The 46,544-nt window shown below is 65.3% G+C and carries 43 protein-coding genes and 1 pseudogene (1 of these 44 running past the window's edge); 19 read left to right on the forward strand and 25 right to left on the reverse strand.

All coding sequences use genetic code 11. The annotated features are described in order from the left end of the window. The 8 genes from GOOTI_RS16735 to GOOTI_RS16770 form a co-directional block, all read right to left on the reverse strand. Nucleotides 1-1,185, reverse strand: the 5' portion of a protein-coding gene (locus GOOTI_RS16735; protein ID WP_007239799.1) for an MCE family protein. 90 nt of this gene lie to the left of the window's left edge; 1,185 of the gene's 1,275 nt are visible here — the first part of the coding sequence; its start codon is at nt 1,183-1,185; the stop codon falls past the left edge of the window. Between the two features lies 1 nt (nt 1,186). Continuing rightward, complete coding sequence (locus GOOTI_RS16740) at nt 1,187-2,338, reverse strand: MCE family protein (protein WP_007239800.1); 1,152 nt, start codon at nt 2,336-2,338, stop codon at nt 1,187-1,189. Next, nucleotides 2,335-3,402, reverse strand: a complete 1,068-nt coding sequence (locus GOOTI_RS16745) for an MCE family protein (RefSeq protein ID WP_007239801.1) — start codon at nt 3,400-3,402, stop codon at nt 2,335-2,337. Before GOOTI_RS16745 ends, GOOTI_RS16740 begins: the two co-directional genes overlap by 4 nt. Continuing rightward, nucleotides 3,395-4,588 carry an MCE family protein gene (locus GOOTI_RS16750; RefSeq protein WP_007239802.1) on the reverse strand — a complete coding sequence of 398 codons (1,194 nt, stop codon included), beginning with the start codon at nt 4,586-4,588 and terminating at the stop codon, nt 3,395-3,397. Before GOOTI_RS16750 ends, GOOTI_RS16745 begins: the two co-directional genes overlap by 8 nt. 4 nt (nt 4,589-4,592) lie before the next feature. After that, nucleotides 4,593-5,444 carry an MlaE family ABC transporter permease gene (locus GOOTI_RS16755; RefSeq protein ID WP_007239803.1) on the reverse strand — a complete coding sequence of 284 codons (852 nt, stop codon included), beginning with the start codon at nt 5,442-5,444 and terminating at the stop codon, nt 4,593-4,595. Nucleotide 5,445: 1 nt separating this feature from the next. Next, nucleotides 5,446-6,210 (reverse strand): MlaE family ABC transporter permease, encoded by a 765-nt coding sequence (locus GOOTI_RS16760; protein WP_007239804.1) that lies wholly within the window; start codon nt 6,208-6,210, stop codon nt 5,446-5,448. 60 nt (nt 6,211-6,270) lie between these two features. Then, entirely contained in the window at nt 6,271-7,161 is an 891-nt protein-coding gene (locus GOOTI_RS16765; protein ID WP_007239805.1) for a 3-oxoacyl-ACP reductase, read from the reverse strand. A gap of 85 nt (nt 7,162-7,246) precedes the next feature. Next, nucleotides 7,247-7,435 carry a ferredoxin gene (locus GOOTI_RS16770; RefSeq protein ID WP_007239806.1) on the reverse strand — a complete coding sequence of 63 codons (189 nt, stop codon included), beginning with the start codon at nt 7,433-7,435 and terminating at the stop codon, nt 7,247-7,249. 109 nt (nt 7,436-7,544) lie between these two features. Between GOOTI_RS16770 and GOOTI_RS16775 the strand changes: the two genes are divergently transcribed. From GOOTI_RS16775 to GOOTI_RS16790, 4 genes are all read left to right on the forward strand, one after another. After that, nucleotides 7,545-8,747 (forward strand): acyl-CoA dehydrogenase family protein, encoded by a 1,203-nt coding sequence (locus GOOTI_RS16775; protein WP_007239807.1) that lies wholly within the window; start codon nt 7,545-7,547, stop codon nt 8,745-8,747. Nucleotides 8,748-8,785: 38 nt separating this feature from the next. Further along, nucleotides 8,786-9,940: an acyl-CoA dehydrogenase family protein gene (locus GOOTI_RS16780; protein WP_007239808.1), complete on the forward strand. Its 1,155-nt coding sequence runs from the start codon at nt 8,786-8,788 to the stop codon at nt 9,938-9,940. 13 nt (nt 9,941-9,953) lie between these two features. After that, nucleotides 9,954-11,450: an AMP-binding protein gene (locus tag GOOTI_RS16785; protein ID WP_007239809.1), complete on the forward strand. Its 1,497-nt coding sequence runs from the start codon at nt 9,954-9,956 to the stop codon at nt 11,448-11,450. 408 nt (nt 11,451-11,858) lie between these two features. Continuing rightward, nucleotides 11,859-12,851, forward strand: a complete 993-nt coding sequence (locus GOOTI_RS16790) for a hypothetical protein (protein ID WP_007239810.1) — start codon at nt 11,859-11,861, stop codon at nt 12,849-12,851. 383 nt (nt 12,852-13,234) lie between these two features. Here the strand turns inward: GOOTI_RS16790 and GOOTI_RS16795 are convergent. Next, nucleotides 13,235-14,366, reverse strand: a pseudogene (locus tag GOOTI_RS16795) (NAD(P)H-dependent flavin oxidoreductase). 19 nt (nt 14,367-14,385) lie between these two features. Beyond that, a complete protein-coding gene (locus GOOTI_RS16800; RefSeq protein ID WP_007239812.1) occupies nt 14,386-16,032 on the reverse strand; it encodes an acyl-CoA synthetase in 1,647 nt (548 codons plus the stop codon). 110 nt (nt 16,033-16,142) lie between these two features. Here GOOTI_RS16800 and GOOTI_RS16805 point away from each other — a divergent pair, with 110 nt between their 5' ends. Continuing rightward, complete coding sequence (locus GOOTI_RS16805) at nt 16,143-16,925, forward strand: crotonase/enoyl-CoA hydratase family protein (protein WP_007239813.1); 783 nt, start codon at nt 16,143-16,145, stop codon at nt 16,923-16,925. Between the two features lie 111 nt (nt 16,926-17,036). Beyond that, complete coding sequence (locus tag GOOTI_RS16810) at nt 17,037-18,497, forward strand: cytochrome P450 (RefSeq protein WP_007239814.1); 1,461 nt, start codon at nt 17,037-17,039, stop codon at nt 18,495-18,497. 82 nt (nt 18,498-18,579) lie between these two features. Here GOOTI_RS16810 and GOOTI_RS16815 read toward each other — a convergent pair whose 3' ends face one another. Then, on the reverse strand, nt 18,580-19,617 hold the full coding sequence (locus tag GOOTI_RS16815) for an LLM class F420-dependent oxidoreductase (protein ID WP_007239815.1): 1,038 nt from the start codon (nt 19,615-19,617) through the stop codon (nt 18,580-18,582). A gap of 140 nt (nt 19,618-19,757) precedes the next feature. Between GOOTI_RS16815 and GOOTI_RS16820 the strand changes: the two genes are divergently transcribed. The 3 genes from GOOTI_RS16820 to GOOTI_RS16830 are packed head-to-tail and all read left to right on the forward strand — an operon-like array spanning nt 19,758 to nt 23,010. Then, nucleotides 19,758-20,738 (forward strand): Zn-ribbon domain-containing OB-fold protein, encoded by a 981-nt coding sequence (locus GOOTI_RS16820; RefSeq protein ID WP_007239816.1) that lies wholly within the window; start codon nt 19,758-19,760, stop codon nt 20,736-20,738. Between the two features lie 29 nt (nt 20,739-20,767). Then, nucleotides 20,768-21,832 carry a thiolase family protein gene (locus GOOTI_RS16825; RefSeq protein ID WP_007239817.1) on the forward strand — a complete coding sequence of 355 codons (1,065 nt, stop codon included), beginning with the start codon at nt 20,768-20,770 and terminating at the stop codon, nt 21,830-21,832. Then, entirely contained in the window at nt 21,832-23,010 is a 1,179-nt protein-coding gene (locus GOOTI_RS16830; protein ID WP_007239818.1) for a thiolase family protein, read from the forward strand. Before GOOTI_RS16825 ends, GOOTI_RS16830 begins: the two co-directional genes overlap by 1 nt. A gap of 113 nt (nt 23,011-23,123) precedes the next feature. Here the strand turns inward: GOOTI_RS16830 and GOOTI_RS16835 are convergent, their stop codons facing one another. The 4 genes from GOOTI_RS16835 to GOOTI_RS16850 all read right to left on the reverse strand — a co-directional run bounded on the left by GOOTI_RS16835 (nt 23,124) and on the right by GOOTI_RS16850 (nt 26,668). Continuing rightward, nucleotides 23,124-24,074, reverse strand: a complete 951-nt coding sequence (locus tag GOOTI_RS16835; protein WP_007239819.1) for a type IV toxin-antitoxin system AbiEi family antitoxin — start codon at nt 24,072-24,074, stop codon at nt 23,124-23,126. 145 nt (nt 24,075-24,219) lie between these two features. Further along, a complete protein-coding gene (locus GOOTI_RS16840; protein ID WP_007239820.1) occupies nt 24,220-24,681 on the reverse strand; it encodes a nuclear transport factor 2 family protein in 462 nt (153 codons plus the stop codon). 3 nt (nt 24,682-24,684) lie between these two features. Continuing rightward, complete coding sequence (locus GOOTI_RS16845; protein ID WP_007239821.1) at nt 24,685-25,911, reverse strand: cytochrome P450; 1,227 nt, start codon at nt 25,909-25,911, stop codon at nt 24,685-24,687. Between the two features lie 190 nt (nt 25,912-26,101). Further along, nucleotides 26,102-26,668 carry a hypothetical protein gene (locus GOOTI_RS16850; protein WP_007239822.1) on the reverse strand — a complete coding sequence of 189 codons (567 nt, stop codon included), beginning with the start codon at nt 26,666-26,668 and terminating at the stop codon, nt 26,102-26,104. A gap of 210 nt (nt 26,669-26,878) precedes the next feature. Between GOOTI_RS16850 and GOOTI_RS16855 the strand changes: the two genes are divergently transcribed. Then, entirely contained in the window at nt 26,879-28,042 is a 1,164-nt protein-coding gene (locus tag GOOTI_RS16855; protein WP_007239823.1) for a steroid 3-ketoacyl-CoA thiolase, read from the forward strand. Nucleotides 28,043-28,076: 34 nt separating this feature from the next. Then, nucleotides 28,077-28,568 carry a nitroreductase family deazaflavin-dependent oxidoreductase gene (locus GOOTI_RS16860; RefSeq protein ID WP_007239824.1) on the forward strand — a complete coding sequence of 164 codons (492 nt, stop codon included), beginning with the start codon at nt 28,077-28,079 and terminating at the stop codon, nt 28,566-28,568. A 30-nt stretch (nt 28,569-28,598) separates the two neighbouring features. Here GOOTI_RS16860 and GOOTI_RS16865 read toward each other — a convergent pair whose 3' ends face one another. Further along, on the reverse strand, nt 28,599-29,219 hold the full coding sequence (locus GOOTI_RS16865; RefSeq protein WP_007239825.1) for a TetR/AcrR family transcriptional regulator: 621 nt from the start codon (nt 29,217-29,219) through the stop codon (nt 28,599-28,601). A 243-nt stretch (nt 29,220-29,462) separates the two neighbouring features. Here GOOTI_RS16865 and GOOTI_RS16870 point away from each other — a divergent pair, with 243 nt between their 5' ends. Further along, nucleotides 29,463-30,752, forward strand: coding sequence for a cytochrome P450 (locus GOOTI_RS16870; protein ID WP_007239826.1), 1,290 nt, complete (start codon nt 29,463-29,465; stop codon nt 30,750-30,752). Nucleotides 30,753-30,807: 55 nt separating this feature from the next. Here GOOTI_RS16870 and fadD8 read toward each other — a convergent pair whose 3' ends face one another. Then, the gene (gene fadD8, locus GOOTI_RS16875; RefSeq protein WP_039994251.1) at nt 30,808-32,445 is read right to left on the reverse strand and encodes a fatty-acid--CoA ligase FadD8; all 1,638 of its coding nucleotides are present in this window, start codon (nt 32,443-32,445) and stop codon (nt 30,808-30,810) included. 150 nt (nt 32,446-32,595) lie between these two features. Here fadD8 and GOOTI_RS16880 point away from each other — a divergent pair, with 150 nt between their 5' ends. Further along, complete coding sequence (locus tag GOOTI_RS16880) at nt 32,596-33,252, forward strand: GNAT family N-acetyltransferase (RefSeq protein ID WP_007239828.1); 657 nt, start codon at nt 32,596-32,598, stop codon at nt 33,250-33,252. A 106-nt stretch (nt 33,253-33,358) separates the two neighbouring features. Here the strand turns inward: GOOTI_RS16880 and GOOTI_RS16885 are convergent, their stop codons facing one another. From GOOTI_RS16885 to GOOTI_RS16895, 3 genes are all read right to left on the reverse strand, one after another. Then, nucleotides 33,359-33,754, reverse strand: a complete 396-nt coding sequence (locus tag GOOTI_RS16885) for a DUF8021 domain-containing protein (protein WP_007239829.1) — start codon at nt 33,752-33,754, stop codon at nt 33,359-33,361. Between the two features lie 81 nt (nt 33,755-33,835). Next, a complete protein-coding gene (locus tag GOOTI_RS16890; RefSeq protein WP_039994264.1) occupies nt 33,836-34,720 on the reverse strand; it encodes an SDR family oxidoreductase in 885 nt (294 codons plus the stop codon). Between the two features lie 56 nt (nt 34,721-34,776). Further along, nucleotides 34,777-35,586, reverse strand: coding sequence for an SDR family oxidoreductase (locus GOOTI_RS16895; protein ID WP_039994252.1), 810 nt, complete (start codon nt 35,584-35,586; stop codon nt 34,777-34,779). An 88-nt stretch (nt 35,587-35,674) separates the two neighbouring features. On the opposite strand from GOOTI_RS16895, the gene GOOTI_RS16900 reads away from it, so the two are divergent. From GOOTI_RS16900 to GOOTI_RS16915, 4 genes are read left to right on the forward strand one after another with little or no spacing between them, the layout of a single operon-like run. Further along, entirely contained in the window at nt 35,675-36,445 is a 771-nt protein-coding gene (locus tag GOOTI_RS16900) for an enoyl-CoA hydratase family protein (RefSeq protein WP_007239832.1), read from the forward strand. Nucleotide 36,446: 1 nt separating this feature from the next. Next, nucleotides 36,447-37,388 (forward strand): CoA transferase subunit A, encoded by a 942-nt coding sequence (locus GOOTI_RS16905; protein ID WP_007239833.1) that lies wholly within the window; start codon nt 36,447-36,449, stop codon nt 37,386-37,388. After that, nucleotides 37,385-38,149: a CoA-transferase subunit beta gene (locus GOOTI_RS16910; protein ID WP_007239834.1), complete on the forward strand. Its 765-nt coding sequence runs from the start codon at nt 37,385-37,387 to the stop codon at nt 38,147-38,149. Before GOOTI_RS16905 ends, GOOTI_RS16910 begins: the two co-directional genes overlap by 4 nt. Further along, nucleotides 38,146-39,237: an NAD(P)H-dependent flavin oxidoreductase gene (locus tag GOOTI_RS16915; RefSeq protein ID WP_007239835.1), complete on the forward strand. Its 1,092-nt coding sequence runs from the start codon at nt 38,146-38,148 to the stop codon at nt 39,235-39,237. The genes GOOTI_RS16910 and GOOTI_RS16915 overlap by 4 nt, the downstream gene beginning before the upstream one ends. Nucleotides 39,238-39,260: 23 nt before the next feature. Here the strand turns inward: GOOTI_RS16915 and GOOTI_RS16920 are convergent, their stop codons facing one another. From GOOTI_RS16920 to GOOTI_RS16940, 5 genes are all read right to left on the reverse strand, one after another. Next, a complete protein-coding gene (locus GOOTI_RS16920) occupies nt 39,261-40,178 on the reverse strand; it encodes a TAXI family TRAP transporter solute-binding subunit (protein ID WP_007239836.1) in 918 nt (305 codons plus the stop codon). Then, a complete protein-coding gene (locus tag GOOTI_RS16925) occupies nt 40,175-41,659 on the reverse strand; it encodes a sensor histidine kinase (protein WP_007239837.1) in 1,485 nt (494 codons plus the stop codon). The genes GOOTI_RS16920 and GOOTI_RS16925 overlap by 4 nt, the downstream gene beginning before the upstream one ends. Then, the gene (locus tag GOOTI_RS16930; RefSeq protein WP_039994266.1) at nt 41,652-42,329 is read right to left on the reverse strand and encodes a response regulator transcription factor; all 678 of its coding nucleotides are present in this window, start codon (nt 42,327-42,329) and stop codon (nt 41,652-41,654) included. Before GOOTI_RS16930 ends, GOOTI_RS16925 begins: the two co-directional genes overlap by 8 nt. 78 nt (nt 42,330-42,407) lie before the next feature. After that, nucleotides 42,408-43,874 carry an MFS transporter gene (locus tag GOOTI_RS16935; protein WP_007239839.1) on the reverse strand — a complete coding sequence of 489 codons (1,467 nt, stop codon included), beginning with the start codon at nt 43,872-43,874 and terminating at the stop codon, nt 42,408-42,410. A 141-nt stretch (nt 43,875-44,015) separates the two neighbouring features. Beyond that, a complete protein-coding gene (locus tag GOOTI_RS16940) occupies nt 44,016-44,936 on the reverse strand; it encodes a LysR family transcriptional regulator (protein WP_007239840.1) in 921 nt (306 codons plus the stop codon). 157 nt (nt 44,937-45,093) lie between these two features. Here GOOTI_RS16940 and GOOTI_RS16945 point away from each other — a divergent pair, with 157 nt between their 5' ends. Both GOOTI_RS16945 and GOOTI_RS26865 read left to right on the forward strand, forming a co-directional pair. After that, nucleotides 45,094-45,651, forward strand: coding sequence for a phosphonopyruvate decarboxylase (locus GOOTI_RS16945; protein ID WP_039994253.1), 558 nt, complete (start codon nt 45,094-45,096; stop codon nt 45,649-45,651). A 1-nt stretch (nt 45,652) separates the two neighbouring features. Continuing rightward, nucleotides 45,653-46,544: aldehyde dehydrogenase family protein (locus tag GOOTI_RS26865; protein WP_007239842.1), on the forward strand; the 892-nt coding region annotated here is incomplete at its 3' end.

Below are 46,544 nucleotides of genomic sequence, written 5' to 3' on the forward strand. Positions count from 1 at the left end.
CTGTGCACGAGCTTTGACGTCAGCGTTCTGGTAGGTGATCTGGCTGGGCAGCGCACTCTTGCCGACCACGGGATCCGACATGAACGGCGGATACGCCACCGATAGCGACCCGAGGACCGGAGCCAGGACGTCGACGCATTTCTCGACGTCGGCCTCACTCTGTCCCGGTCGGTTGTTGGCCTCGATCGTCCCGCAGAGCAACGTGATGAGGTTGTTGCCCATCCCGAGTCCGAAGACTCCCGAGAGCGACCCGGTCAGCGGGTTGTAGATGTTGTAGAAGTTGGCGAGCTGATTGGGCGCGGAGTGCAGCAACCCGCGGATCTGTTTGTCCTTCTCGGCGAGGATGCGCGTGGTGTCCGACAGCTTCGCCACCGACGAGGTCAACGCGTCCTTGTTCTGGTCGATGAATGTCTGGACGTCGGTCATCGCGGAGTCGAGGTTGTGCATCGCACCGTCGAGTTCCGTGGTGTTGTCGGCGAGGACGTCTGTCACCGAGGCGATCCGGCCGTTGAACTGCACGAGTTCCTCGTGACTGGTCGAGAGGGCGTCGGTCAACTTCTGCAGGTTGCGGATCGTCGAGAACAGGTCGTCGCGGCCGGACGACAACGTCGACATCACGTCCGACAGATTCGTGATCGACGAATTCAGCGCTGATCCGTTGCCCTGCAGGTTCTTGTTGGCGACGTCCATCAGCCTGGCAGCCGATCCCTTGTCGGCGCCGTCCGGTCCGATCGCCTTGGTCAGCGTCGCGAGTTGCTTCTTGACGTCGTCCCATTCCATCGGGACCGCGGTGCGCTCCATGGGAATCGCACTGCCGTCGTCGAGTTGTTTGCCACCCGCGTACACCGGCGTCAGCTGAACGAACCTGCCCGACACCAGACTCTGCGCGACCACGACAGCTCGGGCATCGGCCGGAATCGGTGTGCTGCGGTCCACGTCGAGCGTGACCTTCACGTCGCCCGAACGCGGGGTGATGGCGGCGACCTTCCCCACCTTCACCCCGAGCACTCGCACCGTGTCGCCGGTGTAGAGGCCGTTCACGGACGGGAAGTATGCCGTGATGGTCTTGGTGGTCGCCCGGTCGTAAAGCGCATATCCGACGATGCCCGCGAGTACCAGCAACGCCACGAGACCTGCCGCGCCCCACGCCTTGCGGCTACCTGGAAGTGAACGACGCAATACCATGTCAGCCACCTCCTGTCGGGGTCGGATATGTCGGCGCGGGAGCCGGGGCGGTGTTCTTCGGCGGCATCGGCGGCGCTTGACTCCAGGCTTGCGGCAGCAGTGGGAAACCGCTGTAGGAGAACGCCTTCCACGCCTCGGGATACTTCTGTTGAAGGATCTTCATGAATGTGGCCGTGTAGTCGCCGAAAGTGCTGACGCCGACGAGGGATTCGAAGCGCGGACCCGACGCAACGGCTTCGCCGAGCGCGTTCGCATATGGCCCGAGACGGTCGAGCGTCTGCTTGAGGTTGTCCTCGTTGTCGTTGAGGATGTCGAGCACCCCGTCGAGTTTGGTCAGCGTCGGGCGTAGTTGTTCGTTGTTCTCCTTGATGAACCCGGAGATCTGCTCCGCGACGTCACGGGTGCCGCTGATGAGCTGCGCGATGGCGGCACGGCGGAACTGCAGTTCACCGACCAGCGAATTGGCGTCCACGAGAAGCTGGTTGATCTGCTTGCTGCGGTCGCCGATGACATCGGTGACCGCGCTGGCCTTCGCCAACAGCGCCCGCAGATTGTTGTCCCGGTCGGCGATCGCCTTCGACAACCGCGAGACGCCCTCTACAGCGCCCTGTACTTCGTCGGGCGTCGAGGAGAACGTGACCGAGAGCGTGTCGAGCGCCTTGTTGAGCTGGTCGGTATCGGTCTGCGCGAGCGAATTGGTCGACTCGTCGAGGGCATCGGTGAGCGAGTAGGGCGCGATGGTGTTGCGGTTGGCGATGGACCCACCCGGTCGGATCCGCTCGCCGCCGTGCGGCAGGATCGTCAGATTTCTTCTGCCGAGCACGGTCTCGGTCTTGATGGCGGCCTGGGTGTCGGCGCCCATGACCACCGTGTCGTTCATTCGGAAGCCGACAGCGGCCTTCGTGCCCTGGTCGGTCGGGGCGAGTTCGATCTTCTCCACCGTTCCCACCGTGACGCCGGATACGGTCACGATGTCACCGGTGACCAGCCCTCCCGCGTCGTCGAAGTAGGCGGTGTAGGTGCTGATCGGCGAGAGGTAGGGCAACTTGTCCATCTGCATCGCGACGATCACGACGAGCGCGGTGACCACCACGCCGATGAGGCCGATCTGGATGCGGCTGCGCCCGTTCATGAGCTTGCGCTTCTCGCTCATGTGGCCGCGCACCTCCCGCCGGCCTTCGTGGTGTCGCCCATGACGTCGTTGGACGTGAAGAAATACTGCTTGCCGTCGGGACCGCTGAGCAGCAACCTGATTCGGCAGAAGTAGATCTGCAACCACGCACCGTAACTGCCGAGGTTGGACAGCTTCTTGAAGTCGTTGGGCAGCCGACCGACGAGTTGCCGAAGATAGGGTTCGGACTTCAGCAGGTTGCCCGACACCGCACCCGTCTCGTTCACGATCTGCTTGAGGTCGGGACGGGTCGCTCCCAGCAATCCCGACAGGCCGGTGGTGACTGCAGCGGTCTGGGTGAGCGCGTCGCCGATGGTGCCGCGCTGAGCCGAGAGTCCGGTGATCAACTGCTGCATCTGGTCAAGGCTGGTGTCGAGACCCGCCTTGTCGCCGTCGAGAATGCCGACGGTCTGGTTCAGGTTGTCGATGACGTCACCGATCAGCTGGTCGCGGTCGGCGAGTGCGCCGGTGAACGACGACGTCTGCGCGAGGAGGTTCGTCAAGGCCTCGCGCTGTGCGCGCCCCTGGAACACCTCGATCAACGACGCCGAGAGCTGGTTGACCTCGTCGGGTTTCAGGGTCCGGAACAGCGGTTTGAACCCGCCGAGCAGTTTGTCGAGATCCATCGCCGGCTCGGTTTGGCCGATCGGGATCGTCGCACCGGATGGCAGGGTGTCATCCGGGTCACCCTCACCCTGCTCGATGTCGAGGTAGCGGTCGCCCGTGAGGTTCTCGTAGCGGATCAATGCGCGCACCGATCGCGGCAAGCGATATTTCTCATCGACGCTGAATGACACCTCCGCGTCGTTGTCCCGGGTCAACCCCACCTTGTGGACGGTGCCGACCTGCACCCCTGCGATCTTCACCTTGGAACCGGACTTCATCTCCGATGCACTCGTGAACACGGCGGTGTAGTCCGACGACGATCCGGGTCGATAGTTGCTGAACACGGCGACGAGTCCGACGAACACGATGACCATGACCGTAGCGAACGCACCCAATTTGATGACGGTGGCGCGGAAAGCGCGCGTGCGATTGTCAACCACCGGCCTGCCCACCCCGCTGCGGCTCCCCGAACAGGAGCTGGAACAGTTTCTGGCGCGACGCCTTCGCCGTTGTCCGTGGCTGATAGGGCACCGGCGCGTTGTCGGTCACGTAGAAGCCGGTGTTGACGTCGGTGGTCGGATTGCTCAATGCGCCCTCGCAGGTCGGTGGCCCATCTGCACCGACGATCGGCAGGCTCTGCGGATACGTGTACGGGTCGGTGCCCGGCTGCAATCCCGCGTACAGCAGGAGGTTTCCGTTCTTACCGCCGAGCATGGGTTTGGCGAGGTCGGCAGCCTGCGCGCTCGCGGTCAAGAAGCAGGCGAGTCCCGGTGACTGGTAGCCGAGCAGGCGTGCGACAGGATTGAGATTCGACAGCGTCGTGATCAGCGTCTGCTTCGGCGGGGCGAGCACACCGTTGATCGTGTTGGCCATCCCGGTCGCGTTGATCAGCAGTGCGTCGAGGTTGGCGGAGTTGTCGAGCAGCGTGTTCCCGATGAACGTCGCATTGTCGATGGTGCGCATCAGGTCCGGCATCGCGTCGGCGTAGACGTTGGTTGCTCCCGCGGCCTGCGTGATCGCCGCGTTCAGTTCGTCCAGGTGAGGATTGGTCTTCGCCAGAAGGCCTGACAACTGGTCGAGCGAGGCACCGATCTGCTTACCCTGCCCCGACAGTGCGGTGTCGACGGCACCCATCACGGCGTTGAGCTTGTCGGGTTGCAAATCGGCAAGGACGTTGACCAGTTGCTGGAACACGGTGTTGAGCTCGACGACCACCCTGTCGGCTCCGATGACCTGTCCGGACTGCAGGTGCCCTTCTCCCCCGGTCTCCGGGATCACCAGGTTGACAGCCTTGGCACCGAAAACGGTGTTGGACTTGATGTCGGCGGTGACGTTGCCGGGGATCTGCGACATGGAGGCGGTGTCGATGTCGAGGTCGAGCACGGCGTGCCCGTCCTGCTGACGGATCGAGGCGACCTTGCCCACCTGCACACCCCGCAACTTCACCTTGGCGTCAGGACTCATCACGAGGCCTGCCCGCGGGGTGTTGAGGGTGACCGGCTGAGTGTCGGCGAACCAGCCGAGGAATTGCGCGCCTGCACCCACGACAACAGCGACGAGGCCACCGACCATGATGACCGCTGCTGTCTTGCGGACCAGAGGGCTCCGCTCCTGTCGACGTGCCATCTGTTCAGCCCGCCAGATTGAACTTGCCGTCGGCGCCGTAGATGGCGAGCGAGGTGAGCAGGGTGATCACGACCACGACGACGAGCGACGCACGCACCGCGTTGCCAACGGCGACGCCCACACCGACGGGCCCTCCGTCGGCGTTGTAGCCGTAGTAGGTGTGGATGAGCATCACGGCGATCGCCATGCAGATCGCCTGCACGAACGACCACAGGATGTCCGACGGGATCAGGAACGTGTTGAAGTAGTGGTCGTAGACACCCGATGACTGGCCGTAGAGCACGACGGTCGCAAAACGACTGGCGATGAACGCGGCGAGTGACGCGAGGGAGTAAAGCGGGATGATCGCGATCATCCCCGCGACGATCCGGGTGCTGACCAGGTAGGGGATCGATGAGATCGCCATGGTCTCGAGCGCGTCGATCTCCTCACTGACCCGCATCGCGCCCAGTTGTGCCGTGGCGCCCGCCCCGATGGTCGCCGCGAGCGCGATACCGGCGATCACCGGCACCGCGATGCGGACGTTGATGAACGCGGAGAAGAATCCGGTGAGCGCCTCGACGCCGATGTTGGCGAGCGAACTGTAGCCCTGCACGGCGATGGTGCCGCCGGTGAACAACGTGAGGAACCCGACCACGACGACGGTGCCGCCGATCATCGCGAGCGCGCCGGAACCCATGGAGATCTCGGCGATGAGCCGCAGCGTCTCTTTCTTGTACTGGCGAACCGCGCGGGGGATGGCGATGAGGCTGTCCCAGTAGAACAGCGCCTGATCGCCGATCTGATTCCAGTCGTCGCCCGCGCGTTTTATCGCGACTCGAGCTGTCTGGAGTCGTGTGGTGAACGGAAGGACCATGTCAGCCGGCCGTCGCTTTCACACCGACGGCGGTGACCACGACGTTGACCACGAACAGTGCCATGAACGAGTACACGACCGTCTCGTTGACGGCGTCACCGACGCCCTTCGCGCCACCCTTGACGTTGAGTCCCTGGAAGCACCCGACCAAACCGGCGAAGAGCCCGAACAGCGCGGCTTTGACCATCGAGATCATGAGCTCGCCGAAGCCGGTCAGCAGGGTGAGACTGGCGAGGAACGCGCCGGGGTTGACGTCCTGCAGATAGACCGAGAACAAGAAGCCGCCGCCGATACCGATCGTGCACACGAGGCTGTTGAGCAGCAGCGCCACCCCGGTCGACGCGATGACTCGGGGAACGACGAGTCGGTGCACCGGATTGATCCCGAGCACCTCCATCGCGTCGATCTCCTCGCGGATGGTGCGTGCGCCGAGGTCGGCACAGATGGCTGTGGCTCCCGCGCCGGCAACGATGAGCACGGTGACGATCGGACCGATCTGTGTGATGGTGCCCAGTGCCGCACCCGCTCCGGAGAGGTCTTGGGCACCGATCTCGCGCAACAGGATGTTCAGCGTGAAACTCACCAGGACCGTGAACGGGATCGCAACGAGCAGCGTCGGCATCATCGAGACACGGGCGATCGCCCACGATTGCTCCACGGTCTCCCGCCACTGAAACGGCCTGCGGAACAGCTCACGAAAAGCATCGACACCTAGGGCAACGAAGTCGCCGACCTGTTCCAGCGGCGCATCAAGCCTGCGCGACAAACGTCTGCTCCTCTTCCCCGGTTCCCAAGCAACCTAGCACGCACAACAGCCAGAAGTGGGTCAGTTGACCAGCCCACGCGCCGTGAAGGTTTTCGAGGGGTCACGCTCTGCGAAGTACGAGGTGAGAGTCTTGGTCAGATCGTCGGAATCCCACGCGTCACCGTCGGCGGTGAAAACCTCGTCGACGGTCGGCGCGGCCATCAGCGTGACCCGCGGACCATAGACGACGAAAACCTGTCCGGTGACGTCGTCAGAGTCGGGGGAGGCGAGGAATTCGATTAGTCGCACGACGTGGTCGGGCGACAACGGGTCGATGCCGTCGACAGGCGCCTCGCCGAACACGGCAGCCGTCATCGCCGTGCGCGCGCGGGGACAGATGGCGTTCGCACGCACGCCGTAGCGCTTGAGCGCTCGCGACGCCGACAGGGTCAGTGCGGTGATCCCTGCCTTGGCCGCACCGTAATTCGCCTGCCCCTCGGGACCGAGCAGACCTGCTTCCGACGACGTGTTGATCAATCGCCCGTAGACCGGCCGACCTTCCTTCTTCGACTCACCACGCCAGTACGCCCCCGCATTCCGGTTGAGCAGGAAGTGACCGCGCAGGTGCACCCGGATCACCAGATCCCACTCGTCGTCGGACATGTTGAACAGCATCTTGTCGCGCACGACGCCCGCATTGCTGACCACGATGTCGAGCCGTCCGAGATCCTCGGTGGCCACTCGCATGATCTCGGCCGCGACAGCGGAGTCGGAGATGTCTCCGGCGACCGGGACGGCGCGCCCACCGGCCGCGGTGATGCTGTCGATCGTGTCGCTGGCATCCAGGGAACCCGAGAGATCGTTGACGATGACCGTCGCGCCTGCCGCCGCGAGACCGATTGCCTCTGCCCGCCCGAGACCCGCGCCCGCTCCGGTGACGACGGCTACGCGATCATTGCAAGACTGCCCCACTGGGTACACCTTTCCTCGACTAGAACATGTTCTAACATGCGACCTCGCGAGTCCGAGTAGGAACCCCCGAAAACCGCGCGGCGCCTCACTCGAGCCGCAATGCCGACTTCGGGCAACCGGCAACCGCCTGACGAACCTCGTCGACCTTGTCCGCCGGAACGTCATCGGAGAGAATCACCAGGTAGTCGTCATCATCGAGGTCGAAGAACTCGGGTGCGATGCCCACGCACACGCCGTTGGCCTCGCACAGGTCGAAATCCGCCTTGATTCGCATCAGTACCCCTCTTCGTTGTCAGGTCCGTTGGTTGACGGGCTGGGTGGATACAGGTTAGAACGTGTTTCAGAAGTTGGCGAGCACCCACCGGAAAGCACAGGGCCGAACAATGCGCATCGCGTACACAGACCAGCAAGCCGATCTCCGTCGCGAACTGCGGTCGTACTTCGCCGGATTGATGACAGACGAACGACGCGCCGCGCTTTCCGGGGGCGACGGAGAAGTCGGCGAAGGCGATGCCTATCGCGACGTTGTGGCACAAATGGGTGCCGACGGGTGGCTGGCATTGGGATGGCCCACGGAGTTCGGCGGCCAGAACCGGTCGATGATGGACCAGTTGATCTTCACAGACGAGGCGGCGATCGCCGGCGCACCCGTCCCCTTCCTGACCATCAACTCGGTCGCCCCGACGATCATGCATTACGGCACCGATGAGCAGAAGGCGTTCTTTCTGCCGAGGATCGCAGCGGGTGAATTGCACTTCTCGATCGGATACTCCGAGCCCGGCGCGGGAACAGACCTGGCAGCCCTGCGGACCACAGCGGTGCGTGACGGCGACGAGTACGTGATCAACGGACAGAAGATGTGGACGTCGCTGGTCGCCTACGCCGACTACATCTGGCTGGCCTGCCGTACGGATCCCTCCACCCTCGAGCCGGGAGGTAAGAAGCACAAGGGCATCTCGATGCTCATCGTGCCGACCACCAGTTCGGGCTTCGACTACACGCCGGTGCACACGATGTCGGGTGTCGACACGTCGGTCACCTACTACTCCGACGTACGGGTGCCGCTCAGTGCACGCGTCGGCGAAGAGGGTGGCGGTTGGCCGTTGGTCACCAATCAGCTCAATCACGAGCGGGTGGCGTTGTGCAGCGCCGCACCCGTGCAGACCGCGCTGCGCGAGACCGTCGCCTGGGCGCAGCAACACAAAACCGGGGACGGCCAACGGATCATCGACGCGCCATGGGCGCGCACAAACCTCGCCAGAGTGCACGCGAAGGTCGAGTATCTCAAGCTGATCAACTGGAAGATCGCCTCGGCAGCCGCGTCCGGTGGATCACCATCGCCCGCCGACGCTTCGGCGACCAAGGTCTTCGGCACCGAATTCGCCACGGAGGCATACCGTTTACTGATGGAGGTGGTCGGTCCCGCCGCGACGCTCCGGCAGGACTCGCCGGGCGCACAGTTGCACGGCAGACTCGAGCGCTACCAGCGGACATCGCTGATCCTGACTTTCGGGGGCGGCACCAACGAGGTTCAGCGCGACATCATCGGCATGCTCGCCCTCGGTCTCCCCCCACAGCGGCGCTGACTTGCCACCCATCCAGCACTGAGCCGAGGAGCACGTACATGGACTTCACCCTCCCCGAAACCGCAACCGCCGTCCGCGATCTCGCAGCCGATATCGCTACCAAGATCAGCTCCGACGACCGGGTCGCAACGCTCGAGGCCTCGTCGGCTCCCCTCGACGAACTGCTGTGGCGCGAACTGGCCTCGGCGGGCCTGCTCGCCCTCGAGCTGCCCGAAGCGCTTGCCGGTGACGCAGCGGGCGACCTCACGGCCGTCGAGAACACCACTGTCGCTGAGCAACTCGGCCGCCACCTGGCTCGGGTTCCTTTCGGTCAGCACGCGATCGCAGCGGGCCCGCTCCTCGCTCGAAATGCCACCACGACCCTCGCGACCGATTTGCTCCCCCGCATGGCGGACGGCACCCTCGTCGCTACCGCCGCCGTCGAAGAGGATCTCGGCGACGATGCGCTTTCGCCCACCACCGCACTCACCCGATCGGGCCGCGGATACCTGCTGCGCGGCACCAAGATCAACGTCCCCTACGCCGCGGCGGCCGGGCTCCTACTGGTCACCGCCACAGATGCCGACGGGGTCGCCGTTGCGGTCGTCGACGCGACCACGGACGGCATCACCGTCACCGAGGCCCGAACCACCGGCCTCACCCCCACCTACCACGTCGAATTCTCCGACGTCGCAGTCGATGACGCACACGTGCTCCACGGCGCCGACGTCGTCTCCGACCTCGTCGATCGCCTCACCCTCGCACTGTGTGCCGAACAGTCCGGCGTGCTCGCCGCAGCGCTGGCGGCCACGGCGTCCTACGCGCGCGAGCGGGAACAGTTCGGCCGGCCGATCGGCTCGTTTCAGGCCGTCGCACAGCGCCTCGCCGACGGCTACATCGACGTCTCGGCACTCTCTCTGACCACCACGCAGGCCGCGTGGATGTTCGCACAGTCCGGCAGCAGTTCTGACGACGCCGCAACCACCGACCACAACGAGATCGCCGCCGCCATCGCAACAGCCAAGTTTTGGGCCGCGGAGTCGGGTCATCGGGTCGCGCACACGACCGTGCACGTCCACGGCGGCGTCGGACTCGATACCAGTCACCCCACGCACCGATACTTCCTGCGCGCCAAGCAGAATGAGTTCACACTCGGGTCGGCGACCACAGCACTTCGACGGATCGGCGACATCCTCGCCGCCGCCCCAGCGTGATCACGGCGTCGCAGTGACGGTCACCGACCTCCTGTCGAAGCTGGTCGACGTCACCGACCGAGGGCTCCACGTCGAGGATGAATTCGTGTCGTGGAGTGAGCATCTCCGCCGCTCCGCGCAGCGCGCTGCTGCGGTCACCGAACTGCTGACTCAGGGCCGACCACCACATGTTGGTGTGCTGATGAGCAATGTCGCGGAGTTCAGCTATGCGATCGCTGCCGCCGTCCTCGGCGAGTTCGTCGTCGTCGGGCTCAACACCACCCGGCGTGGAGCCGCGCTCGCAGCCGACATCGCCACCGCCGACTGCGATCTGGTCCTCACCTGCTCGGACACCCGTCACCTACTCGACGGTGTCGACCACGGTGCGCGGGTCATCGACGTCGACTCCGACGAGTGGTCCACACTCCTTGCGCCACACAGCGACACACCCGTCGATCTCCCTGATTCCTCCGACGACGATCTGCTGATGTTGATCTTCACGTCCGGCACCACGGGCGAACCCAAGGCCGTCCAATGCACGCATCGCACGTTTGCAGCAAGCGGAACGATGCTCGCCGAACGCTTCGACATCGGCCCCGCCGACAACGTCTACTTGTCGATGCCCATGTTCCACTCGAACGCCACGATCGCAGGCTGGTCGGTCGCAGTGGCGGGCACGGCGTCGATCACGTTGCGTAACAGATTCTCTGCGCGTTCGTTTCTGCCGGATGTCCGCCGCTTCGGGATCACCTACGCCAACTACGTCGGAAAACCGTTGAACTACATACTCGCGACTCCAGAGCGGACAGACGACGCCGAGAACCCGCTGCGAATCGTGTACGGCAACGAGGCGTCGGCACGCGATCGTCGACGCTTCGCCGCACGGTTCGGTTGCCGCGTCGTCGACGGATTCGGTTCCACCGAGGGCGGTGTGGCCATCACACGCACTCCCGACACCCCAGACGACGCTCTCGGTCCCCTGCGGCCGCCGACAGCCATTGTCGACCAGGACACCGGCGCGCCGCTGCCCGCGGGCGAGATCGGAGAGATCGTGAACAGCTCTGGTCCGGGGCTGTTCAGTGGCTACTACGGGAATCCCGATGCCACCGCGGAACGGGTGCGCGGCGGTGTCTACCACACGGGCGACCTCGGGTGGGTCGACGACGCCGGCTACGTCCACTTCGCGGGCCGTCTCGGCGAGTGGATGCGCGTCGACGGCGAGAACCTCTGCACCGGACCGATAGAACGAATCCTGCTACGGCACAGCAGCATCAGGCAGACTGCGGTCTACGGGGTACCGACGGAGATCGGCGACGAGATCGAGGCGGTACTGGTGGCACCCGCACTCGATCCCGCCGAGTTCGGCGACTTCCTGGCCGCGCAGACCGACCTCGGGCCCAAGCAGTGGCCGCAGCGCGTGCGCATCGTCGACTCCCTGCCGGAGACCGCGACCTTCAAAACACTCAAACGCACACTCCGCGAAACCGATTCAGCCCCGACGTGGACCCGCCGCGGCCACACCTACGCGTGACCGCCGGCCCGCTCGCCCCACTCCCCCGCGCGCGCAGAAAGTAGCGGAAAGACCCCTTCCCCGACTCCCCTCCCCTCCCCCTACAAACTTCCCGCGGAAACCACAGAAACCAGGGGAAGGCCCGACGCTGCCCCACCGCTCACCCCGGCTTCAGGCCGAGCCCCGGGCCCGGCCCGGCGCCCCCCGCGCGCGCAGAAAGTGGCGGAAAGACTCCTTCCCCGACTTCCCTCCCCTTCCCCTACAAACTTCCCGCGGAAACCACAGAAACCAGGGGAAAGCCCGACGCTGCCCCACCGCTCACCCCACCCCCGCGCCACGACTTATCCACAACCACACGATTCCGTCGAGTTATCCACAACCAGGTGCACAGGCCGACACCTTTCCGCGACTTTCGGCCACGATCACTGCATGACCTCATTCCACGCATCCGATCCCGACGGCTCGGCGTCGGACAGTCGAATCATCTATCGGCGCACCGTCATCGGCGAAGGACACACTGACCGCGACATCCGGCGCGCGCTCAGAGATCAACAGATCGAGCGTCTGCGACAGGGCTCGTACGTGTCCAGCTCTGCCTACGCCGACCTCGAAGACTACGAACGCGCCGAAACCAGATACCGCGACATGGTCGTCGCCGCGGCGCGTAGTGGAGGCCCGCGTCGATTCCTAAGTCATCAGTCGGCGGCTGTCATGCTCGGGGTCCCGCTGCTGAACCCCGACCGGTCGACGGTGCACTTCGTCTCCGAGCGCTCCGGACGTACCTCGCCCGGACTCGCGATCCATCAGGCGCCCATCCCTGACGAACACGTGGTGAGCATCGACGGAATCCTGGTCACCTCGATCGGACGAACGGTCTGCGACGTCGCGCGCCTCGGTAACCTCCGACAAGCCGTCTGCGCACTCGACAGTGGGCTGTATCAAGGACGAATTCGTGAACAGCCCATCGACCTCGCCGCCATCGTCGACGCACTCGGCCCCTGCCACGGGATCAACGTGCTCCGGACCGCACTGCTCCTGGCCACCGACCTATCGGAGTCGATCGGTGAGACGATCAGCCGTTGCATTTTCTGCGAGTCGGAGCTCATCCCCGACCCGGAACTGCAGGTGGTCATCACGCTCCCCGACGGCACCATGTATCGCTGTGATTTCGGGTGGCGGGATTCTGAAGGCAATCTACGAGTGGTCGGCGAGTTCGACGGCCGGCTCAAGTACCACCGCGCCTCCGCCGACAGCGGAGCGATGCTTCCGGAAGAGGTGATCTACGACGAGAAGCTGCGCGAGGACGCGATTCGTGCCCGCGACATCACCTTCGCGCGGTGGACCTGGAACGAACTCGCCGCACCGAGGCGCCTCACCGAACGCATCCACGACGCATTGCTGCGCGGAGGCGTCTTGAAGTGAAGTCACCTACAGCGAATGTGCCTCACTCCGACCATCGGGCCCAGGCCACGCGACTGCGCTTCGACACGCAACCCCCGACTCCCCTGTATCGCGCGTCTCCTCTCGCGTAGCCGGCCTCACCTTCGTGACACTCGACGCTTCTCTGGCACACCCTTCCCCGACTTTCACGCCTTTCCCCGCGAAACAACCCGCGGAACAGCACAAAAGTAGGGGAAGGAATCTTTCCCCTACTTTTGGCGGACAGCCCGGGGCGAGCAGCGCGGGGCAGGCAGCGCGGACAGTGCGGGGCGAGCAGCGCGGGCGGTGCGGCAGGCAGCGCGGGGCGGTCAGAGCAGCGCGGGCAGCGCGGGGCGAGCACCGAGACCACCGGCCGCCGAGGAGCCCTACTCCAGCGTCTTGCCCAGCCGCACGGCGGATTCCTGGTACTCGCTGACCAGGTCAGCGATCAACTCGGCGACCGGAGTGATCGAGTTCATGCGCCCGACGATCTGGCCTGCGGGGCATCGCGACGACGTCCGCGTCATCGGCCTGAGAGATGCGCGCATGCGCTTCCCCCACGAGAAGATTCTGCAGCGGCATCGGCAACGGTTCCGGAGCGCCGGGTGCATCCCAGGCGTCGGTCCACTTCGTCCTCAGCAGGCGGGCAGGCTTGCCCGAGTAGATCCGGCGTCGAACGGTATCCCGCGACGACGCCGCCAGCAGCGCCTTCTGCACGGTCGACGGTCCGTTTCCGGTCGCGCCGAGCCGGTATTCGGCGGCGGTCAGCCAGTAAGTGCCCATCCACACGCCCTGCGCTCCCAGCGCAATTGCCGCGGCCATCTGCCGCCCACTGCCGACGCCACCCGCCGCCAAAACAGGGGCCCGATCGCCCACCGCGTCGACGAGTTCCGGCCACAACACCATCGAGGTGACCTCACCGGTGTGACCGCCACCCTCATATCCCTGCGCGATCACGATGTCGACGCCAGCGTCCACGTGGTGCAGCGCATGGTCTTTCGCTCCGGCAAGGGCCGCGACCTGCACGCCGTTCTCGTGCGCGACGCCGATGACGTCCGGCGGCGGCGATCCGAGCGCGTTCGCGATCAGCTTGATCTGCCCGTACTTTCGGGCGTGCTCCATCGCGACGTCGACATGCGAGCGCGCGACCGAATGCAGCCACCCGAGCACACCGGTGTTGAGCCGTTCACCGTTCTCCAACGGCGGCACCCCGAGATCGTCGAGGGTACGTTCGACGAAAGCCCGGTGCTCGGGCGGAATCATCGACTCCAGATCGACCTTGCTTCCCTCCGTGGGGATCTTGGCGGGCATCACGACGTCGACGCCGAACGGCTTGCCTTCGGTGTGTTCGTGCATCCACTCGAGCACCTCGTCGAGTTCGGACGCCTCATTGAAGCGGACACACCCGAGCACACCCATTCCACCTGAGCGGCTGATCGCGGCAGCCACCTCCTGGCTCGGCGTGAAGCCGAAGATCGGGTAGTCGATCCCGAAGCGTTCGGTGAGTTCTGTTCTGATCACACGATTACTCATGCTTTCATGCCCTTCCGCTGACGACCTGCGACGACGCGTCGGCCGGCCGTGACTCGGTGATCTCTCTGCCCCACGCGTAGTTCGGCTTACCAGCGGGCGAGCGCTTGATCTCATCGACATACCAGACACTGCGCGGACACTTGTATCCGGCAACCTGTTCCCGCACAACGTGGTTCAGTTCGTCGAGACTCGGCTTGGCCCCGTCACGGGTCGCGATGACGGCCGCGACTCGCTGTCCGTATCGATCGTCGGGGATGCCGACGACGACGGTGTCGAACACGTCGGGGTGTGCCTTGAGCGCGGCCTCGACCTCCTCTGGGAAGACCTTCTCACCGCCTGTGTTGATCGACTGGGAGCCGCGACCCATCATCGTGATGGAGCCGTCGACGTCGACCGTCGCGAGGTCGCCCGGAATGGAGTACCGGATACCGTTGAACTCCTTGAAGGTTCGGGCAGTCTTCTCCGGATCGTTGTAGTAGCGCAACGGTATGTTCCCCGACCTCGCGAGGATTCCGACCTCGCCGGAGCCCGGCTCGACCGGACTGCCGTCTTCACGCAACACCACGGCAGCCTTGTCGGCCGTCACTCTCGGTGCGCCCGTGTGCGATTGCCCCTTCTGCGCCGCGGACATGCCGCTGAATCCGGTCTCGGACGATCCTATGGCGTCGATGACGAGCAGATTCGGCATGAGTTCGAGATATTCGTCCTTCACGCTGGCCGAGAACAGGGCGGCCGACGACGCAAGCGACACAACGGATGCGGTGTCGTAGCGCCGACCATCGGGATGCCCCGCGCGCAGTGCGTCGACCATCGGTCGCGCCATCGCGTCACCGGTGATCATCACGACGTTGACCTTGTGCTGCTCGATGATCTGCCAGGTGAGGTGCGCACCGAACTCGGGGTAGATCACCGCCTTGCCGCCGGCGAAGAGCTCTTGGAATACGGCCCACTGCGATCCGCCGTGGATGAACGGCGGGATCGGGTAGCGAACCAGTTGACCACCGGCCGCGCCGTCGCGAGCCTGCTGCCATTCGTCGGAGATCTTCTCACCCGTGTAGAAGTTGATCCCACCGCCCAATACCCGCCAGATGTCCTCTTGCCGCCAGACGACGCCCTTCGGGAGTCCCGTTGTTCCCCCCGTGTACAGCATGTAGAGGTCGTCGTCGCTGCGCGGCGCGAAATCACGCTCGACGCTCCCGCGGTCCAGAGCATCGGCATACGAAATCGCGCCGTTGGGTGCGTCCACGTCCGAGCCGTCGTCGACGACGATCACGTGGCCCAGTTCCGGTGCCTTCGGTAACACGTTCCGCACCCTGTCGCCATACTGTCGTTCGTAGATCAGGACCTTCATGTCGGAGTCGGTGACGATGTGTTCGAGTTCGGCGGTCACGTACCGGTAGTTGACATTGACCATCACCGCCCGAGCCTTGAAGATGGCGAACATCGCCACAACGCATTCCAGCGTGTTCCTGCTGTACAGACCCACCGCGTCACCCGGCTCCACACCGAGTGCGATCAGCTCGTGGGCGAGCGCGTTCGCGTCGCGCTCCAGCTCGGCGTACGTCATCGATCGGTCGGCGGTTTCCAACGCGGTTCGGTCGGACATCAGGTCGACGGCGTGTTCGATCAGGTCGGCGATGTGGAAGGCCATGACGATAAAATTAGAACGTGTTACTGTTTTCGGCAAGGCCTGATCACGTGTTCGACGCGCCGTGTCCGCCGTCGGAGGCAACGGGATCACAACGACCCCAAGGAGTACCGATGCCGGAGTGCCTCGTCGAGAAGCGCGGCCACGTTCTCATCGTGACCATGAACCGCCCGCAGGCCCGCAACGCGCTGTCGACCGAGATGATGGCGATCATGGAGGATGCCTGGGATCAGGTCGACGACGACCCCGACATCCGCGTCGCCATCCTGACCGGAGCCGGTGGCTATTTCTGCGCGGGCGCCGACCTCAAATCGATGAACGCCAAGCCCGCGGGCGACAAGTTCGCCGAGGGCGGCTGGGATCTCACCCGGATGCCCGCTTTGCTGAAGGGTCGTCGGCTCACCAAACCACTCATCGCAGCGGTCGAGGGTCCCGCCATCGCCGGCGGTACCGAGATCCTGCAGGGCACCGACATCCGCGTCGCAGGCGAGAGTGCGAAGTTCGGTGTGTCCGAAGCGAAGTGGGGATTGTTCCCGCTTGGCGGCAGTGCAGTGCGGCTGGTCCGCCAGATCCCGTACACGATCGCCGCCGACATCCTGCTCACCGGCAGACACATCACCGCGGCAGAGGCCAAGGAGTACGGCCTGATCGGTTACGTCGTCCCCGACGGTTCCGCACTCGACAAAGCACTCGAGATCGCCGACGTCATCGCGGCCAACGGTCCCCTCGCCGTGCAAGCGATACTCAGGACCATCCGTGACACCGAGGGCCTTCACGAGGAGGACGCATTCAAGATCGACGCCGACCTCGGCGCGCGCGTCTTCATGAGCAAAGACGCCAAGATCGGCCCCAGAGCGTTCGCCGCCAAGGAAAAGCCTGTCTTCACCGGCGAATGACCTCTCGGCGACAGCACCGAGTCTCACTCGCAGACCCAACCGGGGTCATCATTCGTCCACCTGGGGGCGCGGTTCGTTGACACCTCGAAGCACGCACGGCAGGGTCGTGACATGTCACGCCTGAGCGTCGAGAACAACTGGTCAGGTCAGCGCTTCCCCAGTCCCGGACGTCGCAGGCCACTGATCGGCGATCTCGGTGTCGCCGATCCGCGGCATCCGTTGCTGAGCATGCTGACGCTCGGCGCCGATCTCGGCCCGATCTACGAGATGCAGGTTTTCCGCCAGAAGTTCGTCTTCGTCGCATCAGCCGAACTCTCCGCTGAGCTCTGCGACGAAACGCGATTCTCCAAAGCACTTCCACCCGCGATCGAGGCGCTACGCGACTACGTGGGCGACGGCTTGTTCACCGCCCGCAACGACGAGTCCAATTGGCAACTCGCGCATGACCTCCTGATGCCCGCATTCACCAAGTCGGCGATGCGCTCCTATCACCCGATCATGCTCGAGACGGCGAACGAATTGTTCGACTACTGGGACCGGCTACCAGCCGACACCTCGGGAGCGACGACCGTCGACGTGACACGGGACATGACGAAACTGACCATGGAAACGTTGAGCCGCGCAGCGTTCAGCCACGACTTCGGGTCGTTCACCTCCGCACAGCAGCACCCGTTCGTCGGCGCCATGATCCGCGCATTGGAGACCGGTCGCCGTAAGGGCGCGCTGCGCACCGCACCTGGCGGCCGTTACCTCACGGCGCTTCTCGACCGCCCCAACGCGCAGACCCAGAACTACGTCGACGCACTACTCGACGACCTCATCGCCGAACGAGAGCACACCACCGATCAGCACGATTTACTCGGGATCATGCTCAACGTCGCCCACCCCGAAACCGGTGAACGCCTGTCGCCGTTGAACATCCGCCACCAGATCCTCACCTTCCTCGTGGCAGGACACGAAACGACCTCGGGTGCTCTGTCGTTCACGCTGCACTACCTGTCCCAGCACCCCCACTGTCTCGCTCAGGCCCAACGCGAGGCCGACGACGCACTCGGTCACGACCCGACGTCGATGCCGACGTTCGAGCAGGTGCCTCGTTTCCGCTACATCCGTCGCGCGCTCGACGAGGCGTTGCGCATCTGGCCGACGGTTCCCGCGTTCGCGCGCAGCCCACGATCGACGACGACGCTCGGCCGCCGCTACCGGATGACGCCGGACGACTGGGCCGTCATCGTCCTCGCCCAGGTCCATCGCGACCCCGCCGTCTGGGACGATCCCGACACCTACGATCCGGATCGCTTCCTGCCCGAGAACGTCAGGAAGCGCCCTGCACACACCTACAAGCCGTTCGGCAACGGCGTGCGCGCCTGCATCGGAAGGCAATTCGCGCTCCACGAAGCCGTGCTCGTGCTGGCGAGCCTGTTGCACCGCTACGAGATCGCACCCGATCCCGACTACCGGCTCCGCGTCGACGAACGACTCACGATGGTGCCGAAAGACTTTCAGCTCACGCTGACGCCACGGCGCGTGCCCGCGCAGACGTCCCGGGAGCGTCGCGTCAGCCAGCCCTGACCCACTCCCCGTCGGCCCCACTCCCCCATCGGCCCCACTCCTCGTCAGCCCCACTCCTCGTCAGCGACGTTGCACAGACGCCTCACACCAGCGTCGCGAGTTCACGGATCGTCCCGGCGTCGCGCGTGGTCACCATCAGCATCGACACACCCGCGGATTCCCACTGCTTGATCTGTTCGCGCACCTCGTCGGCCGTACCGACGATCATCGTCTCGCGCACCATCTCGTCGGGAACCGCGGCGAGTGCCTCTTCTTTGCGTCCGGCGAGGAACAGCGCGCCGATCTCGTCGACGACGTCGCCGTACCCCATTCGCCGGTACAACTCGGCGTGGAAGTTCTTCTCCTTGGCGCCCATCCCGCCCACGTACAGCGCGGTCGCGGGTCGATATGCGTCGATCGCTGCGTCGACATCGTCGGTGATCTCCACCTGCACGGTCGCCGCGACCTCGAAGTCGTCCCGTGTCCGACGCGCCCCGGGACGCGCGAATCCCTCCGCCAGCCACGACTCGTACTGATCGGCGAGCGAGAGGCTGTAGAAGATGGCGAGCCAACCGTCGGCGATCTCCGCGGTCTGCGCGACATTCTTGGGCCCCTCCGCGCCCAACCAGATCGGGATGTCGGCGCGCAGCGGATGGGTGATCGGCTTGAGCGACTTACCCAGCCCTGTCGCGCCCGGCGCGTCGGCGGGATAGGGCAACGGGTAGTGCGGGCCTGCGCTGCGGACACGATCTGCCCGCGCCAGCACGTCACGCACGATCTGCACGTATTCTCTTGTGCGCGCGAGAGGTTTGCCGAATGGCTGCCCGTACCACCCTTCGACGACCTGCGGACCTGACACGCCGAGTCCGATGATGTGCCGTCCCGCCGAGAGATGGTCAAGGGTCAGCGCGTGCATCGCCAGCGAGGTCGGCGGACGTGCCGACAACTGGGCGACGGCGGTACCCAGACGTATCCGCGACGTCGACGCTCCCCACCAGGCGAGCGGGGTGTAGGCGTCCGACCCCCACGACTCGGCGGTGAACACCGCGTCGAACCCTGAGTCTTCTGCCGCAGCGATGAGCCCCGGAGCGTCGTCGATGGGTCCAGCTCCCCAATATCCCAGTTGCAGCGCGAGTTTCACCGGTCGACCTCTTCCCTGTCGCCGCCGCGACCACCACCGCGGTCACAGCCTTGTGCCCCAATACTAGAACGTGTTCTACTCGAAGTGTGAGCAGCATCGACACTTCTCCCGACGCGACCGCCTCGAGTCCCGTTGTCAGCGTGCCCGATCCCGGGGCCACCATCCTGACCGCCGAGCTGAGCAACACGTTCGCCTACACGCGGTCGCTCGGACCGGTGTTGAGCCAGTTCGCACTCGGCCTGCGCGACGGCCGCATAGTGGGCTCACGCTCGTCCGACGGGACCGTCTCGGTGCCGCCGATCGAATTCGACGCCGCGTCGGGCGCGCCGATCTCCGAGGTCGTCGACGTCGCACCCGTCGGCACGGTCACCACCTGGTCGTGGAATCCCGAGCACATCGACGGACAGCCCGTGGAAGCACCGTTCGCGTGGGCGCTGATCCGCCTCGACGGCGCGGATTCCGCGCTGCTGCACGCGGTCGAGGTGTCCAGTGCATCGGAGATGTCGACCGGAATGCGCGTGCACGCCGTCTGGCGCGCAGCGCGGAGCGGTCGCATTGACGACATCGCCTACTTCGCGCCCGGCGAGACCGCCGAACCCGCGGAGCGCAACACCGCCGAGAATCCGGACGGCGAACAGGTCATCATCACCACACCGATCACCACGACGATCACCCATTCGGCCACCGAGGAGGAATCCCGCTACCTCGAAGGCCTCAAGGCGGGCAAGCTCATCGGCACGCGCATCGGGTCGGGAGTCGACGCCGGTCGCGTCTACTTCCCGCCACGGTCGGTGAGCCCCGCCGACGGTGCGCCCGCGGTCGAACACGTCGAACTCCCCGACACCGGGATCGTCACCACGTTCTGCATCGTGAACGTCCCGTTCCAGGGCCAGCGGATCAAGCCTCCCTACGTCGCCGCATACGTACTCCTCGACGGCTCCGACATCCCATTCCTGCACCTCATCCTCGACTGCCCCGCCGACGAGGTCCGAATGGGGATGCGTGTCGAGGCCGTCTGGGTACCAGAAGACGAGCGCGAACTGTCCATGGGCTCGATCAGTCACTTCCGGCCGACCGGTGAGCCCGACGCCGAGTACGACAGCTACCGCGAGTTCCTCTGACCCGCGATCTCTACCTCCAGGAGCACCACGTGACCTTCCCCCGCATCGCGATCGTCGGGTTCGCCCACAGTCCCAACATCGTCGGCACACACGGCACCACCAACGGCGTCGAGATGCTGATCCCCTGCTTCACCAAGCTCTATGCCGAGCTCGGCATCTCGCGCACAGACATCGAGTTCTGGTGCAGCGGTTCGTCGGACTACCTCGCCGGACGTGCCTTCTCGTTCATCTCGGCCATCGACTCGATCGGCGCGATGCCGCCGATCAACGAATCGCATGTCGAGATGGACGGTGCGTGGGCACTGTACGAGGCATGGGTGAAGATCGCCAGCGGCGAGGTCGACCTCGCCCTGGCCTACGGTTTCGGCAAATCCTCAGCGGGAGACAGCAATCGAACACTGTCGATGCAGACCGATCCGTACACCGTCGCGCCACTGTGGCCCGGTGACCGATCCCTTGCCGGATTGCAGGCGCGTGCGGGCCTCGACTCGGGCACGTGGACCGAGGCCGACATGGCGGCCGTGGCGGCACGGACAACCGGCTCGTCGGTCGAGGAACTGCTCGCAACCGACTACGTCGCCGATCCCCTTCGCGCGCATGACATCGCACCATTCACCGATGCAGCCGCCGCGGTGATCATAGCCAGTGAGCGGCGCGCCAGGGAGCTCGTCGCCAATCCCGCGTTCGTCACCGGCTGGGATCACCGCATCGACAGCGCGAACTTCGGCGCGCGGGATCTGACCATCTCGCCATCGACCGCGCTGGCCGCCGACACCGCATTCGGAGACAGGACACGCGCCGTAGACGTCGCCGAGATCGCAGCGCCGTACACGCACCAGGAGATCATCGTGCGCAACGCGCTCGGCATCCCCGCCTCGGTGCGGATCAATCCGTCCGGTGGTCTGCTGACGGGCAACTCGTTGTTCAGCGGCGGGTTGCAGCGCATCGGGTATGCGGCTCACGAGATCCTCACGGGCAATGCGCACACGGCACTCGCGCACGCGACGAGCGGACCTCTGCTGCAGCAGAACATGGTGGTCACGCTGCAGAGTGATTCGAACAGCGGGGATTCGAACGTGGGAGACGAGAACTGATGGCACACAACAACCGTGCGGCGGTCCTGGGCACCGGACAAACCAAGTACGTCGCCAAGCGACACGACGTCACGATGGCAGGCATGTGCCGCGAGGCGATGGACGCTGCGCTCGCCGACGCGGGTGTGGGCATCGACGACATCGACGCGATCGTCATCGGAAAGGCGCCGGACCTCTTCGAGGGTGCGATGATGCCCGAACTCGCGATGGCCGACGCCCTCGGTGCCGTCGGCAAGCGGATGATCCGCGTTCACACAGCAGGGTCGGTGGGCGGCTCGACCGCCAACGTCGCCGCCTCGTTGGTGTTCGCCGGTGTGCACAAGCGTGTGCTCGCCATTGCATGGGAAAAGCAGTCGGAGTCGAATGCCATGTGGGCACTGTCGCTTCCGGTTCCGTTCACCAAACCGGTCGGCGCGGGCGCGGGAGGCTTCTTCGCACCGCACGTGCGTTCGTACATCCGACAGTCCGGCGCTCCCGAACACATCGGCGCGATGGTCGCCACCAAGGATCGACGCAACGGTGCCCGGAATCCGTTGGCACACCTTCATCAACCCGACATCACGGTCGACAGCGTGATGGCCTCACAGATGCTCTGGGACCCCATCCGCTATGACGAGACCTGCCCGTCGTCCGACGGCGCGTGCGCCGTGGTGATCGGCGACGAACAGGTCGCCGACGCCGCTGTCGCCGACGGCCATCCGGTCGCCTGGGTGCATGCCACCGCCATGCGCACCGAACCCCTGTTCTTCGCGCACCGCAACACCGTCAACCCGCAGGCCAGCCGCGACGCCGCAGCGGCACTCTGGAAGTCGGCAGGCATCGACAACCCGATCGACGAGGTCGACGTCGCAGAGGTCTACGTCCCGTTCTCATGGTTCGAGCCCATGTGGCTCGAGAGTCTCGGCTTCGCCCCGGAGGGCGAGGGTTGGAAACTGACCGAGGCCGGCGAGACCGAGATCGGCGGCCGCATACCGTTCAACCCGTCGGGCGGGGTGCTGTCGTCCAATCCGATCGGGGCGTCGGGCATGATCCGCTTCGCCGAGGCTGCGATCCAGGTGATGGGTAAGGCCGGTGACCATCAGGTCGCCGGCGCCCGCAAGGCACTCGGCCACGCATACGGCGGTGGGGCGCAGTACTACTCGATGTGGCTCGTCGGCGCCGACAAGCCGTCGAGCTAGCCGGGCCGCGCGCTAGCGACCCGGCGCGCGGCTACCTCATCTGTACACAGCTACCTTCTGCACCGTCGAAGGTAGCTGCACACAGGTCAGGTAGCTGCACGGAGCGCACCCGGTCAAGCCGCGCGCCGACCGAGCATGCGCATGACCCGCTCGGCCAGCACCGCCGGTTCGTCGAGGTCGCGCCAGCCCCACCGCAGCAGCGCGTGCCCGGTCTCGACGACCCCGTCGGCGCGTGCCTTCTCGCCGATCAGCGCACGCCGTATCTCGTCCGGGTCGTCGCCGTACTTCTTGTTCCCATCGGCCTCGCCGCAGAGGCGTCCGTCGCGCCAGTACAGGTCGACGCGTGCTAGGAAACGCCCTTGCGCGTCGTAGATGTTCACCTGCAGTTCCGGTTCCGGCACGCCGGCGTCGACCAGTTCGACGCGGCTGCGGGTCTCCAGCACTGACTCCGCCTTGCCGTCACACCGACCGATCACCCGGATCGCCTCAGCCCGCCCACGCATTCCGGTCAACAGGTCCAGCTCGTTCTGCAGATCTTCGACGGTGCACAGTCCTGCATGCAGGGCAGCGTCACCCACCGCGATGGCGGGTATCCGTGCGGACGTCCGGGCGATGTCGACGACTGTGCGGGCCGGGGAGACGACCAGCACGCCATCGACGTCGACCAGAGCAGGCGGCCGGGTGTCGGTCATCAGTCGGGTGCGTGAGGTCGTGCGCGTACCAGGCGTACGCCCGCTGTCGGCGATGGACACCCGCGATGTGTCGAGACCCCAGACCGGCAGCCCCAGTACTGCGCCGGCGGACGAGAGAGCCAGCGCGCGAGTGTGTTTCGCGTCGCGCACCTCGGGACTGCGTGCGTCGCGCCGTATCGCGGCCAGCGCACGGTGGCGGTGTCGTTGCTCGGGAGTGTCTTCCGTGAGTAGTTCCCGGGGAATCACCACTCCGGGCGCCAGCGCCACGAGTGCTCCGACCTCGACCGCACGTCGAATTTCACGGTCGACATAACCAGCCGCGAGGAGTTCGGCGCGATTGACCGCACCCGTGATGCCATGGAAGTGGACCATGCACGTTGTGACGCACACAGCGGCGGATCGGTTCCACGAAGAATCCGCACCTCATCTGTCACCAGCTACCTTCGGAACCGCCGAAGGTGAAGTGCAACAGACGAGGTGCGGATCTCGACGTCAGGTCAGGAAACATGTCCCGGAGTCAGGCCGGCCGCACAGAGTTGATCGTCTTCTCGACCTCCCAGAAGGCCCGCAGCGCCGACAGTTTGCCGTCGTCGTCGGCGCGATAGGTGAACACGCCGTGCGCCTCCGACACATGGCCCGCGATGTGCGTCACGATCTTCCCGACGTAGGCGACCTCGTTGCCGCAGATGATCTCGTCGTCGAAGACGAACTCGATACTCTCGGTGGTCCCGATCGACAGATCCCAGAACTGCGAGATACGTTCTCGGCCTTGGAATCCAACCCCTCGTTCGTCGAACATCGACGGCCCGACCGGATCCTCGACCTTCGCGTCCGGCGCGAAGTTGTCAAGCCACGCCTGCTTGTCCCGAGCCGCGACCGCCTCCCGCGATCGGCGACCCGCCACGACGGCGGGGTGGTTCTCCCGGTCGATCCCCAGGTATGCGGGTTGACTCGAATCCTGTTGGGCGGCAGTGCTCATCGATTAACGTGTTCCATAGTCGACCTGCAGTTCCTTCACTCCGTTGATCCATCCGTGCCGGAGTCTGCGTGGCTCGTTCAGCCGCGAGATGTCGGGCACCAGATCGGCGATGGCATTGAACATCAGGTTGATCTCCATGCGGGCGAGATTGGCGCCGACACAGAAGTGCGCTCCGTTGCCACCGAATCCGACGTGCGGGTTGGGATCGCGCAGGATATTGAACGAGAACGGATCGTCGAAGACGTCTTCGTCGTAATTGGCCGAACCGTAGAACAGTCCGACGCGCTCCCCCTGCTTGATGTCGATGCCGCCCACCTGGGTATCGCGCTTGGCGGTGCGCTGGAAGCAGTTCACCGGCGTCGCCCAACGGACGATCTCGTCGACCGCGGTCGCCGGGCGCTGCGCCTTGAACAGCTCCCACTGCTCGGGATGTTCGAGGAAGGCGTTCATGCCGTGGCTGATCGCATTACGCGTTGTCTCGTTGCCGGCGACGGTGAGCAGGATGAAGAAGAATCCGAACTCGGCCTCGTCGAGGTGCTGGCCGTCGATGTCGGCGTTGACCAGCGTGCTGACGATGTCGTCGACAGGACATTTCCGACGCTCTTCGGCCATGTTGTAGCCATAGCCGAGGATCTCGGCCGAGGCCACCTGCGGATCGACTGCAGCGAACTCCGGGTCGTCGTAGTTCATCATGTTGTTCGACCACTCGAACAGCTTCGTGCGATCGGTCTCGGGAACCCCGAGCAGATCCGCGATCGCCAGAAGCGGGAGGTCGACGGCGACGTCGTGCACGAAGTCGCCGGTGCCCCTGTCTGCCGCCTGCTGCACGATGGCGCGGGCCGCGTCGTCGAGCTTCTCCTCCAGCGCCTGCACCGCGCGAGGCGTGAACGCCTTCGAGATCACCTTCCGCAGGCGCGTGTGCTCCGGCGGATCGTGATTGATCAGCAGCGCCTTGGTGACGTCGAGCTGGTCCTGCGGCATCTCGTCGTCGAAGCGCATGATGACGCCGTTGGTCGACGTCGCCCAGTCCTCGTTGTTCTTGGAGATTTCGCGGACGTGCGCGTGCTTCGAGACGACCCAGTAACCCCCGTCGTGGAATCCGCCGCCCTTACCAGGGAGCTGGGCGTTCCACCACACCGGGGCGGTCTTGCGCAGCGCCGCGAATTCGGCGACAGGGATGCCCTTCTCGAGCAGGTCGGGATTGGTGAAATCCCACCCCTCCTGATGCATGAAGGGACATGATGCTGTTGGTGAGGATGACGTCTGGTCGGCCCCCACGCCGTCGGTCTGGATCACGGAAATACCACCCTGTTCTCAGCGTTGTGCAACCAGAGACGCGAACGTGTTCACGTCTCACTAGCGCTCACTGTACACACACTATCGCGTCAAAACAGGAACTCGTTCTACTTTTCCGTCGAAGCTACTTCCGATAGTCGATCTTCGGCGGCGCACCGGGAGCCGGCGGCTGCGCGCCGAGTGGCGACGGACCGCCGCCATACCCGGACGACGGGCCCCGCGGCGACGACTGCGGGTGGCCCACATACGGCTGGTGGTGCGGATACTGCGATGGACGAGGCTGTCCCGCTTGCGGGTACTGCCCGGGCTGTTGGGGATAGTGCGGCGAGTGGGGTTGCCCCGCCTGCGGATACGGTTGCGGTGGGATGCCCGCGCCGACAACGGTCGCTGGGTGCGGACCGCCGTTGGCACGACGTCGTCCCGTCCGCCTCGCGTTCACAGCAATCCAGATCCCGCCACCGATCAGGGCCGCGGCCCCGCCTCCGAGCATGGAGTAGTTCCCCGTCCGATTCTCCGATCGCGTCTGCTCCAAGTCGGTTTCCCTACCGCTCTTCATCTCGACGCACCGATCACCCGAACTCATCGTCTGCCCGCCGCAGGTGACATCCGTCGAGCTGAGCCCCGAGATCCCGAGCGCGAGCAACACGACGCCCAAGACAGTGGTGAGAATCGAGTAGATCCAGTCCTTCACATCACGCCCTTCCTCTGTGCGTCGAGCTCCGACGCCTCCCGAACCAACCGTCCGAGCTAATCACGCCGCTCCGTGCGCACGTAGCGTGACCTATCCGCTCGAATGACCCGTTCTCGACGGCATCGGGACCAGAACGAGGCCCGACATGGACATAAACGAGAACATGTTCTACTTTCATGCGAGAGCAGTCGAGCGCGAAAGGTGACGGACATGGGTGTGCCGGTAATCGTCGAAGCAGTGCGAACCCCCATCGGCAAGAGGGCAGGTTGGCTGTCGGGCCTCCATGCAGAAGAACTTCTCGGTCTCACGCAGCGCGGACTCATCGAGAAGGCGGGAATCGACGCGGCGCTCGTCGAGCAGGCCATCGGCGGGTGCGTGACCCAGGCAGGCGCGCAGTCGGGAAACATCACCCGCAAGGCATGGCTGTCGGCCGGGCTTCCCGAGCAGACCGGCGCCACGACCGTCGACTGTCAGTGCGGCTCCGCGCAACAGGCCAATAATCTGATCGCAGGACTGATCGCCACCGACACCATCGACGTCGGGATCGCCTGCGGCGTCGAACTGATGTCGCAGACACCCCTCGGCGCCAACATCGGAGTCGACGCCGGTCCGTACCACGCGGAATCGTGGAGCGTCGAGATGCCCAATCAGTTCGAGGCCGCCGAGCGCATCGCCACTCGACGCGGGATCACGCGCGCCGATGTCGACGCCCTCGGCGTGCGGAGTCAGCAACGCGCCCGACAGGCGTGGGACGAACACCGATTCGACCGTGAAGTGCTGAGCCTCAAAGCACCCGAGCGCACCAAAGACGGCACAGTGACCGGCAACATCATCGACGTCACACGCGATCAGGGCCTGCGCGACACCACACCGGAAACACTCGCGGCACTCAAGCCGGTGATCGATGGGGGAATCCACACCGCGGGCACCTCCTCCCAGATCTCCGACGGCGCGGCCGCGGTCTTGCTGATGGACGAGACGAAGGCCCGTGAACTCGGCCTGCGACCGCGCGCCCGGCTGCGCACCACGGCCCTCGTGGGTTCCGAGCCGTACTACCATCTCGACGGCCCGGTACAGGCCACCGATCGCGTGCTGAGCAAAGCCGGAATGTCGTTGTCCGACATCGATATCGTCGAGATCAATGAGGCATTCGCCTCTGTCGTGCTGAGCTGGGCCCAGGTGTACGACGCCGACATGGACAAGGTGAATGTCAACGGCGGCGCCATCGCACTCGGCCACCCCGTGGGCAGCACCGGCTCACGTCTGCTGACCACCGCACTTCACGAACTCGAACGACGCGACGCGGAGACGGCACTCGTCACAATGTGCGCGGGCGGAGCACTCGCGACCGCAACCATCCTCGAACGCATCTGAGCGCTCGCGACCACGAGAGCAAAGGTAACTGCCGATGAGAGCCGAATCCCGGCCGGCCCAACTCGATTCCCCGGTGGTGGCCAGGGCCATCAAGATCGGCTCCCGACTCAACACGAAGCTGTACCAGGTCACCGGCGGCCGACTCGGACGCAAGTGGCGGGTCGGCGCCGGGCTGCGCAAACCCGTCGACGTCTGCCTCCTGACCACCGTCGGACGTAAATCCGGACAGCCACGCACCGTCCCGCTGCTCTACCTTCGTGACGATGGCCGGATCATCGTGGTCGCCTCGCAGGGCGGGCTCGCCTCACATCCAGCGTGGTATCTCAATATCCGCGACAACCCCGATGTCTCCATCCAGATCGGTTCCACGACAGCCGAGTACACCGCCGCAACTGCGAATGACACCGAGCGCGAGCAACTCTGGCCACGACTGACGCAGCTGTACAGCGATTTCGACACCTACCAGGCGTGGACCAACCGCACGATCCCGGTGGTCATCTGCACACCGCGCTCGCGACAGCCGTAAAAGCTCGCGCGGACCGCCGTGTCGGGCACGTCAACGAGGTACGCCGACCGGTGCGGGCAACGCGCGGATCGCCGCACCCACCCACGCGTCGAGAAAGGCGCGACGCTGTGCGGGCGACCGTCCATCCCCATGATCGAGCACCATGGATTGCAACGTCCGCACGACGATTTCGGCGATCACGTCCGTATCGGCTGAACTGTAACCGCGAGCTGTCCAGTCCACATCCATGCGTTCGATTATCGATCGTGCGAATCCGCGACCGGCCTCCGACGTCACCTCACCCACCGCGAACAGGCTCATGCTGTCTGCACTGAACAGCAATCCGACGTAACGATCGTCGGGCAGTTCGTCGAGCACCGCACCGATTCCGTCCACGACGGCGGCGTCAGGTTCACGAATCCCCTTGATGCGGGCTGCAATTCGTTCGAGAAAGTCTCCGACCGCGTCGAACGCGGTTGCCTGCAGCAGCGCCTCGGTGCTCGGGAAATACCGGTAGACGGTCTGACGAGTCACTCCGAGGGTTCGGGCGACGTCGCTGATCGTCGTGGAGACGCCGTGTTCGTCGATCGCCGAACGCGCGGCAGCCAGTATCCGTGCGGTCGCCTCTGCGTCGTCGACCGGAACACTTCCGCCCCAGCCGTGTGTGCGCATCGCGCGACCGCCTCTCGCTCGCTCCGGTGACCGTGTCGACCGGTGTGTCACCGGCTTTCATCAGGGCAGACGCTATCACGACGCCACGCGCGGGCGGCGGCACCGGCGGCTGCGATTTCGTCGGCGAATCGACCATACAATTACGCATTGGATGTATGGTGGAGTGGTGTCGGACACACACCGACGAGCGCCTTTCGCAGCAATGTGTGCGGAGACGCGGAATCCGTCCGCGAATGAGGAGATATGACAGCGATCTCAACTGATGCCACGTGTCCGTTCGGCAAGGGCTTCGATTTCACCAACCCCGACGTGCTCGAGGCCGGTCTGCCCATCACCGAGTTCGCCCACCTGCGCAAGACGGCGCCTGTCTGGTGGAATGAGCAGCCGATCGGCACATCTGGATTCACCGACGGAGGCTACTGGGTCATCTCCCGACACAAGGATGTTCGCGAGATCTCGAAGAACAACCAGGTGTGCTCGGCCAACGCCAAGGGCGCGGTGATTCGGCTACCCGACTACATCACCCCCGACCAGATCGAGTTCACCAAAGCTCTTCTCATCAATCACGATCCGCCGGAGCACACACGTCTGCGCAAGATCGTGTCCCGATTGTTCACCCCGAGGGCCGTCGGCTCGTTGGAGGAGAACCTACGTGAGTCCGCACGGAAGATCGTCGAGGCGGCCGCCGACAAGGACTCGGGCAACTTCGTCGACGACGTGTCGATTCACCTCCCACTGCAGGCGATTCTGGATCTGATCGGTGTGCCGACAGCCGACCGCCCACGCATCCACGAGCTCGTCGACGCGATCATCAACAGCGACGATCCCGACCACACGATCGATCCGGCGATGGCCAATGCCGAACTGCTCGGTTACGCCTACTCCATGGCCGAGGAGCGCCGACGCAATCCCACCGACGACATCGTGACGACGTTGGTCGAAGCGGATATCGACGGGGATTCGCTCTCCGACATCGAGTTCGGCTTCTTCTTCATCCTCCTGATCACCGCGGGAAACGAGACGACCCGCAACGCGACCAGTCACGGCATGAACGCCTTCCTCTCCAATCCCGACCAGTGGGAGCTGTTCAAAACCGAGCGTCCGCGGACCACTGTCGACGAGGTGTTGCGCTTCTCCAGCCCGGTCAATGCCTTTCAGCGAACCGCGAAGGTGGACACGAGCATCGAGGGAGTCGACATCGCAGCAGGCCAACGTGTCGGGCTGTTCTACGGCTCCGCCAACTACGACGAGGACGTCTTCGACGAGCCCTTCACGTTCAATATCCTGCGAGACCCCAATCCGCACCTGGCCTTCGGTGGCAGCGGGGCTCACTTCTGCATCGGCGCCAACCTCGCCCGCCTGGAACTGAACCTGAGCCTCGACGCGATCGCCGACGTCCTGCCCGATATCGAGAAGATCGGTGAACTCCGTCGCGTACGGTCCGGCTGGCTCAACGGGGTCAAAGAGTTTCCCGTGCGCTACGGCGCAGCGTCAGCGGGGCTCACCGGCGAGGGCTGTCCGGTCGCGCACTGACCGGACGCGGCCTCCGCAGTGTCGGCCTCCGCAGTGTCAGCCTCCGCAGTGTCGCCTACCCTACGCCGCGCTCCGCCGATGCCCAGAACTGCGCCCGTAGTGCCTTCTTGTCGGGCTTGCCGAGTCCGGTCAGCGGCAACGATTCCGCGAAGATGACCTCTTTGGGTGACTGCACCGCTCCCTTGCGCTGCTTCACCGCGTCCTGGATCTCCGCGGTGATCCGCTGTCTGTCGTCATCGTTCGCCTCGACGTCGCTGCGCAGTACCACCACAGCCGTCACCGCCTCACCCCACTTCTCGTGCGGCACCCCGATGACGCCGACCTGCCCGACCGACGGATGCTCTGCGACAACGTCTTCCACCTCGCGCGGGAACACGTTGAAGCCACCGGTGACGATCATGTCCTTGGTGCGGTCGACGATGTACCAGTATCCGTCGGCGTCCTCGCGTGCGACGTCTCCGGTACGCAGCCAGCCGTCGCGGAAGGTCTCGGCGGTCTGGTCGGGCAGTCCCCAATACCCCGCTGCCAGAAGTGGTCCGGCAACACAGATCTCACCGGGCTCGCCCTGCGCGACCGGCTTGTCGTCGGGTCCCAACAGAGCCGTGTGCAGAAACGACGACGGTCGGCCGCAACTCGACAATCGCCGCGGATCGTCGCCCGGCTTCGGGTGCTCGTCTTTTGCCAGGTAGCTGATGACCATGGGCGCTTCGGACTGGCCGTAGTATTGCGCGAAAATCGGCCCGAAACGTTCGATGGCCTCAGCCAGCCGCACCGGATTGATCGGCGAGGCACCGTAATACACGGTTTCCAAGGACGAGAGATCGCGCGTGCGGGAATCAGGGTGGTCCATCAGGGCGTAGAGCATCGACGGGACGAGCATCGTCGCACTGATCTTCTCCTCCTCGATGGTCCGCAGCACCTCGGCCGGGTCGAACTTGCTCAGCACCACCATCGAGCCGCCCTTCATGAGCGTCGGGAGGAAGAAGGCAGCACCCGCGTGCGACAGCGGCGTACACATCAGGAATCGCGGCCGCGTCGGCCATTCCCACTCCGAGAGCTGGATCTGCGTCATCGTGGTCATGGCGCGCACGGTGCCGATCACGCCCTTGGGTTTGCCGGTGGTGCCACCGGTGTACGTGATCGACATGACGTGGTCGGGCGAGAGTTCCGCGGCGGTCAGCTCGGTCGCGTCGTAGCCTGCTGCTTCGGCGACGATGTCGCGGCCGACGTCGGACAGCGCTTCGGGTACGGGCCCGAGTGTGAAGATCTGCTTGAGAACATCGACGCGTTCCATGAGCGCGACAGCACGTTCGACGAACATCGGGACCGGGTCGATGACGAGAGTGGTCACCCCGGCATCGGACAACACGTACGCGTGGTCGTCGAGCGATCCGAGTGGGTGCAGCGCGGTGCGGCGCCACCCCTGCGTCTGACCCGCACCGATGACGAAGAGCACTTCGGGACGATTGAGCGCGAGCAGACCGACCGATGATCCCGTACCGGAGCCGAGCCCTTCGAAAGCCTGCACATATCGGCTGATCTCGTCGGCCATCTGTGCCCCGGTGAGTGTGGTGTCGCCGAGTTCGAGCACCTTGCCCGACGCGTTCTTCGCCAACGCCGCAACGAGAAGATCTCCCATATGGGCCGCTCCCCGCAGGTGATCGATTTCGGTGTCAGAATTCTCAGATGCCATAGCGTAAGACTAGGACGTGTTCTACATCGACGGAAGACGATCGATGGAAATATCAGCTCCTACGTGCGTATTTCATCCACGATGAGCCGACATGTGTCGCTAGAACACGTTCCATGTCGTACCGGCCGGTAGCTGATTAGGATCGACGGTATGACTGATGTGGACCTGGCAACCGAGCGTCGCGACATCGCCGACGCACTCCTCACCGCTCTCGACCGACGACACGAGGTGCTCGACGCCATCGTCGACGCCGACGATCACGCCCAAGCCGTGTCCGCGATCGCCGACCTCCTCGGCAAATCGCAGATCGGGGCCTCGGCGATCCTCGACATGAAACTCGATCAACTCACCAAGGACGAACGTCGCAGGAATCAGACCGAACTCGACGACCTGAACCACCAGCTCACCTTCACGCTCGCCGAACGCCCCGCGAGCAGCGGCGACACCGTGACTCTGCGCGCGTTCTCCCCCACCGACGACGCCGAACTGTTCGCAGAGCGCACGCGTGAACTCGGGGTGGCAGGCGACGGCTCGGGCCAGCCCGCCCGCGAGATCGACCAGGAGATCGCACAGGCCGCAGGCCGTGTCGACGAGGAAGAGGCCGCCTGGCTCGTCGTGACCGACGGCGACGACAAGGTCGGGTTCGTGTTCGGTGAACTCACCGACGGCGAGGTCGACGTACGCGTGTGGATTCACCCGGACTTCCGCAAGCAGGGCTACGCCACCGCCGCCATGCGCAAGGCGCGCTCGGAGATGGCGGGCTATTTCCCCGGAGTGCCGATGGTGGTGCGAGCACCTGGCGTCTGATCTCACCACGCACAAAGACGACGGGACCGACTTCGCCGAGTCGGTCCCGTCGTCGTGTGTATGCCCCGGCCTTCGATGCCCCGCTCCGGTTCCTGCGCTCGAAAATTCAGCGGCGCCGCGGAAGCCCGAAGCGCGCGACTATGGTTCGAATCCGGAACTCGTCGTCGATCAGGAACGACTCGCTCACCGGCGCCCACAGACCGAGTGCCCTGGGGACCACGTGTACCCGATACTTCGTCGAGACCGTGTGGCCTTCGACGGTCGCCGTGAATCCGCTGACCCGATGGATGAGGCGGAACTGCGGGCCACGCGCGAGGCTTCGGGCAATGTGGCTGCCGCTTCTCCCGGTCTTGATCCCCATCTCCACACGTGTGCAGTCCGGATGGAGGTTGACACCCGACGGATCGTGACTCACCAGCGCATCGACATATGCCCGTGCAGCTGCTATCCGTTGGCCGCCAACGGAATCGCCGTCACCACTCGCAGATGCGGGATCGCTCATCGTGTCCTTCTCGTCATCTCGCCCTGTGTCTCATTTCGCCCGGTGTCTCATTTCGCCCTATACCTCATCGCGCCCTGTACCTCATCGCACCCCGTACACGGGCACCGGAGGGGGTGTCTTGGCCAGTAGATCGTCGACGACCGGCGTCAGTTCGGCAGGCTCCCACCGCGCACCCTTGTCGATCGACGCGGCGCGCTGCCAACCGTCGACGACGGTGATCTTTCCGCCCTCGATCTCGAAGACCCGTCCCGTGACGTTCGACGACTCGACCGACCCGAGCCACACGACCAGTGCCGAGATGTTCGCGGGGTCCATCGCGTCGAACGAACCGTCGTCGGGCGCGGCCATCTGCGCCGCCATCGCTGCGCCCGCCCCGAGTGTCATCTGCGTGCGCGCCGACGGCGCGATCGCGTTGACCGTCACGCCGTAGGCCGCCAGCTCTGCTGCCGCCTGGATCGTGAGCTCCGCGATGCCAGCCTTGGCCGCCGAATAGTTGCCCTGCCCGACCGACCCGAAAAGCCCTGCCCCAGAAGACGTGTTGATCACGCGCGCCTGCCGCGCCGAGCCCGCCTTGGACTGCGCCCGCCAGTACGCTGCCGCGTGCCTGAGCCCGACGAAGTGCCCCTTGAGGTGAACACGGACGACGGCATCCCACTCGTCCTCCGACATCGCGACGAGCATCCGGTCGCGCACGAATCCTGCGTTGTTGACCAGGATGTCGAGGCCGCCGAACTCGTCGAGTGCGGTCTGCACCATTGCGGCACCTGCATCCCAATCGGCAACGTCACCGACGGACACCACCGCGCGGCCACCGCTCGAGGTGATCTCGTCCACGACCGCCGATGCCGCGTCCTGCGCGTAGTCGTTCACCACGACTGCGGCACCATCGGCGGCGAACGCCAACGCGTGAGCACGCCCGATCCCCTGACCGGCTCCCGTGACGATCGCCACGCGATCGCTGTTCATCGGATGTCCGTTGTCGCTCACCACAGTCCTCTCGGTAGTTGCTGATTCTGGTTGGCTCACAGCCCGTTCCCCGCATTCGCCGCGTCGAGGAAGGCAGGTCTCTCACCGCCGCCGTGAACGGTGAGGGTCGAGCCGGTGATGTAGGCGGCCAGCGGCGACAACAAGAACGCCACCGCGTTACCGACATCCTCCGGCGTGGCCATCCGCCCCATCGGGATGGTGCGTCCCACAGCCGCCACCCCGTCGGCATCGCCATAATGCAGCTGCGCCAGTTCCGTTTGCACGGGTCCCGCGACCACGGAGTTGATCCGTACGCGCGGTGCCCATTCGACGGCAAGCGACGAGGTCACGTTGTCCAATCCCGCCTTCGCCGCGCCGTAGGCCGATGTGCCCGGCGACGGTCGGTGGCCACTCACACTCGAGACGTTGACGATGACGCCGCCCGACTCCTGCTGCTGCATCACCGCGTTCGCGGCACGTGCAACCATCAACGGCGCAAGCAGATTCAGCTCGATGATCTTGCCCGCGAACGTCGATGACGCGTCGGCAGCGAGGGCGAACGGCGAACCCCCCGCATTGTTCACCACACCGTCGAGCGTCCCATGCGTGTCGACGATCCGCTCGACCATCGCCGCCACGCCCGCCTCGTCGCGCACGTCGCACGCGATGAACTCGCCGAGCGCCTCGGCGTCGTCGGTCGGGTTGCGGGCGCAGATCACCGGAATGGCACCGAGGTCGCTCAGGACCCGTGTGATGCCGAGACCGACACCCCGCGCACCACCGGTGACGAGCACGACCCTTTTCTCCAACCCGACATTCATCTCCACTCGGGGGTCGTGACCTGTGACCTGTGACCGCGAGCTCATGGGTGCTACCCTACCAAACAACCAAGCATTTGCTTGGTACGTGTTGGCTGCTGAGAAAACGGGATCACTCCCGAGAGGAGGACATGGCGTGCCGATCACCAGTACGCGCTCGGCAAGTGGTGTCACGACCACCACCGTCGACTACCCACCGGTCAACGCGCTGCCCTCGGCCGCGTGGTTCGAATTGGCCGAGACGATCCTCGCAGCGGGCAACGATCCCGACACCCACGCGGTGGTGTTGCGGGCGGAAGGTCGGGGATTCAATGCGGGCGTCGACATCAAGGAGATGCAGGCAACCGAGGGTTTCGATGCACTGATCGGCGCCAACCACGGCTGCGCGGCCGCATTCTCCGCGGTCTACGACTGCAAGGTGCCGGTTGTCGTTGCCGTCAACGGGTTCTGCGTCGGGGGCGGAATCGGCCTGGTGGGCAACGCCGACGTGATCGTCGCGTCCGAGGGCGCCGTCTTCGGACTGCCGGAGGTCGACCGCGGCGCGCTCGGGGCGGCGACACATCTCGCCCGGCTCGTCCCGCAGCACATGATGCGCACGCTCTACTACACAGCGAGCAACGTCACCGCAGAACAGCTGCTGCACTTCGGATCGGTCTACAAGGTCGTCCCCGCGGACGAACTCGACGCGACCGCAACAGATGTGGCCGAGCAGATCGCAGCCAAGGACACCAGAGTCATCCGCGCCGCGAAGGCAGCGATCAACCACATCGATCCCGTCGACGTGAAAGCCAGCTACCGCCTCGAGCAGGGATACACCTTCGAACTCAATCTGGCCGGTGTCGCCGACGAGCACCGCGACGCTTTCGTCGCGACCGGAAAGCCGAAGACAACGCAGGGGAGCCGCTGACATGGCCGACGGCCACACACCGACCGACAAGACCGCCACACTCGACGAGGTCATCGGCGAACTCCGCGACGGTATGACCGTCGGCATCGGCGGATGGGGCTCGCGGCGAAAGCCCATGGCACTCGTCCGAGCTCTCGCCCGCTCCGATGTCAAGGACCTCACCATCGTCAGCTACGGCGGCCCCGACCTCGGAGTGCTCTGTGCCGCGGAGAAAGTGCGACGCGCCTACTACGGCTTCGTCTCACTGGACTCGGCGCCTTTCTACGATCCGTGGTTCTCGACGGCGCGCACAAGTGGCGCAATCGAATCCAGGGAGATGGACGAGGGCATGGTGAAGAGCGGACTGCAGGCTGCCGCTGCACGCCTGCCCTTCCTACCGACCAGGGCTGGTCTCGGCTCCTCGGTGCCCGATTTCTGGGAAGGTGAACTCAAGACCGTCACCTCTCCCTATCCGGACCCTGACGGCCGCACCCAGACCCTGATCGCCATGCCTGCGTTACGCCTCGACGCCGCATTCGTCCATCTCGACCTCGCCGACTCCCGTGGCAATGCGGCCTATACCGGCGTCGATCCGTACATGGACGACCTCTTCTGCGCCGCGGCCGATCGCCGCTACGTCGAGACCGACCAGCTCGTCGACACCGAGGTGTTGGTCAAAACCGTTCCGACGCAGCGCCTCCTGCTCAACAGGATGATGGTCGACAAGGTGGTTCACACGCCCAACGGCGCACACTTCACGTTCGCGGGAACAGCGAGCGAGGCGAGCGGGCCGAACGCGACGAGCGATTACGTGCGCGATGAACGGTTCCAGCGTTTCTACGTCGAGTCCGCCAAGGACCCCGAGCAGTGGTCGGCCTTCCGACGTCGTTTCCTCGACGTCGACGAGGAGACGTATCAGCGCGAGGTCGAGGCCTGGCGCAGCGAGCAGGAGGATTCGAAGTGACAACTGCGGCAACAGATACCGTTATCACACGCGCAGAGTTCTGCGTCGTCGCGTGCGCCGAGATCTTCCGCGACGCCGGCGAGATCATGGCATCGCCGATGGCCCCCGTGCCGCTACTCGGCGCCCGACTGGCACGGCTGACCTTCTCCCCTGATCTGCTGATCACCGACGGTGAGGCACTGATCCTCGCCGACACACCGCCGATCGGGAAGTCGGGAGCCATCGAGGGATGGATGCCGTTCTCCAAGGTGTTCGACGTCGTGGCGTCGGGTCGGCGCCATGTGGTGATGGGTGCCAACCAGATCGACCGCCACGGCAACCAGAACCTCTCGGCATTCGGCCCGCTGCAACACCCCACACGCCAGATGTTCGGTGTGCGTGGGGCGCCCGGCAACACCATCAACCACCCGACGAGCTACTGGGTACCCCGACATTCGGCCCGCGTGTTCTGCGAGACGGTCGACGTTGTCAGCGGAATCGGCTACGACAAGGTCGATCCCGACAATCCGGCTTTCGACGACCTCGACATCCGACGCGTCGTCACCAACCTCGGGGTCTTCGACTTCGGTGGCCCCGACCACACGATGCGGGCGCTGTCGCTGCATCCAGGCGTCGACGTCGACGAGGTCGCCGAGAACACGTCGTTCGAGGTCGCCGGACTTGCCGAAGCACCGCCCACCAGACCGCCGTCTGAGACCGAACTCGGGATCATCCGAGACGTTCTCGATCCCAAAGGCGTTCGTGATCGGGAGGTCAGATGAGCTCGACGGCCCGTGCCGCTGCACTGCCGACCCGGTTCACCGAGCTCGTCGGCGTCGAGTACCCCATTGTGCAGACCGGCATGGGCTGGGTGTCGGGCCCGTCGTTGACCTCGGCGACGTCGAATGCCGGAGGGCTCGGCATCCTTGCGTCGGCGACGATGACCTACGACGAGCTGGCCGCCGCGGTTGCGAAGACGAAGTCGTTGACCGACAAGCCCTTCGGGGTGAACATCCGCGCCGACGCCACCGATGCCCGCGAACGCATCGACCTGCTGATCCGCGAGGGGGTGCGGGTCGCGTCGTTCGCGTTGGCACCGAAGAAGGAGCTGATCGCCAAGCTCAAGGACAACGGCGTGGTGGTCATCCCGTCGATCGGGGCGGCGAAACACGCGGTGAAGGTTGCCTCGTGGGGCGCGGATGCGGTGATCGTGCAGGGCGGCGAGGGCGGCGGACACACGGGACCCGTCGCGACGACGCTGTTGCTTCCGTCGGTACTGGATGCGTTGCGCAACAGCGGCTCCGACATGCCCGTCGTCGCGGCGGGAGGGTTCTTCGACGGCCGTGGTCTCGCCGCGGCACTCGCGTACGGAGCCGAGGGTGTCGCGATGGGCACGCGCTTCCTGCTGACCTCGGATTCGGCCGTCCCCGACGCGGTGAAACAGGAGTATCTTTCGCGCACGCTGAACGACACCGTCGTCTCGGTGAAGGTCGACGGTATGCCGCATCGCGTGCTGCGCACACCACTGGTCGAGGCGCTCGAGAGCGGTAGTCCGATCCGCGCGCTGTACGCCGCGGCACGGAATGCCAACGAGTTCAAGCGGTTGACCGGCATGAAGTGGACCACGATGCTGCGCGACGGCCGTACGATGCGTAGGTCGGGTGAACGTACGTGGCAACAGATCATCATGGCAGGCAATACCCCGATGCTCTTGCGGGCGGGCCTGGTCGACGGTGACACGCGCGCAGGTGTTCTCGCCTCCGGTCAGGTGGTGGGGATGATCGATGATCTGCCGACGTGCGACGCGCTCGTGCAGTCGATCATGCACCAGACACACGAGCGGCTGAAGGCACTCGGCACACTGGGCTGAGTACCGCGATCAGGCAGCCCGCGTCACCCGTGGTGGCGACGGTATGCGGCGGCCGCTGCAGGGTGCAGGGTGAGACCGTAGACCTGGATCAGCGTCTGGGTGTCCAAGAACTGCACGCCAACAGTGCCTTTCGGGATGAGCTGCGAGGCGTCGTCGACCAGCGCGTCGACCACCGCCGTCACCGCGGCATCGGGCGTCGCGGCGGTGGTGAGCAGCACGCTCGGCACCCCGATAGTGGCTGTCTCGGTGCGAGTGCCATACATTCCGGCGGGCACGGCGACGGGTTCGTAGAGTGGACCATACCGTTGCCGCAGCACGGTGAGCTCCGCCGAGAGATCGAGCAACCGGATACCCGCCGGCGGCCCGTAGCCCGGTCGGGGTATCGCCGACGGTGTCGGCACACCGCCGGCCCACATGGCTGCGGCCACGGTTCCCGTTGCGAGCGACTCGAGGACGTTGGTCAGCGACACGGGGCTGATCTCGACGTCGGCAGGCGTCAGTCCGGCGGCGGCCAGCACGCGGCGCCCCGTCCACTCGGTTCCCGAACCCCGCGCACCGAGACTCACCCGTCTGCCGCGCAGATCGGAGAATGCCTTGATGTCGCTGTCCGCGGGTACCGCCAACTGCACGTAGTTCTCGTAGACCCGTCCGACCGCACGCAGTGGTCCGCCGGTTGCGGCCGCGACGTCGCCGAGTGACAGACCGAAGTCGACGTTGCCCCGTTCGAGCAGTTCGATGTTCCGGACGGAGCCGCTGGTGTTCATGGGCTGCAGATGCGTCCGGCTGTCCGCCATCGCGGCCGACAACAGCTTGGCGAACTCCGCCTGGAATCCTCCCGGCTCACCCGTCGCGATCCGGTACGCGTGCGACGCCCCTCCCGCACATCCGGCTGCCACGAGTGGCAGCACCGCGATGCCCTTGAGCAGAGTCCTGCGTCTCATGCCCCGACTCCGCCCCGGTCATCCTCGATTTCGTCCGCGGCATCGCCACTGCGCGCAGTGGCGGGAAGCCGTGAGTCGACCCGTACACGCACACGCAGTCCGCCGTCTGCGGACCGGCCGAACTCCACGTTCCCGCCCACACCACGTACGAGGATGTCGACGATCGCGAGCCCGAGACCGGTGCCGTGCGCTGCGTCGCGGGTGAAGAACCGTTCGGTAAGTCGCGGAAGATCGTCGTCGGCGACCCCCGGTCCGTCGTCGGCCACCTCTATCTCGAGCAGCGGCCTGCCCGGGCGATCCTCGACCGTTCGTATCGAGAGGGTGATCGCGGGGTTCGGTCCGGCGTGGCGCGTGGCGTTGTCGACGAGCACGTCGATCACTTGCGAGAGTGCGTCTTCGCTGATCCTGGCCTGGGTTGCCGCGTCGTCGAGCTCGTCGTGAAAGGTCAGTCGCGCACCCCGCTCGCGAACGGGCACCGACCAGAACTCGGCACGATCGGCGAGTACGGCTGCTGCCGTGCACCATTCGTCGCGGACGCTGTCGAGCACCGGGGTTTCCGCACTGGCGAGCGTGAGCAGCTTGTCGAGGATCAGTTGCAGCCGCTGTGTCTCGGCGCCGATGGTGGCGAAGTCCTCGGAGAGTTCGTCGGGTATCTCGGATTCGACGATATCGAGCCTGAACTGTAGCGCCGCCAATGGATTACGGAGTTGATGTGAGGTGTCGGCCACGAGTTGGCGTTGCATCTCGACCGAGCGTAGGACCGCCCCGACCAGCCCGTCGAAGGTGTCGGTCAGCTGTCGTACCTCCGGCGGACCACCGGCTCTGGTCGCCGCCGTCGTCGTGTTCGTCTTCTCGCTCACCGTCGCCGGGATGACCGGCAACTCGGCGGCGAGACCGGTCATCGCGTCCGAGAGATCAGCGAGCGGACGAAGCACCCAGCGGCTCAATGCCACTGCGAGCGCGGCGAACGCGAGGACGACGACCACCGCACCACCGACGATGAGCAACCACCACCGTCCGATGTCGGCTCGTGTCGCAGCCGTCGAGGACCGCAGCACAGCGGTGCCGTTCACCTGGGCACCGCTTCCGACGGGCGCGACGAACACGGCCGAATCCGGGCCCCACGGCGCCACGTGTCGCAACTCCGACGACCTCTCGTTGCGTAGACCGCGTGCCACCGCAGCCCGCATCTCCTCGTCTATCGGGCCGACCGAGAGGTCGGGCACGCCGCGGGTGGAGACGATCAACACCGAATCCCCGTAGACCTCGTGGTATGCACTGATCTCGTCGGCGATGCGCGCCGAATTCCCGTTCGTCACATATTCGTTCGACAATGCTGCGAAGCGGGTCACGTCGGAGTCGCGTTGCTGCACGAACTGTCGCGTGCGCGCCTGAGACGAGACCTCGATGAGCGGAACGGCGAAACCCGCGATGCTGACGGCGCCGATGATCGCGAGAACGAGCAGCAGTCGCCTACGCATCGTCGATGACCCCGTCCCAGCGATAGCCGAAGCCTCGCACCGTGGCGATGAGTCCCGGGCGACCGAGCTTGGTACGCAAGCCCGTCATGTGGACGTCGAGCGAACGCGACACCGCGACGAAGGCATCGCCCCAGACCTGATCCATCAGTGCGGCACGGCTCACCGCGGCACCAGCGCCTCGCACGAGAACGGCGAGGATGTCGAACTCCTTTGCGGTGAGCTCGATGTCGTGTCCGGCAACGGTTGCCACCCGCGCGTCGAGATCGACGACAACGTCGCCGCTGATCACAATGCGTTGCGCTGCATCGGGTTCGGTGCGCGCCGCGCGACGGCTGACGCTCTCTATACGCGCGACCAGCTCGGCGAACCTGGCAGGTTTGACCAGGTAGTCGTCGGCACCGAGTCGCAAACCCCGAACCACCGATCTCTCGTCGCCGCGCGCGGTGAGCACGATGACGGGTAGTGCGCTCACCTGACGCAGCTGCCGGAGCACCTCGAGTCCGTCCTGATCGGGTAGACCGAGGTCGAGCAGGACGAAGTCGAACTCGTTGTGGTGGAGCAGGAGATCGGCGCCGACGGAGTACCTGGTCGGTTCGTGCCCGAATCGGCGAAGCCCTGCGACGATCGCGCCTGCGACCCCGTCGTCGTCTTCCACCACCGCAATACGCACGACGCCCATTATCCGCGTCCCGGTGGGCCGAGACGCGGATAATGATGCTTGTCAGACGGATTCATCTCCGCCGCAGTTCTATCTCTGTGCAGTCGGGTTCTCCTCGATCGTCGCGCCGACGGCCTCCGGAGTGTGGTGCGGCGTCGTGCCGTCGGCCGCAGCCGGAAAGTCCACGGTCTGTGCGGTCGTGACGCTCGACGCCGGGACGTCGGCGATCCGTCGTGCCTCGGGGCTCGTGGGGTCGAGCGTCGAATCGCCACGCGTCTCCTTCATGAAGTAGGCGGCTATCCAGGTCAGCGCGGCACACGCGGAGACGTAGTAGAAGAAGACGCCTTCGTGACCGGCCTGCTTGAGGCCCAACGCGATCGGTTCTGCCGTTCCACCGAACACGGCGGTGACCAGCGCGTGCGGCAGGCCGACACCGAGCGCGCGCACCTTGGTCGGGAACAGTTCGGCTTTGACGATGGGGCTCAGTGCCGAGTAGGCGGTGACGATGGTCAGCCCGGCCATCATGAGGCAGAAGGCGACGACCGCGTTGGACACGTGACCGAGCGTCGTCATGATCGGCACGGTCAGCAGCGTGGCACCGGCACCGAAGAACAGCATCACCTTGCGACGGCCGATCCTGTCCGAGAGCGCGCCCGCCAGCGGCTGCATGCACATGTAGACGAACAACGCGCAGAAGCTGATCCAGGCGACGGTCTCCTTGTCCATGCCCGCGGTGTTGATCATGTATTTCTGCAGGTAGGTGGTGTAGGTGTAGTAGCAGACCGTGCCGCCGATAGCGAGCGCGAAGACCAACGCGAACGACTTGCGGTACTGCATCAGGGTGCGAAGTGTTCCCTCCTGCTTCTCCGCGGAGGAGCCGAGGGCCGCCACGCGCTGCTTCTCGGCGAGGTACTGCGGCGACTCGTCCATCCCGCGCCGGATGATCATGACCGTCACCGCCGCGACCGCGCCGATCACGAACGGCACGCGCCAGCCCCACGAATCCATCTGCGCGGGAGTGAGGACCTGCAGCAGGATCAACTGCACGCCGATCGCGCAGAGTTGTCCCAGCACGATCGAGACGTATTGGAAACTGGAGAAGAACCCGCGTCGCCCCGGCGTCGCGACCTCGGACAGATACGTCGCGCTCGAACCGAACTCGCCGCCGACCGACAGTCCCTGCAGGAGTCTGGCGAGCACGAGAATGATCGGGGCCACGATTCCGATGGCCGAGTAGCCGGGCGTGATCGCGATGAGCAGCGACCCGGCGGCCATCAGCAGCACCGACAACGTCAGCGCATTGCGCCTACCGTATCGGTCGGCGAATCGACCGAGGAGGTAACCGCCAAGGGGGCGCATCAGGAATCCGACGGCGAAGACCACTGCAGCCGAGAGCAATTGAGCCGTCTGGCTCTCGCTGGGGAAGAACACCGGGGCGAAGAACACGCTGAACGCGGCGTAGACGAACCAGTCGTACCACTCGATCAGGTTTCCGATACAGCCTCGGAAGACATTGGCGACGACGCGCCTGTTGGATGCGGTGGACTGCTGTGTCATCGCACGCTCCTTTGTGAGGTCGAACTTGATTACGTCCTCACTGTGTCAACGGTCACAGGCTGCAGCCAAGGAGTAGAGCCGTTTCCTAACAGTCCCTTTGGACAACGAGCCGAATGTCGCGTCGGATGTGCGGTTCCGTCACTATCCGACCAGCCGGGCCGAGGGCCATCGCCCCCCACTCACCGCAGAGGCTATGACCTCGCCGAGCAGGGCGACGACGACGTCGCACGCGGGCGATTGGGCAGGGTTGCGGGCGACGGCGGTGCCGATGGTCCGCGAGAGCGGGGCACCCACGAGCGGCGCACAGGTGACCGCCTCCCGAGCGTCGATCATCATCGCAGGCGGCAATACGGTCCACCCGTGACCGTCGGCGACGAGGCGGCGCTGGAGTGCTGCGTCGTTGGTCTCGACGGCGATGGAGATGTCGCTGCCCGCGGCTGCGGCGTCGACGATGCTGCGCAATCCGTGTGGCGGCGCGGGCAGGACGAGCGGATGTCGCAACACATCTTCAAGTGACACCGGATTGTCGACGTCCAGCCCGGCCGCGCGCGGTGCCACGACCCAGAGATCCTCGCGGAGGATCGGCCTGATTCTGAACGCCGACGTCGTCGGCTGCTCGAAGAGCAGTGCGACATCCACATCGCCGACGTCCAGCCACTGCGCGAGGTGTCCCGCGTATCCGACGTCGACCCGCAGCACGATCCCGGGGTGCCGCCGGGTCACCGCAGCGACGAGGTCGGCTGCGAGCAGGCCGACGGTCGACGGCAACAAGCCCACGCTGACCCTCCCGCGCACTCCCTTCTCCACACCGGACGACACCTCGGCCCGTGCACGATCGAGTTCCTCGAGCGCACGGCGCGCGCGGTCGAGCACCTGTTTACCGTTGCCGTTCACCGACATTCCAGATCGACTGCGCTCGAACAGTTCGACGCCGAGTTCCGACTCGAGCGCGTGGATCTGTTTCGTGACGGCCGGTTGCACGATATGCAGTGCCTTCGCCGCCGCGGTCACGCTCCCGGTGTCGGCGACAGCGATCAGCGCACGCAACTGTCGAAGCTCCATCTCGACCTCGCATTTCTCTCGTCCGGTGATTCCCGCGCGAGTGTCGCCCGCCCGGGACGCATTCCCGACGGGAATGCCGGACCATCACAGAATTCTATTACCACCCCAGCTCGATAACGCATGAGAATGGATGACATCCCGACGAAAGGCCAAACCGATGTCCAGTGCGCCAACGCAGAGCGCCCCCGCCGAGCTTGCAGGCCCCGGCTGGCAGCGCGACGTCTTCGACGTCCTCAAACAGGGCGGCGTCACACAGATCGCTTACGTCCCCGACGCAGGCCATTCGTATGCGATCCGCGCGGCGATCGCCGATCCCGACATCACCGACGTCGTGTTGACCACGGAGGAAGAGGGTGTGGGAGTCACCGCGGGTGCGTGGCTCGGCGGTGTCCGCGCGGCGATGCTCATGCAGAGCAGCGGCGTGGGCAACTGCGTCAACATGTTCTCGCTCCTCGAGATGTGCCGATTCCCCTTCCTGACGCTGGTCACGATGCGCGGCGAGTACGCCGAGTTCAATCCCTGGCAGATCCCGATGGGTTCGACCACCCAGCGCGCACTCGAACTCGGCGGCATCACCGTTCTGCGGGCAGACAAGCCCGACGAGGTCCGCGAGGTCACCCAGGCCGCCCTCGACTCGACCTTCCTCGCAGGAGAACGCACCGCGGTGCTACTCGGCCAGAGCCTCATCGGCCGCAAGAAATGGGAGCGCAACTGACATGACCACGACAACCGCACACCCCGGCGCCTCCCCCGGCGTCTCGGACGCGACGGCAACACCCGACGACGCCGCGACCGCAGCCACACCGATGGATCGCCGCCTGTTCGTGTCGGCCTTGCTGGATCAGGTTCCCGACGCCCTCGTCGTCACCGGGCTCGGCTCGGCGTCGTACGACGTCTTCGCCCACGGCGAGCGCGAGCAGAACTTCTACCTGTGGGGCGCCATGGGCGGGTCGGTCCCGGTGGGACTCGGACTCGCACTGGCGCAGCCCGAGCGTTCCGTCCTAGTCGTGACCGGCGACGGTGAGATGCTCATGGGGATCGGCTCGCTCGGCTCGGCGGCCGTGCGGGCCCCCGAGAACCTCACGGTGCTGGTTCTCGACAACGGCCACTTCGGTGAAACCGGTATGCAGCGCAGTCATTCCGGGCTCGGCGCCCGACTCGTCGACGTTGCGCGGGGCTTCGGAATCGCCGACTGCCGAGAGGTCCACTCCGTCGATGAGGTGACCGACATCGCGTCGATCATCAACGCGCGCAACGGGCTGTCGTTCGTGCAGGCGCACATCAACACCGACGAACCGCCCCGCCCTGCCGCCGCGCGACGGTGTCGCCGTGAAGAACAAGTTCCGCGCAGCGCTCGGGCTGGAGACTTTCTGATGACGGACAACACGATGCAGCCATATCAACTCCGGATCAACGGACGCTGGTGCGACAGCGACAGTGGTGAGTCGTTCGATTCCTTCGACCCGTTCACCGGCAAGCCCTGGGCACGGATCGCCCGCGGGAACGCGGCCGACGTCGATGATGCCGTCCGAGCCGCGCACACCGCACTCACCGACAGCGCGTGGGCGGAGATGACCGCCAGCGCCCGTGGGCACCTCCTCCACCGGC

This window comes from Gordonia otitidis NBRC 100426 (assembly GCF_000248075.1).
GTDB classification, from domain to species: domain Bacteria; phylum Actinomycetota; class Actinomycetes; order Mycobacteriales; family Mycobacteriaceae; genus Gordonia; species Gordonia otitidis.

Excerpts from the sequence above, each read along its gene's own strand:
- GOOTI_RS16865 (WP_007239825.1), bottom strand. The coding sequence starts at position 29,219 with ATGCGCACACACGGCTGGGGCGGAAGTGTTCCGGTCGACGACGCAGAG.
- GOOTI_RS16890 (WP_039994264.1), bottom strand. The coding sequence starts at position 34,720 with ATGAACAGCGATCGCGTGGCGATCGTCACGGGAGCCGGTCAGGGGATC.
- GOOTI_RS16905 (WP_007239833.1), top strand. The coding sequence starts at position 36,447 with ATGGCCGACGGCCACACACCGACCGACAAGACCGCCACACTCGACGAG.
- GOOTI_RS16895 (WP_039994252.1), bottom strand. The coding sequence starts at position 35,586 with ATGAGCTCGCGGTCACAGGTCACAGGTCACGACCCCCGAGTGGAGATG.
- GOOTI_RS16770 (WP_007239806.1), bottom strand. The coding sequence starts at position 7,435 with ATGCGAATCAAGGCGGATTTCGACCTGTGCGAGGCCAACGGCGTGTGC.
- GOOTI_RS16935 (WP_007239839.1), bottom strand. The coding sequence starts at position 43,874 with ATGACACAGCAGTCCACCGCATCCAACAGGCGCGTCGTCGCCAATGTC.
- GOOTI_RS16830 (WP_007239818.1), top strand. The coding sequence starts at position 21,832 with ATGGCACACAACAACCGTGCGGCGGTCCTGGGCACCGGACAAACCAAG.
- fadD8 (WP_039994251.1), bottom strand. The coding sequence starts at position 32,445 with ATGGCATCTGAGAATTCTGACACCGAAATCGATCACCTGCGGGGAGCG.
- GOOTI_RS16855 (WP_007239823.1), top strand. The coding sequence starts at position 26,879 with ATGGGTGTGCCGGTAATCGTCGAAGCAGTGCGAACCCCCATCGGCAAG.
- GOOTI_RS16835 (WP_007239819.1), bottom strand. The coding sequence starts at position 24,074 with ATGGTCCACTTCCATGGCATCACGGGTGCGGTCAATCGCGCCGAACTC.
- GOOTI_RS16845 (WP_007239821.1), bottom strand. The coding sequence starts at position 25,911 with ATGCATCAGGAGGGGTGGGATTTCACCAATCCCGACCTGCTCGAGAAG.
- GOOTI_RS16945 (WP_039994253.1), top strand. The coding sequence starts at position 45,094 with ATGTCCAGTGCGCCAACGCAGAGCGCCCCCGCCGAGCTTGCAGGCCCC.
- GOOTI_RS16870 (WP_007239826.1), top strand. The coding sequence starts at position 29,463 with ATGACAGCGATCTCAACTGATGCCACGTGTCCGTTCGGCAAGGGCTTC.
- GOOTI_RS16805 (WP_007239813.1), top strand. The coding sequence starts at position 16,143 with ATGCCGGAGTGCCTCGTCGAGAAGCGCGGCCACGTTCTCATCGTGACC.
- GOOTI_RS16755 (WP_007239803.1), bottom strand. The coding sequence starts at position 5,444 with ATGGTCCTTCCGTTCACCACACGACTCCAGACAGCTCGAGTCGCGATA.
- GOOTI_RS16750 (WP_007239802.1), bottom strand. The coding sequence starts at position 4,588 with ATGGCACGTCGACAGGAGCGGAGCCCTCTGGTCCGCAAGACAGCAGCG.
- GOOTI_RS16840 (WP_007239820.1), bottom strand. The coding sequence starts at position 24,681 with ATGAGCACTGCCGCCCAACAGGATTCGAGTCAACCCGCATACCTGGGG.
- GOOTI_RS16790 (WP_007239810.1), top strand. The coding sequence starts at position 11,859 with ATGACCTCATTCCACGCATCCGATCCCGACGGCTCGGCGTCGGACAGT.
- GOOTI_RS16925 (WP_007239837.1), bottom strand. The coding sequence starts at position 41,659 with ATGCGTAGGCGACTGCTGCTCGTTCTCGCGATCATCGGCGCCGTCAGC.
- GOOTI_RS16880 (WP_007239828.1), top strand. The coding sequence starts at position 32,596 with ATGACTGATGTGGACCTGGCAACCGAGCGTCGCGACATCGCCGACGCA.
- GOOTI_RS16885 (WP_007239829.1), bottom strand. The coding sequence starts at position 33,754 with ATGAGCGATCCCGCATCTGCGAGTGGTGACGGCGATTCCGTTGGCGGC.
- GOOTI_RS16800 (WP_007239812.1), bottom strand. The coding sequence starts at position 16,032 with ATGGCCTTCCACATCGCCGACCTGATCGAACACGCCGTCGACCTGATG.
- GOOTI_RS16860 (WP_007239824.1), top strand. The coding sequence starts at position 28,077 with ATGAGAGCCGAATCCCGGCCGGCCCAACTCGATTCCCCGGTGGTGGCC.
- GOOTI_RS16780 (WP_007239808.1), top strand. The coding sequence starts at position 8,786 with ATGGACTTCACCCTCCCCGAAACCGCAACCGCCGTCCGCGATCTCGCA.
- GOOTI_RS16740 (WP_007239800.1), bottom strand. The coding sequence starts at position 2,338 with ATGAGCGAGAAGCGCAAGCTCATGAACGGGCGCAGCCGCATCCAGATC.
- GOOTI_RS16920 (WP_007239836.1), bottom strand. The coding sequence starts at position 40,178 with ATGAGACGCAGGACTCTGCTCAAGGGCATCGCGGTGCTGCCACTCGTG.
- GOOTI_RS16810 (WP_007239814.1), top strand. The coding sequence starts at position 17,037 with ATGTCACGCCTGAGCGTCGAGAACAACTGGTCAGGTCAGCGCTTCCCC.
- GOOTI_RS16775 (WP_007239807.1), top strand. The coding sequence starts at position 7,545 with ATGCGCATCGCGTACACAGACCAGCAAGCCGATCTCCGTCGCGAACTG.
- GOOTI_RS16940 (WP_007239840.1), bottom strand. The coding sequence starts at position 44,936 with ATGGAGCTTCGACAGTTGCGTGCGCTGATCGCTGTCGCCGACACCGGG.
- GOOTI_RS16915 (WP_007239835.1), top strand. The coding sequence starts at position 38,146 with ATGAGCTCGACGGCCCGTGCCGCTGCACTGCCGACCCGGTTCACCGAG.